This window comes from Curtobacterium sp. P97, assembly GCF_023712445.1.
Lineage (GTDB): Bacteria > Actinomycetota > Actinomycetes > Actinomycetales > Microbacteriaceae > Curtobacterium.
The window spans coordinates 1-41,991 of the sequence record NZ_JAMAYF010000019.1; the positions used below are offsets into that span (position 1 = coordinate 1).

Genomic DNA, 41,991 nt, shown 5'->3' on the forward strand with positions numbered 1-41,991 from the left:
CCCCTGGCGCTCGGACTCCGCATCCCGGCGTGGTCGGACACCACCACCGTGACCACCCCCGACGGCACGTCGTGCGACCGGGACGACCGCTGGCGGCACGTCGTGCGACCGGGACGACCGGCGCCGCCGCTCAGGCGGAGCGCCGCACCACGAGCTCGGGCAGCAGCAGCGTCTCGTCGAGGGGCTCCCCCTCGACGACGGCCCGGACCGCCTCGAGCACCCGCTGCCCCATCGCCATGAAGTCCTGGCGCACGGTGGTGAGCGGCGGGGTGAAGTGCGCGGCCTCGGGGATGTCGTCGAACCCCACCACGGCGATGTCGTCCGGCACGCGGAGTCCCTCGTCGGCGAAGGCGTGCAGCACCCCGAGCGCCATCTGGTCGTTGCCGGCGAAGACCGCGTCGACCGCGTGCACGTCGATCGTCCGCGCCGCCGCGAAGCCGCTCGCCGGGGTCCAGTCGCCGTCGAGCACGACCGGTTCGAGTCCGGCGTCGCGCATGATCCGCCCGTAGGTCTCCCGGCGGACCTCGGACTCCTGGGACACCGCGGGTCCGGCGATGTGCACGACCCGGCGGTGCCCTCGGGCGAACAGGTGCTCCATCACGAGCGTGGTGCCCGCGGCCTGGTCGATCGCGACGGCGGCGACACTGCGTGCCGCCGGGGTCCGGACGGCGTCGCGCTGCACGGCGTTCGCGACGACGACCGGCACGGTCACCGGGATCGTCAGCGACGCGAGCGCGTCGAGCACGCGGTTGTCGGCAGCGACCAGCACGATCGCGGCGACGTCCTGCGCGAGCAGCGTGGTGAGCGCCCCGGACAGGTCCACGGGGCGCGGGTCGTCCGGCAGCGTCGAGAGCAGCACGTGGTACCCGGCCGAGCGCGCGGCCCGCTCGAAGCCCACCGCGGTGCTCGACGGTCCGTACAGCGCGTCGCCCGCGGTGATGATGCCGAGCGCGCGACTGCGTCCGCCGGCGAGGGCGCGGGCGGCGGCACGCGGACGGTAGCCGAGCTCGGCGACGGCGTCGGTGACCTGCGACCGGTAGGCGTCGCGGACGGTCGGATCGCCGTTGATCACGCGGGAGACGGTCTGGTGGGAGACCCCGGCGCGCTCGGCGACGTCGAAGATCGTCGGGGCCTTCCGGCGTCTGCCGCCGGGACCCCCGAGCGCGGTCGTTGTCGTCACGTGGCCGAGCGTAGCGTCCGGTCCGCTCGGCGCAACAACATCTCGGAACGGTCACGACGAGTTGACACCCCGGTACGGAACCCTCAGTATGTGAGCGCTCACACGAGCACATCCCACGGGGCACAGCAGCCCCAGCACCCGAGCGCGTCGAGGACGACGCGAGAGGAACAGAGGTACTTCGATGATGAAGCGCAGGATCATCGCGGGGGTCGCGGCCCTCGGCATCGCGTTCTCCCTGGCAGCATGCTCGGCCGGCGGCCGTGCGTCCACCGAGGGCGGCGGCGACACCGCCGACGGCAACAAGGGCGCCCTCGTCGGCGTCGCGATGCCGACCAAGGTCTCCGAGCGGTGGATCAAGGACGGCAACGCCGTCAAGAGCGACCTCGAGAAGGCCGGCTACAAGGTCGACCTCGAGTACGGCGACAACAAGGTCCAGCAGCAGGCCCAGCAGGTCAGCAACATGATCACCAAGGGCGCGAAGGTCCTGATCATCGCGTCGATCGACGGTGGTGCACTCTCCGACCAGCTCGACGCCGCCGCGAAGGCCGGCATCAAGGTCATCTCGTACGACCGCCTGCTCACCGGCAACAAGAACGTCGACTACTACGTGTCGTTCGACAACTACAAGGTCGGCGTCGACCAGGCCACCTCGCTCCTCACGGGGCTCGGCGTGCTGGACGACAAGGGCGAGAAGACCGGCAAGAAGGGCCCCTTCAACATCGAGGTCTTCGCCGGCTCGCTCGACGACAACAACGCCGGGTTCTTCTTCAACGGCGCGATGGACACCCTCAAGCCGTACCTCGAGGACGGCACGCTGAAGATCGGCTCCGGCCAGGACCAGCTCTCGCAGGCCGCCACGCAGCAGTGGGACCCGGCGACCGCCAAGGCCCGCATGCAGAACCTCGTCGCGTCGACGTACTCCGGCGGCACGAAGCTCGACGGCGTGCTCTCGCCCTACGACGGCATGTCGATCGGCATCATCTCGGCCCTCCAGGGCGCCGGCTACGGCTCGGGTGACCGTCCGCTGCCGATCGTGACCGGCCAGGACGCCGAGGCCGCCTCGGTCAAGTCGATCATCGCGGGCCAGCAGTACTCCACCATCTACAAGGACACCCGCAAGCTCGCGAAGCAGTCCGTGACGATGGCCGAGGACCTGCTCTCCGGCAAGACCCCCGAGGTCAACGACACCAAGAGCTACGACAACAAGGTCAAGGTCGTCCCGACCTACCTGTTCCAGCCCACGGTGGTGACGAAGGCCAACTACAAGGAGGTCCTCGTCGACAGCGGGTACTACACCGAAGCCGACCTCAAGTAGGACGCAACCATCCACAGGACTGGAGGCGCGGTGCACCCCCGCACCGCGCCTCCAGTCCGTCTCCACCCGCGCCCAGGCGCGGACGACGGAAAGGCGGTCCACATGGCGGACACCATCCTCGAGATGCGGGACATCACCAAGACCTTCCCCGGTGTGAAGGCGCTCCAGGGCGTCTCGATCGAGGTCGAGCGCGGTCAGGTCCACGCGATCTGCGGCGAGAACGGCGCCGGCAAGTCGACCCTGATGAAGGTGCTGTCGGGCGTCTACCCGCACGGCTCCTTCGACGGCGAGATCCTGCTCGACGGCAAGCCGGTGCAGTTCGGTGACATCAACGGCTCCGAGAAGGCGGGCGTGGTGATCATCCACCAGGAGCTCGCCCTCAGCCCGTTCCTGTCGATCGCCGAGAACATCTTCCTCGGCAACGAGCGCGTCAAGGGCGGGCTCATCGACTGGAACCAGACGAACCTCGAGGCGGCGGCGCTGCTCAAGCGCGTCGGACTCAGGGACAACCCGGTCACCAAGGTCACGGACATCGGTGTCGGCAAGCAGCAGCTCGTCGAGATCGCGAAGGCGCTCTCGAAGGAGGTCCGGCTCCTCATCCTCGACGAGCCGACCGCCGCGCTGAACGACGACGACTCGGAGCACCTGCTCGAGCTCATCCGCTCGCTGCAGGCCGAGGGCATGACGGCGATCATCATCAGCCACAAGCTCAACGAGATCAAGGCGATCGCGGACAAGGTCACGATCATCCGCGACGGCAAGACCATCGAGACGCTCGACATGCACGCCGACGACGTCTCCGAGGACCGGATCATCCGCGGCATGGTCGGTCGCGACCTGTCCAGCCGCTACCCGGAGCGCGAGCCGAAGATCGGCGAGGAGCTCCTGCGCATCGAGGACTGGACCGTCCACCACCCGCTCGACGGCTCCCGCGAGATCATCCACCAGGTGAACCTGAACGTCCGCGCGGGCGAGGTCGTCGGCATCGCCGGCCTCATGGGCGCCGGCCGCACCGAGCTCGCGATGAGCGTCTTCGGGCACTCGTACGGCACCGGCATCTCCGGCACCGTCTACAAGCGCGGGGTGCCGATCAAGACGAACACGGTGACCCGGGCGATCGACAACGGCATCGCCTACGCAACCGAGGACCGCAAGCGGTACGGCCTCAACCTCATCGACGACATCAAGCGGAACATCTCCGGCTCGGCGCTGGGCAAGCTCGCCGACTGGGGTTTCGTGAACGCCTCGAAGGAGACCACCGTCGCCGGCGGCTTCCTGAAGAGCATGAACATCAAGGCGCCGAACGTCGACGCCGTGACGGGCAAGCTCTCCGGCGGCAACCAGCAGAAGGTCGTCCTGTCGAAGTGGATGTACGCCGACCCGGACGTGCTCATCCTCGACGAACCGACCCGCGGCATCGACGTCGGCGCGAAGTACGAGATCTACACGCTCATCAACGACCTGGCCGACCAGGGCAAGGGCGTCATCGTGATCTCGTCCGAGCTGCCCGAGCTGCTCGGGATCTGCGACCGCATCTACACACTCTCCGAGGGCACGATCACCGCTGACGTGCCCCGCTCCGAGGCCACGCCAGAGGTCCTCATGCAGTACATGACCCAGGAACGGGAGACCCCAGTCAATGAACGCGCTTAAGTCCGCCGCCGGCTACCTCACCGGGCAGCTCCGACAGATCGGCCTGTTCATCGCGCTGATCGTCATCGTCATCTTCTTCCAGGTGGCGACGAACGGCATCACGCTGGCCCCGATCAACGTCTCGAACATCATCGTCCAGAACAGCTACATCCTGATCCTGGCGATCGGCATGGTGATGGTGATCATCGCCGGCCACATCGACCTGTCCGTCGGGTCGGTCGTCGCCTTCAGCGGTGCGATGGCGGGCGTCATGATCACCCAGTGGGGCCTCCCCTGGCCGGTCGCGGCGCTCCTCTGCCTGGTCGTCGGCGCCCTCGTCGGTGCCTGGCAGGGCTTCTGGATCGCGTACTTCGGCATCCCGGCGTTCATCGTGACGCTCGCCGGCATGCTCGCGTTCCGCGGCGCCACCCAGATCGTGCTGCAGAACCAGCAGATCTCGCCCTTCCCGGAGGGCTTCCGCTCGCTCGGCTCCGGCTTCCTGCCGTCGTTCGGCACCACGGGCTACGAGCCGCTCACGATGATCCTCGGCATCGCGGCCGCCGCCGTCATGGTGATCTCGGCCTTCCGGGGCCGCATCACGCGTCGCAAGTACCAGCTCGAGAGCGAGCCGTTCGCCTGGTTCATCGTGAAGACGGCCTTCGGCGCCGCGCTCGTGATCTACGTGGCGCTGCTCCTCGCCAGCTACAACGGCACCCCGATCGTGCTCGTCGTCCTCGGTCTGCTCGTGGTCGTCTACTCGGTCGTCATGCGCAGCTCGGTGTTCGGTCGCCACGTCTACGCGATCGGCGGCAACGCCCTCGCCGCGCAGCTGTCCGGCGTCAAGACGAAGCGCGTCACGTTCCTGCTCTTCGTGAACATGGGCGTCATCGCGGCCCTGGCGGGCGTGGTCTTCACGGGCCAGCTCAACCTGGCCGCCCCGGGTGCCGGCAACGGCTTCGAGCTCGACGCCATCGCGGCCGTGTTCATCGGTGGCGCCGCCGTCACCGGCGGCATCGGCACGGTGCCGGGTGCGATCGTCGGTGGTCTCATCATCGGCATCCTGAACAACGGCATGTCGATCCTCGGTGTCGGCACCGAGTTCCAGTCGCTCATCAAGGGCCTGGTGCTGCTCGCCGCCGTCGCGTTCGACGTGTTCAACAAGCGCCGGGCGGCGTCCGCGCGCAAGTAGCGGTCGATCCCCCTTCGCCGAGGCTCGGGTCGGCGGACAGTTCCGTGGTCGTGGGACCGCGGAACCGTCCGCCGGCCCGAGCTTCGTCGTGTCAGGCGGTCAGGACGGCCCAGGCGGCGGCCGGGAGGCGCAGGGTGCCGTCCCGCAGGTCGCCCCCGCCCGCCTCGATCCGTGTCGCGTCGGCCGCGGGCACCTCCACCGGGTCGTCGGCCAGGTTCAGGGCGGTCACCACCGCGGCGTCGGCCGTCGCGGTGCGCAGGACCACGGCCGTGTTGGTCAGGTGGACGACGTCGGTGTGCGCCCGGTGCAGCCAGGGGTTCCGCCGACGCAGGGCGACGAGGGCCTCGTGCGCGTGGGTCAGGTCGTCCGGCTCGGGCGGCGTCGCGGGCAGCTCCGGACGGACGGCGTCGTCGCCACCCTCGCGTTCCTCCTTGACCCCGGTCCAGCCGTACTCGTCCCCCGCGTAGACCACGGGGGTGCCGGCCACGGTGAACAGCACCGCGGCGGCGTGCCCGGCGAACCGCTCCCCCACCGCGCTCGCGATCCGCGTCACGTCGTGGTTGCCGACGAACGTGGTGGGGACGAACGTCGCGAGCAGGGCATCGTGCCGCTCCACGGCGTGTGCCAGCTCGAAGCAGTTCCGGTCGGCGATCCCGTGCCAGACCGCCTGCCACAGCTCGTACTGCGTGGTGGAGTCCATCGTCGACGCCGCGACGATCGCAGCTGCGTCACCGTGGATGACCTCGCCGCTGAACCAGGCGGCGGGGTACTGCTCGCGCACCCGCGGCAGCACCCGTGCCCAGAACGACGGCGGCACGGCGTACGCGGCGTCGAGCCGCCAACCGTCGACCCCGCGGGCGAGCCAGTAGGTCATCACCTCGACCACCAGGTCCTCGGCGGCGCGGCCCTCGTGGTCGAGCGCGACGAGGATGTCGTGCCCCTCGAAGTCGCGGACCGGCACGGGGTCCCCTGCCTGCCAACCGGACCGTTCGACCGCGAAGAGCTCCGCGGTCGGGGCGTCCGGGCCCTGTTCCTCGAGCGCACGGAAGGCGGGGTGCTCGCGCCCGACGTGGTTGAACACGCCGTCGAGCACGACCCGGACACCGCGCTCGTGGGCGGCCCCGACCAGCGCGACGAGGTCGGCCTCGTCGCCGAGTCGGGGGTCGACCCGGAAGTGGTCGACGGTGTCGTACCCGTGCGTCGAGCTCGCGAAGACCGGCCCGAGCAGCAGGCCGTTCAGCCCGAGGGCGACGACGTGGTCGAGCCAGGGCACGAGCCGCTGGAGCCGGTGCTCGACCGGTCGGTCGTCGACGGGTGTCGTCGGACGGACCTCGGCGCCGACCGCGCCGAGCGGGTAGACGTGCCACCACATCGCGTGCTCGACCCAGGCGGATCCGTGCGGGCGGGGGACGTTCGGTTCGGGCTCCACCGGTCCGATCGTGCCAGCCGAGCCTGTGCTGTGGGTCGTGTCGGACCGCAGGACCAGGATGGTGCGCATGGGACGAGCGATCAGGACCGCTGCGGACGCCTCGGCATCGCAGGAGGCGCACGCGGAACGGACCTGCGCGTCGTGCGGTCGGCGGATGCCGTCGTCCGCCTCCCCCGACGCGAAGTGGTGCTCGGCTGCGTGCCGGAAGCACGGCGTCGACGCCACCGACCGTACCCTGGAGCAGCGGATCGACGAACTGCTCGCCGCCCGTGCACGGACGTCGAGCATCTGCCCGTCCGAGGTCGCGCGGTCCCTCGAGCCCGACGACTGGCGACCCCTGATGGAGCCCGCCCGGCGGGCAGCACGCCGCATGGTCGCGCGGGGTGAGGTCGAGATCACCCAGCACGGCAGCGTGGTCGACCCGTCCACGGCGAAGGGTCCGATCCGGATCCGACGCCCCCGGTAGGGAACACCTGTCGTCGGCGCGCGTTGCACCCGACGATGACGACCACCACAGAACCGACCCCCGCCCGCCCCGAAGCCCTCGTCGTGGGTGCCAGCGGCATCACCGGCTCCGCCCTCGTCGACCACCTGCTCGGTCTCGGGTGGGACGTGACCGCACTCTCCCGCCGCCCGCTCGCGCGCGACGGTGTCCGGACCGTCGCCGCCGACCTCCGCGACCCGGACTCGCTGACGGCGGCCCTCGCCGACGAGCGGCCCACGCACGTGTTCTTCACCGCGTGGCAGCGCCAGGAGACCGAGGCCGAGAACATCCGCGTGAACGGCGGCATGGTCCGCGACCTGCTCGCCGCGCTGTCCCACGCGCCGCTCGCCCACGTCGCCCTGGTGACCGGGCTGAAGCACTACCTCGGCCCCTTCGAGGCGTACGCGGCGGGCGAGATGCCGGACACGCCCTTCCACGAGGAGGAGCCGCGGCTCGACACCCCGAACTTCTACTACGCGCAGGAGGACGAGCTCTTCGCCGCAGCCGAGCGCCAGGGGTTCACGTGGTCGGTGCACCGCTCGCACACCGTCATCGGGTACGCCGTCGGCAACGCCATGAACATGGGCCTGACCATCGCCGTGCAGGCCACCCTCGCGAAGGAGCTCGGCCTGGACTTCGTGTTCCCGGGCAGCGAGGCGCAGTGGAACGGGCTGACCGACATGACCGACGCCGGCATCCTCGCCGAGCACATGGTCTGGGCAGCCACCAGCCCCGAGGGTGCGGACGAGCCGTTCAACGTCGTGAACGGTGACGTGTTCCGGTGGCGGTGGATGTGGCCGCGTCTCGCCGCACACCTCGGCGTCGACCCGGATCGGGTCGTCGGCTACCAGGACCGTCCTCGACCGCTCGAGGAACAGATGGCTCCGCACGAGGGCGCGTGGGCCGGCATCGCCGAGCGGTACGGACTGGTCGAGTCGGACATCACCCGGCTGGCCTCGTGGTGGCACACCGACGCCGACCTCGGCCGGGCGATGGAGGTCGTGACCGACATGGGCAAGAGCCGCGAGGCGGGCTTCACCGCCTTCCGCCGGACCGAGCGGGCCTTCACCGACCTGTTCGACCGCTACCGCGCCGAGCGGCTCGTCCCGTAGGCGTACCCCGGCCGACCCGGTCGGGGTACACGAACCTCCGACCGGGCCGCGAGTCGGCGCCGACGCCCTGGTTGTCTCGGTTCCACAGACGCCGGGAGCCCTCGGCGGTTCCCGGAGGAAGGAAGACACCATGTCGCTCGGAGACAAGGCCAAGGACGTCACCCAGAAGGTCGCCGGCAAGGTCGAGGAGGCCGTCGGCAAGAAGACCGACGACGCCGAGCTCACGCACCAGGGCCAGAAGGACCAGGTCATGGGCGAGGGTCGCCTCGACAAGGAGAAGGCCAAGGACGCGTTCGACGGCAAGTGAGCCTCGCGCTCTGACGCCCGTACCGCTCGAGCGGTGCGGGCGTTCGTCGTTCCGGGGCGAGGTGCCTAGAAGGCGTACCGGATGCGGCAGGACGGCAGGTGTTCCGCCACCAGCTCACGGAACCGCTCGACGAGCTGCCCCTTCATGCCCGACCGGTAGCGCACGTTGACCGCACCGTTCTGCGACACCTTCTGCTCCTGCAGGTCGGGACGCCAGAGCAGGTCCTCGGCCTTCGGGTGCCACCCGAGGTTGACCTCGTGCAGGGGCTGGTTGTGCGTCAGGAAGATCACCTCGGCCGCGAGCTGCGCCTTGGCCGCGGGAGACAGCACGTCGTCGACCTGGCGCAGCAGCTCGGCCCAGTCCGACTCCCACGTCGGCGTCAGGATCACGGGCGAGAAGTTGAGGTGCACCTCGTACCCGGCGTCCACGAAGTCGTTCACCGCGGCGATCCGCTCGGCGATCGGGCTCGTGCGGATGTCGGTGACCTTCGCGGTCTCGTGCGGCATGAGCGAGAACCGGATGCGCGTGCGGCCCATCGGGTCCCAGTCGAGCAGCTCGCGGTTGACGTACTTCGTCGCGAAGGACGCCTTCGCGGTGGGCGTCATCCGGAAGAGGTCGCAGAGGTCGCGCACGTTGTCGCTGATCAGCGCGTCGACCGAGCAGTCGCTGTTCTCGCCGATGTCGTAGACCCAGGCGTAAGGGTCGCACTGGTTCGGCTCGGTCTTCGGCCCCTGCTTCGCGATGTTGCGCGCCACGTGCTTCGTGATCTGCTCGATGTTCGCGAACACCGTCACCGGGTTCGAGTACCCCTTGCGCCGCGGCACGTAGCAGTAGGCGCACGCCATCGCGCACCCGTTCGCCGTCGACGGGGCGATGAAGTCGGCGGAGCGCCCGTTCGGCCGGGTGACGAGCGACTTCTTCACGCCGAGCACGAGCGCCTCGGTCTTGATCCGCACCCAGCGCTGCACGTTGCGCTCGTCGCCGTGGACCTCGGGGATGTTCCAGTGCGAGGCGACCGGCACGATCTCGGCGTCCGGCCAGCGCCCGAGGACCTCCTGCCCGCGCGGGAGCTCGAGGGCGGCGTCCTCGGCGTAGATCCGCTTGACGTCGAGCATGGGTCGCACGCGTGGTTCCGTCATCGGCACCTGTCTACCGCCGACCACCGACGGTGCAGACTCGGGAGCATGACCGCCGAGCCCGACGACCACTTCTTCGTCGTCGACGGCCGCCGGTGGCGTCGCACCGACCCCGCGTTGCCCGAGGAGGTCGCCGCGGCACTCCGCTCGCACCTCGGCCGCGGGCGCAACGCCGTGCGGCAGGCGAAGCGCGCCGGCGACGAGGACGCCCTCGCCGCCGCCCGGCACCGGAACGGCCTGGCGAAGCACGGGCTCGGCGAGCGCGGCCCCGAGTGGTGGACGCGACCCGAAGCCGACCGGATCGCCGACGCCGAGCGCGCCCTGGCCGACCTCGAGGCCCTCGACGCCTGACCCTGCCCGCTACGCCTCGGTGTGTCCCAGGTCGGGCTCGAGCAGCATGCAGACCGTGCGGGACGCCGAGGCGTGCAGCTCGAACACGACGACCTCGTTCCGACCGGCACGGAGCACCGGCCCCGGCACGGCCAGCGTCTGCTGCGGCCCGCGCGACCAGTACCGCCCGAGGCAGAACCCGTTCACCCAGGCGACACCCTTGCGGAAGCCGTCGAGCGACAGGTAGCGGTCCTCGGTGGACGTCAGGTCGAACGACCCGGCGGCGAGCACGGGCCCGGCCAGCACGTCGCCGTCGGTGGGTACCAGCGCCGCGAGCTGGTCGACGGCCGCCGGTGCGATCGGGTCGAGCGCGAGCGGCGACGCCGACCACCGGGCGAGCGGCACACCGTCGACGGCCACGCCGCCGATCAGGCCCTTCGGCTCGCCGATGCGGGGGCCGTAGTCGACGCGCCCCTGGTCCTCGACGAGGAGCTCGAGCGTGCCGGTGACCGGCGGGAGCGCGATCGCCCGGTCGTGGTGCTCGCGCTCGAGGACGCCGACGACGACCCCGTCCACCGAGACGACCGCACGGTCGCGGACCTCGGTGCCGACGGTCAGGACGCCGCCGTCGGGCAGGTCGACCTCGGTGCGGTACAGCACGAAGCCGCTCGCGGCGCCGAGGGCGTCGAAGGTCGGCGGCTCGTCGTGCGTCGACCAGTCGGCGAGCGTGGGCAGCAGGGAGCGGAGCGACGCGACGCGGTCCAGGCGGACCGCGAGGTCCGTGGCGGGGGTGACCCGCGCCTCCCGGCCGCTCGAACGATCATACGATTCAAGGCGGCCCGACCCACCCTCCCGCATCGACTCGGGCAGCGGCGGGACGGGTGCGTAGCGCTCGATGACCGCGCGGAACGCGTGGAACTTCGCCGTCGGACGACCGGCCTCGTCGAGCGGGGCGTCGTAGTCGTACGACGTCGCGATCGGCCGGTACACGCCCTTGTCGTTCGCGCCGTTGGTGAAGCCGAAGTTCGAGCCGCCGTGGAACATGTAGATGTTGACGGAGCCGCCGGCGGCGAGCAGGTCGTCGAGGTCCGACGCCGACGCGGACGCCGGGGTGGTGTGGTGGTGCTCGCCCCAGCTGTCGAACCAGCCGTCCCAGAACTCCGAGCACATGAGCGGGCCGGTCGGCTGCGCCTGGCGGAGGCGCGCGAGACGCTCCGTGGAGCGGGACCCGAAGGAGCCGGTCTTGTGCAGCGAGGGCAGCGAGCCGTCCTCGAGCATCGAGTCCATCGGCTGGTCGACGCTCGTGAACGGGACGGTCAGACCGATGGCCCGGTGCATCTCCTCGAGCGCCCGCAGGTAGGACGCGTCCGAGCCGTAGGCGCCGTACTCGTTCTCGACCTGCACGAGCACGATCGGGCCGCCCTGGTCGATCTGGCGCGGAACGAGCACCGGCGCGAGGTGCTCGAGGTACTCCCGCACGGCGGCGAGGAAGCCCGGCTCGTTCCGGCGGACGCCGACGGTGCCGTCGGCGAAGAGCCAGTAGGGCAGGCCGCCGTTCGACCACTCGGCGCAGATGTAGGGCCCGGGGCGGACGATGGCGTGCATGCCCTCGGCGGCGACGAGGTCGAGGAACCGGCCCAGGTCGAGGCCGCCGGTCAGGTCGAACACACCGGGACGCGGCGCGTGGGCGTTCCAGGCGACGTAGGTCTCGATGGTGTTGAGGCCCATCAGCTTCGCCTTGCGGATCCGGTCCTGCCAGAGGTCCGGGTGCACGCGGAAGTAGTGGATCGCGCCGGACAGGACCCGGTGCGGCTCGCCGTCGAGCAGGAAGTCGGAGTCGCCGATGGCGAAGCGCATGGTGTGTCTCTCTCGTACGACGGGGCCGTGCGGACGTGGTGTCCGCACGGCCCCGGGGTGTGGGGAACGCGGGTGTTACTTGCTCTCGACCGTGAAGCCCTGGTCCTTGCCGTACTTCACGAGCGCCTTCTGCCAGGCCTCCAGACCGCCCTCGAGCGAGGTGCCGTTCTGGTAGGACTGCCCGACGGTGTCGGCGTAGACGCTGTTCGCGTAGACCTGGTACGGCAGGTAGGTGAAGTCGTTCGCCGAGGACTTCGAGGCGTCGACGAGGACCTTGTTGATCTCCTGGCCACCGAAGTACTCCGGCTTCTCGTCCAGGAACGAGCTCGAGTTCAGGTCAGCGGTCGTCGACGGGAAGCCGCCGGACTGCATGAAGACCTTCGTGGACTCCTCCGACGAGTTCAGCCACTTCAGGAAGCCGGCGGCGAGGGCCGGGTTCTTCGACTGCTTCATGACGACCTGCGAGCTGCCGCCGTTGCTGGCGGTCTGGGCCTGGCCGCCGTCGTAGGTCGGCATCGGGGCGACGCGCCAGTCACCCTTCGCGTCCGGCACGCTGGCCATCAGGTTGCCGGGCATCCAGGCGCCGGTCACCATCGTGGCGATCTGGCCGTTGCCGAGCTGCTTGTACCAGTCGTCGGTCCAGCCGGTGGTCTTCGACAGCAGGCCCTGCTCGACGAGCTGGTCCCAGGTCTTCGCCCACTTCTGCGTGCCGGCGTCGTGCAGGTCGATGGTGATCTTGTCGCCGTCGGTCGTGAACGGGGTGCCACCGGCCTGGGCGATCATGCTCGTGGTGAAGCCGGCGTCGCCGGAGTCCGCCGCGATGTACTTCGACGAGTCCGCCTCGTGCAGCTTCTTGCCCGCGGCGATGTACTCGTCCCACGTCTTCGGCACCTCGATGCCGTACTCGTCGAAGACCTTCTTGTTGTAGAACAGCGCCATGGGGCCGGAGTCCTGGGGCAGGCCGTAGACCTTGCCGTCCATGGCGACGTTGCTCCAGGTGCCCTTCGAGAACTTGCTCTCGAGGTCGCCGAAGCCGTACGACGACAGGTCGACGAGCGAGTCGGACAGGGCGAACTGCGGCAGCGCGTAGTACTCGACCTGCGCGACGTCGGGAGCACCCGAGCCGGCCTTGATCGTGTTCTGCAGCTTCGTGTACTGGTCGGCACCGGTGCCGGCGTTGACCAGCTTGACCTTGACCTTCGGGTACTGCTTCTCGAACGCGGCGACCTGGTCCTTGGCCGAGGGGGTCCAGGACCAGTAGGTCAGCGTGCCGCCGTCCTTGAGGGCCTTGTCGATGTCGTCCGCCGAGCCGCCGGCGGAGCTGCCGGAGGCGCAGGCGGTCATCGCGATGGCGGCGGTGACGCCGATGGCGAGGGCGCTGAGCCCGCGCCGGAGACGCTTGTTCATGGGTTGCCTTCCACTTCTTCGTGATCTGGGGCTGGGGTGGTGCTGCTGTGTCCCGGTCGGGAGGCGCGTGGCGGGCTGCCGGCGCGCCTCCCGTCCGGAGGGTCAGGCCTTGACGGAACCGGCCGCGAGGCCGGACTGCCAGAAGCGCTGGAGGAAGAGGAACGCGACCACGATCGGGATGATCGTGAGGAGCGATCCGGTGACGACGAGGTTGTAGATCGGCTGCGCGCCGGAGCCGGTGGCCTGGGCGTTCCACTGGTTGAGGCCGACCGTGAGCGGGTACCACTTCGGGTCGCTCAGCATGATGAGCGGCAGGAAGTAGTTGTTCCAGGTGGCGACGACCGCGAAGAGCAGGACGGTGACGACACCGGGCGTGAGGAGCTTCAGCGCGATGGTGAAGAAGATCCGGAACTCGCCGGCGCCGTCCATGCGGGCGGCCTCGATGAGCTCGGTCGGGATCGCGTCGATCGCGTAGGTCCAGATGAGGTACATGCCGAACGGGCTGATGAGCGACGGCAGGATGATCGCCCAGGGGGTGTTCGTCAGGCCGAACTGCGAGAAGAGCAGGAAGGTCGGGACGGCGAGGGCGGTGCCCGGGACGGCGATCGCCCCGAGGACGACGGCGAAGACCGCGCGACGGCCGGGGAACTGGAACTTCGCCATGCCGTAGCCGGCGACCGTGGCGAGCAGGGTCGCGCCACCGGCACCGACGACCACGTACAGCAGCGTGTTGCCGAGCCACTGCAGGAAGATGCCGTCGTTGTAGGTCAGGGTGTCGACGATGTTCTGCCAGAGGTTGAAGTCGCCGCCGAACCACAGGCCGAACGTCGACAGCAGGGACGCCTGGGTCTTGGTGCTGTTCACCAGCAGGTAGAACAGCGGTGCGAACGAGTAGACGACGAAGACGACCATCACGGCGGTCAGGAGACCGGAGCGCTTCACCTTGCGTCCGTCGACCGGCTTGCCGGCGCGGCGCGACCGGGAGGCGCGGGTCGCCCGGTCCCCCGGGTCGCGCTGGGTGGTGGTCGCCTCGGTGACCGTGGCCGGGCTGGTCGCGCCGGCGGCGGGCTGCTGCAGGGTGCTCATCGGTTCTCCTGGCGGGTTCCGCGGACCTGGACGACGTAGGCGATCACGGCGGTGATGACACCCATGACGATGGCGACGGTGGCGGAGTAGTTGAACTGCTGGCCGCTGAAGGACAGCGAGTAGGCGTACATGTTCGGGGTGAAGGCGCTGCCGATGACGTTCGGCGCGAGCGTCTTCAGCAGGTTCGGCTCGTTGAAGAGCTGGAAGCTGCCGATGATCGAGAAGATCGTCGCGATGACCATCGGGCCGCGCAGGGCGGGCAGCTTGATCGAGAAGACGGTGCGCAGCGGGCCGGCGCCGTCGAGCTCGGCAGCCTCGTAGAGCTCACCGGGCACGACGCGCAGGGCGGCGTAGAAGATCAGCATGTTGTAGCCGAGGAACTCCCACGTGACCACGTTGCCGATCGACGTGAGGACCCAGGTCGGGCTGAACGGCTGGAGCAGGTCGATGCCGAGCGCGCTGTTCGCGGCGCCCGTGAGGCCGAACTGGTTGCCGTAGATGAAGCCCCAGATGAGGGCGGCGACCACGCCGGGCACGGCGTACGGCAGGAACACGGCGATGCGGAAGAACCCGGTGCCCCAGAGCCGTGCGCTGTCGAGCGCGAGGGCCGCCACGAGCGCGAGGCCGAGCATGATCGGGACCTGCACGACCAGGAAGAGTGCCACGCGACCGAGGCCCTCCCAGAACTGGGCGTCCTGGAACAGCTGCACGTAGTTGGCGAACCACACGAACTGGTTGCCGCCGATGAGCTGGTCGCGGAACAGGCTGAGCCAGAGCGCGTAGCCGATCGGCACGATGAGCATCGCCACGAGGACGACGACGAAGGGGCCGACGAACAGCCAGCCGGTGTACCGCCCCCGGACCTTCGGGCGGCGAGCGGTCGGCCGCGCCGGCGGTGCCGCCTCGGCCGGGCGCGCTGCGAGCGTGCTCATGTGACTCCCTTGTCTGCTGCGTTCGGGTTCCGGACCGGGCACCTGACGGCGCCCACGGGCCGTGCCCTGCCTGCGCTGGCACGGATCCGGAGGACGTCGATGTTGACGTCAACATCGAACGACGTCACCGTAGCATGGCAACGTCAACATGCACTAGCGTTCGGGGAAGTCGAACGGAGGGAACAGCGTTGTCGACCGATCTGACCGCACCGCGCCGTGCGCCGTCGCTGGCCGCCGTGGCCGACGCCGCCGGCGTCTCGATGCAGACCGTGTCGCGCGTCGCCCGTGGCTTCGACAACGTCAGCCCGGACACCCGGGACCGGGTCCAGCGCGCCATGGACGACCTCGGCTACCGACCGAACCGTGCGGCGCGTGCGCTGCGGTCCGGGCGATTCCGGACCATCGGCGTGATCATGTTCACGCTCGCGTCGTTCGGCAACATGCGCACGCTCGAGGCCATCTCGGCCGCTGCGGCCGCCGCGGACTTCACCATCACCCTGCTGCCCATGGCGTCGCGCACCGGCGAGGGCGTCCGCACCGCGCTCTCCCGGCTGCACGAGCAGGCGGTCGACGGCGTCGTGATCGTCATCGAGTCGCACATCATCGACACCGCCGAGGTCGTGCTGCCGAGCGGTGTCCCGCTCGTGGTCGTCGACTCCGCGGGCACGACCGACCGGCCCTCCATCGACATCGACCAGGCCGAGGGCGCACGGCTCGCCACGCAGCACCTGCTCGACCTCGGGCACGAGACCGTCTGGCACGTCGCCGGACCCACCGCCTCGTACTCCGCGGAACGCCGCCTCGTCGCGTGGCGCGAGACGCTCGAGCACGCGGGCCGCAGGGTCCCCCGGGTCCTCCCCGCAGGGTGGTCGACGGCCGACGGGCACCGCGCCGGGCAGGAGATCGCGGCGCGGCCCGAGATCACCGCCGTCTTCGCGGTGAACGACCAGACCGCGCTCGGGGTCCTCCGGGCGGCGCACGAGGCCGGTCGGTCGGTGCCGGAGAGCCTCAGCGTGGTCGGCTTCGACGACTTCCCCGAGTCGGAGTCGTTCTGGCCGCCGTTGACCACCGTCCACCAGTCCTTCGACGAGGTCGGGCGGCGGGCGGTCGCGACGCTGCTGGCGCAGATCGAGGGCACCCCCGTCCGCACGTCGACCGACCTCGTGCCGGTGCGCCTGGTCGAACGAGCGAGCACGGCACCGCCGCCGCGGGCCTAGGCGCCCGCGTCGGGTCAGGCGCTCGCCCGCGCACTCCCACGGGTCGGGAGCACACTGGGCAGCATGACCACCTTCAGCTCCGTCACCGTGCTCGGCGCCGGCGTCCTCGGCACCCAGATCGCCCTCCAGTCCGCCCGACACGGCATCCCCGTCGTCGTGTACGACATCAGCGAGGACGCGGTCGCCGCCGGTCGTGAGCGACTCGCGGGCATCGTCGAGCAGTACCTCGGCGACGTCGGGCAGGACGCCCGACCGGACGCCGACGCCGCCGTCGCGCGGATCACCTTCGACACCGACCTCGCCCGGGCCGTCGGTGGGGCCGAGCTCGTCGTCGAGGCGGTCCCCGAGCGACTCGAGACCAAGCGCGAGGTCTACGGCCGGCTCGCCGAGGTGGCGTCGGCGGAGACCGTCTTCGCGACGAACTCGTCGACCCTGCTGCCGAGCGCGATCGCGGACGCGACCGGCCGCCCGGACCGCTTCCTCGCGCTGCACTTCGCCAACCACGTCTGGCGGCCGAACACCGCGGAGGTGATGGGGACCGAGCAGACCGACCCCGAGGTGTTCGAGCGCGTCGCGACGTTCGCCGAGGAGATCGGCATGGTCCCGATCCGCCTGCACAAGGAGCAGCCGGGCTACGTGCTCAACTCCCTGCTCGTGCCGCTCCTCGACGCCGCCGCGGGCCTGGTGCTCCGCGGGGTGGCCGACCCCGCCACGATCGACACCACCTGGCAGATCGGGACCGGCAGCCCGGTCGGGCCGTTCCGCATGTACGACGTCATCGGGCTCCGCACCGCGCACGCGGTCGCGAGCGCGTCCCCCGAGCCCGGCGCGCAGGCCTGGGCCGCGTACCTGCAGTCGGAGTACCTGGACCAGGGCAAGTACGGCGTCGAGTCGGGTGAGGGGTTCTACCGCTACCGCTGACGCGAGCAGGCCTGACGCGAGCAGGCCTGCCGTTGCGCACGCCAGACGTGAGCACCCCTAGGATCTCGGGATGGAACTCGTCGCCCCCTCCCCCGAGTACTACCCGTCCTTCCGCCGCGCCCTGCAGGAGTGGGACGGTGCCCACCAGGACGGCGCCGGGATCCGGGACGCCGCGGCGCTGCAGGACCGAGCGGGCTTCGAGCGCTGGGTCGACCAGCTCCTGGCCGAGGAGACGACCCCGGCCAGCCCCGACCACGTGACGTGCACCTACCGCTGGATCGTCGAGGGCGACGAGTACCTCGGCAGCATCGCGCTGCGGCACGAGCTCAACGACTTCCTCCGGTCGTACGGCGGGCACGTCGGGTACGGCGTCCGGCCCTCCGCCCGGGGCCGGGGCCTGGCGTCCGCGGCGCTCGCCGAGGTCGTCCGCGCGGCTGCCGAGCGCGGGCTGCCCGAGGTCATGCTGACGTGCGACGCGACGAACCCCGCGTCCCGCCGGGTCATCGAGCACGCCGGCGGCCGGTACGAGCGCAGCGTGGTCGACCCGGACGGGCACACCCTGCTCCACCACTGGATCCGCACCGGTGCGCACGCGCACCCCGACGTCACCGAGGTGGACATCGTCGGCGGCCCCGAACCGCTGACCGTCGGGCTCCGGGACCACGATCCCGCCTGGTCCGCCCGCTACGAGGAGCACCGTGCACGGATCGCCCACGCCCTGGACGGCCAGCACGTCACGATCGAGCACATCGGCTCGACGTCCGTGCCGGGACTCGCCGCGAAGCCGATCGTCGACGTCGCGGTCGCCGTGCCGGACGTCACCGACGAGGCCGCGTACCTCACCCCACTGCTCGGCGCCGGCTACGGGCTCCGGGTACGCGAGCCCGGGCACCGCCTCGTCCGCACGCCCGAGCGCGACGCGCACGTGCACGTGTACGAGCACGGCGCTGCCGAGCTCGACGACTACCTGCTGCTCCGCGACCAGCTCCGCCGCGACGACACCGACCGGCAGCGGTACGAGGACACCAAGCGTGCGCTGATGGAGCAGTCGTGGGACGACACGAACGCCTACGCCGACGCGAAGACCGCCGTGATCACGGACATCCGGTCCCGAGCGCGCGCCGCGGTCGTGCGCATCCGTCCGGTGCGGTCGACGGACGCCGCTGCGTGGCAGGCCCTGTACGCCGGCTACCGCGCGTTCTACCGACTGCCGGAGGACACCGAGGCCGTCCGGACCACCTGGCAGTGGGTGTCGACGGGTGCACACGGGCTGACCGGCCTGGTCGCCGAGGACGCCGACGGCCACCTGCTCGGGCTCGCCGACCTCCGACGGTTCGCCCGCCCGTCGTCGGCGACGACCGGCCTGTACCTCGACGACCTGTTCACGGCTCCCGACGCCAGGGGGCGCGGCGTCGCGACGGCACTGCTGCACGAGGCGGCGGCCACCGCCGCTGCCGAGGGCGCGAGCGTCGTCCGCTGGATCACCGCCGAGGACAACGCGACCGCGCGGGCGGTCTACGACCGCGTCGCCGCGGCGACCCCGTGGGTCACCTACGACATGCGGCCGTCCGCGGACTGACCGAGCGGCGGACGGGAGGCTCGCGGCCGGACCGCACCGCGCCTCCCGTCCGGCACGTCCCGGGTCGGGAGGTCCGTGGCGGTACCGCACCGCGCCTCCCGTCCGGCCCGCGCCGGCAGGCTCCGGCCCGCTCCGGCCCGCTCCGGCATGCTCCGGCACGAGCGAAGGGCACCGGTCCGCTCGCGCGGGCCGGTGCCCTCCGTGCTCACTCGACGCTCACCGGAGCGCTCGCCGAGGCGTTCGTGCGCCGACCGTGGTCGGCGGTCGGGTCAGCCGATCGACAGCGCGGTCCAGGAGACCGGGGGCAGCTCGATCGTGATCGTGTCGCCGTCGCGACGGACGGTCTCGTTCGTGCGGAGTCCGACGCGCTCGCGGCCCTCGAGGTCGTTGACGGCGTGCACGTCGTCGTCCCAGATGCCCTCCGCGCGGACGTCACCGTCGGCGCCGATGCCGGCCAGGTCGATCGTGACGGTCGTCGACTCGGTCTGGTGACGGTTCACCAGGAAGACCGCTGCCCTGCCGTCCTCGACCGTCGCGGCGGAGTCGACCACGGGGACCTCGCCGTACTTGCCGCCGTCGACCGTGTCACCCGAGGCCTTGACCTGCAGCGACGTGCCGTTCGCGAGCTTCGAGGTGAGCGAGAACGGGAAGAACGTCGTCTGGCGCCAGGCCGGGCCGCCGGGCTCGGTCATGATCGGGCCGATGACGTTGACGAGCTGCGCGAGGCTCGCCGACGCGACGCGGTCGGCGTGCCGGAGCAGCGAGATGAGGAGCCCACCGACGACGACGGCGTCCGCGACGGTGTAGACGTCCTCGAGCAGGCGCGGCGCGACCGGCCAGTCCTGCAGCTCGAAGGTCTTCTGCTGCTCGTTCCACTTGCTGATCGACCAGACGTTCCACTCGTCGAACGAGATGTCGATGCGCTTGTCCGACTTCTTGTGCGCCTTGACGTGGTCCGCCGCGGTGGTGACGGTGTCGATGAAGTGGTCCATGTTGACGCCCGAGGCGAGGAACGTCGACATGTCGCCGTCCTCCTCGTAGTAGGCGTGCGCCGAGATGTAGTCGACGTCGTCGTAGGTGTGCTCGAGGACCGTGCGCTCCCACTCGCCGAACGTCGGCATCGAGGCGCCGGACGAACCGCAGGCGACCAGCTCGAGGTCGGGCTGGATCTGTCGCATGGCCTTCGCGGTCATGGCGGCGAGCTTGCCGTAGTCCTCGGCGTTCTTGTGGCCGAGCTGCCACGGGCCGTCCATCTCGTTGCCGAGGCACCACATCGTGATGGCGAAGGGCTCCTGGCGGCCGTTCGAGCGGCGGTACTCGCTGAGCGCGGTGCCGGCGTCGATGTTCGCGTACTCGAGGAGCTCGATGGCCTCCTGCGTGCCGCGGGTGCCGAGGTTCACGGCGAGCATGAGCTCGGAGTCGACCGCGTCGAGCCAGTGCTGGAACTCGTGCAGGCCGACCTCGTTGGTCTCGGTCGAGTGCCAGGCGAGGTCGAGGCGACGGGGGCGCTGCTCGACGGGCCCGACGCCGTCCTCCCACTTGTAGCCGGAGACGAAGTTGCCACCGGGGTAGCGGATCGCGGAGACGTTCAGCTCCTTGACGAGGTCGATGACGTCCTTGCGGAAGCCGTGCTCGTCGGCGGTCTCGTGTGCCGGCTCGTGGATGCCGTCGTAGACGTGGCGCCCGAGGTGCTCGACGAACCCACCGAACAGGCGACGGCGCACCGGCCCCACGGTGAACGCGGCGTCGAGGACGAGGTGTGTGCGAGGCATGGATCTCCTTTGATCAGCGTGGGGGCTCGTGGTGCGACGTGATCGGCCCGGAACGAAAGTGAGCGCTCACGTCCCCATGAACGCTAGCGGGTTCCGGGCGGATGGGGAAGCGGGGACGCGCCCCGGTCGTGACCTTCACGAGAGGGGTGGCGCACCCCCGGACCTGCCGCTACTGTGAGCGCTCACGGAGCAACGACCGCTCCGCTCGGCCCGTCCCGATGGAGTGATGCCATGCCGATCCGACCAGCCGTACCCACCCCGCAGTCCCGCGGCGGTGCCTTCACCCGCAGGACCCTGCTCGCCGGTGCAGCCGCCGGCGCCGCGGTCCTCCCCCTCGCCGCGTGCTCGAGCCCGCTCGCCGCCGGCGTCGCCGGTGCCCCGCTGAACCCCGAGACCCTCGTCTTCTGGAACCTCTTCGGCGGTGGCGACGGTGTCCGTATGCAGACGATGGAGGCCGGCTACGCGAAGCAGCACGGCGGGCCGTCCTCGCTGCAGGCGACGACGTTCGCCTGGGGCAACCCGTACTACTCGAAGGTCACACTGGCCACCGTCGGGAACAAGCCGCCGGACGTCGCGATCGCCCACCTGACCCGTGCGAAGCCGCTCTGGGACGGCGGGCTGCTCGACCCGATCACCGAGGACGACCTGGCGAGCGTCGGCCTGAGCGCCAGCGACTTCAACCAGAAGGCCTGGACCGCGCAGAAGACCGACGGCAAGAACATCTGCGTGCCGCTCGACACGCACCCCTTCGTGCTCTTCTACAACGTTGACGTGTGCCAGAAGGCCGGGCTCATCGACTCCGACGGCAACCTGAAGGACCTCAACGGGCTCGAGAACTTCGAGGCCGCGCTGGCCGCCGTCGCGAAGGTCACCGGCGGCACCGCGCTCAACGTCGCGAACGTCAGCGAGGTCGCGACCCCGTGGCGCTTCTTCTGGTCGATGTACAACCAGATCGACGGCGCGACGCCGTTCATCAGCGACGGGGGCGCGAAGCTCACCGTCAACGAGGACGCGTACACGAAGGTCACCGACATGACCCAGAAGTGGGTGAAGGAGGGCTGGCTGAACAAGGGGCTCGACTACGCCACCGCCCAGACGCTGATGTTCACCGGCAAGGCGGGCTTCTTCATGCAGGGCGAGTGGGAGATCAGCACCGCGCAGTCCATCAAGGGGCTGAAGTTCGGCATGGTCCCCGTCCCGCAGCTGTTCGACAAGCCGGCGACGCAGGCCGACTCGCACACGTTCATCCTGCCGCGGAAGGACCGGACGCCCGAGCAGCGCAAGGCGCACATGCTCTTCATCAAGCAGATGCTCGAGCAGAGCCTGACCTGGGCCGAGGGCGGGCACGTCCCCGCGTACATGCCCACGTTCGACAGCACCGCGTTCAAGGACCTGAAGCCGCAGTCCAACTACGCCTCGGCAGCCGAGTCCGCCGTCTTCGACGACCCCGCCTGGTACGGCGGATCGGGCTCGACCTTCGAGAACACCGTCGGCGCCCAGCTCGCACTGGTGCAGCAGGGCAGCAGCTCCCCCGCCCAGGCGCTCGCGGCCATCAAGGACCAGCTCGCCACCTACCTCAACACCCCGAGCCCGCTGTGACCGGGCACGCCTCCCCGACGACCGACGTGAACACCGCGCGAAAGGCACGATGACGTGACCGCTGCACCAGTTCTCACCCGACCCACGGACGCCGCCGCGGTCACCCGTGGCACGCGCCCCCGCGTGAACTCCACCAACCGGGGACAGGGCCGCACCGGCTGGCTCTTCCTCGCGCCCTTCGGCCTGTTCTACCTGGCCTTCCTGCTCGGTCCGACGGTCTGGATGATCGTCACGAGCTTCTTCAACACCTCGACCGTCCGCACCGGGCTCGGCAGCTTCGCGGGCTTCGCGAACTACGCCGAGATGCTCGGTCGCGCCGACTTCTGGTCGTCGCTCTGGCACACCCTGCAGTTCACGCTCTACACGACGCCGCCGCTGGTGATCCTGGCCTTCGTCTTCGCCGTGCTGACGAACCGGATGAACCGCGGGCAGTGGTTCTTCCGCCTGGCGTTCTTCCTGCCGTTCATCCTGCCGTCGGCGACGATCTCGCTCATCTGGGTGTTCATCTTCACCCCGGCGACGGGACTCTTCGCCTCGATCCAGCAGGCGATCGGCCTGACCCCGGGTGCGGGTGTGCTCGCGAGCCCGAACACGGCCATGATCGGCGTCGCGATCGCCACCGTGTGGTGGACCCTCGGCTTCAACTTCGTGCTCTACCTGGCCGGCCTGCAGGAGATCCCCCGCGAGCTGTACGAGGCCGCCGCGGTCGACGGTGCGTCCAGCTGGCAGCAGATCAAGTCGATCACGCTGCCGCTGCTCGGCCGCACGACGACGCTGGTCATCCTGCTGCAGATCATCGCGAGCCTGAAGATCTTCGACCAGGTGTACCTGATGACGAACGGCGGCCCGGGCATCTCGACCCAGGTCTCGCTGCAGCTCATCACCGGCGTCGGCTTCACCGACAACCGTCTCGGCGCCGCGTCCGCCGCGTCGGTGCTCCTGTTCATCGTGATCGTCGCGATCGCGGTCATCCGGCAGCTCGTCGAGCGCGCTGCCGCCAAGCGAGAGATCGGGGCCTGACATGACCGCCACCGAGAGCATCACCACGTCGCGTCCGCGGAAGCTGCGCTCCGGCGTCTCGGCAGCCGCTCCCGCCAACGCGGCGAAGATCGGCGTCTCCGGCAAGGGCTTCAACACCGCCGCGGCGATCATCCTGACGGTGTTCGCGATCATCTGGCTCATCCCGAGCCTGTTCGCCCTGAAGACGTCACTGTCCGACAACGGGGTCGCGGCCCTGGGCGCGAACGCGATCCTGTCGAACTGGAACCCGACGCTGCACTCCTACGCGTCGCTGTTCCGGTCCGGCGACATCTGGAACTGGTACCTCGCCAGCGGCGTGACGAGCCTCGTCACCACGGCACTGACGGTGCTGTTCGCCTCGATGGCGGCCTTCGCGCTGTCCCGTCTGGCGTTCCGCGGCCGGAACGTCGCGTTCCTGCTCATCATCCTGGGCATCATGATCCCGACGCAGGTCCTGATCATCCCGATCTTCCAGGAGCTCAACGCGGTCAACCTGCTCAACACGTACTGGTCGGTGATCTTCCCGCAGGTGCCGGCCGTGATCGCGGTCTTCATCTTCAAGCAGTTCTTCGACGGCATCCCGAAGGAGCTCGAGGAGGCGGCGCGCATCGACGGTGCGGGCATGTGGAAGATCTACTGGTCGGTGATCATGCCACTGTCCCGTCCGGTGATCGCCGCGGTCGCGATCCTGACCTTCGTCGGGGTGTGGAACAACCTGCTCCTGCCGCTGTTCGTCCTGTCCAACCCGGACCTCATGACGATCCCGGTCGGGCTCGCCACGGTGCAGGGCAGCTTCGGGCAGCGCTACGCCGACATCCAGGCGGGCGCGATCCTCGCGGCACTGCCGCTGATCATCCTCTACCTGGTCTTCCAGCGGCAGATCGTGGAGGGCGTGACGGGCTCGGGCCTCAAGGGCTAGACGCTCCGCGTCGACGGACGGGAGGCACGGTGCCAGCTGGCACCGTGCCTCCCGTCCGTCGTGTGCGTGGTCGGACCGGGCGTCCCTGGTGGACGCGGGCGTGCCTGGTCGAAGCGGGCGTCCCTGGTCGAAGCGGGCATGCCTGGTGCTCCTGAACGACCAGGTACGCCCGAGATCGCATTGCATCGCGCCTGTCTTGGGAAGGAACGGGCGGCGCGAGAGGTGGTCAGAGCGGGTCGAGCCGCGTCCGCAGCAGGCAGAACTCGTTCCCCTCGGGGTCCTGCAGCACGTGCCAGGACTCCTCGCCGGTCTGTCCGACGTCGGCGGGTCGGGCACCGAGCGCGAGCAGCCGCTCGAGTTCGGCCTCCTGGTCGCGATCCACCGGCGAGAGGTCGAGGTGGAGCCGCAGGGTCTGGGTCGGCGCGTGCTCGACCCGGTTGAGGATGATCGTCGGGGTCGCGCCGCCGAAGCCCGATACGGGCCCGATCTCGATGCCGTCGTCGTCCTTCCCGAGTTCGACGTAGTCCAGGACCGCGCACCAGAAGCGCGACAACGCCTCGGGGTCGCGGCAGTTCAGCACGAGTTCGCTCAGTCGACTGCTCATGCCCGCACGCTACGCGGGGACGTTCAGGCGGGGACGACCTGGCGCGCGTCGTGCTTCCAGAACCCGGAGAAGGTGATCCGGGTCTTCGGCAGACCGGCACGGTGCAGGTGTCGCCGGCCCTCGGTCGCGAGCCGCGACTCCCCGACCACGAAGGCGTACCCGCGGTCGTCGGCGGGCACGTACCGCTGCAGTTCGGCGAGCGCCGCGCGTCCGGGGACGTCGTGCTCGGTGTCCGCCCGGACGATCCACGTCACCGTGACACCGACCGGGGCGTCGAGCACGCGGACGTCGGCGGCGGTCGGGACCTCCTGGATGATGCGGCCGACGGCGTCGCGCGGCAGCGACGCCGCGATGCCGACGACGGCGGGCAGGCCGGTCTCCTCGGCGGCGACGACGACCTCGCCGGCGTCGTCCGGGCAGTCGAAGATGCAGCCCTGGTCGAGCATCGCGAGCTCGTCACCGGGACGGGCACCGCAGGCCCAGATCGCCGCGCGGCCCTCGGGCTCGCCGTCGGCGTCGCAGTGCACGACGAAGTCGACGTCGAGCTCGCCGACCTCGGGACGGAAGGCCGCGACCGTGTAGTTCGCGCAGTGGGGACGGACGTCCTCGGGGATGGCGAGGAACGACGGCCACCAGCGGCGACCGTCCAGGTCGGGCATCCGGAAGGCATCCTGGTCGGGGCGCGGCACGAACAGGCGGAACCAGTGGTCGAAGCCGAGGAACGGGAACTCGTGCAGGTCGTCGCCCGTCACGGTGACCCGCTGCACCGACGGGGTGTGCCGGACGGAGCGGAGCACCCGAGCACGGAAGAGCCGGGGTGCCTCTGGCATGAGCCGCGGGATCTTCGCCATGAAGGGAAGGCTACCCTAAGCTGGCCTGCGTGCCATCCCCCGAAACCGTCCTGACGCCCGACCGGGCTGCCCGGAGCGAGGCCCCGCCGCGTGCCGACGGCGTGCACCGCCGGGCCGTCCGTCGTCGGCTGCTGGTGGTCGTGGCCCTGGTCGTCGCGCTCGTCGTCGCCGCGGTCGCGAGCATGCTCCTCGGGAGCAACCGGCTCGGCGTCGACCAGGTGCTCGCGGGTCTGACGCGCAGCGGGTCGAGCACCGCCGAGGCCGTCGTCTGGGGTTCCCGCATCCCGCGCACCCTGATCGGGGCCGCCGTCGGCGCAGCGCTCGGCATCGCCGGGCTCCTCATGCAGGGCCACACCCGGAACCCGCTCGCCGACCCCGGGCTGTTCGGCGTCTCCTCCGGCGCCGGGCTCGCGGTCGTGCTCGGCGTGTACGTCTTCGGGGTGACGAGCACCGGGGCCACCGTCTGGTTCGCCCTCGTCGGGGCCGTCGTCGCGAGCGTCGTCGTGTTCTCGGTGACCGTCGCCGGCAGCGGCACCGCGAGCCCCGTGCCCCTCGCCCTGGCCGGGGCCGCCGTCTCCGCCCTGCTCGGGGCGATCACGTCGTTCATCGTCCTGACCGACCAGGACTCCCTCGACGCCTACCGCTTGTGGGTGGTCGGGTCGCTCGCCTCCCGGCAGCTCGACGTGCTCGTGGCCGCGGCACCGTTCCTGCTCGTCGGCGCCGTGCTCGCGGTCTGGAACACCCGCGCCCTCGACGCCCTGGGGCTCGGCGCCGAGCTGGCGAAGGGCCTCGGCGAGAACGTGCTCGTCGCCCGCCTCGTCGGGCTCGGCGGCATCACGCTCCTGGCGGCCGGTGCCACCGCCGCCGCCGGACCGATCGGCTTCGTCGGCCTCACGGTGCCGCACGTCGCCCGCGCCCTGGTCGGGACCGGGCACCGCTGGACGCTCCCCGTGTCGGCACTCGTCGGCGCTGCACTCGTGCTCGTCGCCGACGTGGTGGGCCGACTGGTCGGCGGGTTCTCCGAGGTCGAGGTCGGCATCGTGCTCGCCGTGCTCGGCGGTCCGGTCTTCGTCGCCGTCGCCCGTCGCCGATCGCTGGTGTCCCTGTGAGCGCCGCCACGGACGGACGGCTCGAGGCCGAGCGCGCGGTACCGTCCGGCACGGACCGTCCGCCCGCCGGTCGCCGTGGTGTCCGGATCGGCCCGGTCGGACTCGCCTGGCGTCCGCGGGTGCTCGGCTGGACGGTCGGTTCGCTCGCCGTCGCCCTGGCCCTGGTGGTGCTCGGCGTCGCGGTCGGCAGCACGTTCATCGCGCCGGGCACCGTCGTCCGCGCACTGCTCGGCGCCGAGGACGGCCCCGAGGGCTTCATCGTCACCACGCTCCGACTCCCCCGCGTGCTCACCGGCGCCCTGGTCGGCCTGGTGCTCGGGACGGCCGGCGCGCTGACCCAGACGGTGACCCGGAACCCGCTCGGCACGCCGGACATCATCGGCGTGACCTCGGGAGCGAGCGTCGGCGCGGTCGCCGCGATCGTGCTCGGCGGTGGCACCTACTCGGTGTCGGCGGTCGTCCTGAGCGGCGGCATCCCGGTGGCGGCGACGATCGGCGCACTCGTCGCCGCGGCCGCCGTGTACGGCCTCGGCTGGCGGGGCGGCGTGCAGAGCTACCGGTTGGTGCTCGTCGGCATCGGGGTGAGCGCGACGCTCGACGCCGTGACGAGCTACCTGCTCGTCCGCGCGAAGATCACCGTCGCCACGGCGGCGTCGCAGTGGCTCGTCGGCAGCCTGTCGAGCACCTCGTGGACGACGGTCTGGCCGCTCCTGCTCGTCGCAGCGGTCTGCGTCCCGATCGCCCTCGCCACCAGCGCCGCGCTCGGCATCGGGCAGCTCGGCGACGAGGTCGCGACCGGCGTCGGACTCGGCGTGCAGCGCCACCGGCTGCTCGTCCTCGCCCTGGCGGTCGTCCTCACCGCCGCCGCCGTCGCCGCCGCCGGACCGATCGGCTTCGTCGCGTTCGTCGTCCCCCAGGTGGCCCTGCGGCTGGCCGGGACGAACCGTCCGCCACTGCTGCTCGCGGGGGCGCTCGGGACGGTCCTCGTCCTCGGCGCCGACCTGCTCGCGCGCTCCGCCTTCCCGTGGCAGGTGCCCGTCGGCATCGTGACCACCGTCGTCGGGGCCCCGTACCTGATCTGGCTCCTCGTCCGCCATCGCAAGGAGATGTCCCGATGACCGCCACCACGACCGACGGCAGGACCGCGGGCGCACCGGACGCGACCACCGACCGGAGCGCGGGCGGCGCCTCGACCGGCACCGTGCCTCCCGTCCTCGAGGCCCGCGGACTGTCCGTCGGCTACGACCGCGACCCCGTCCTCCGCGACCTGGACCTGCGGATCGAGCGCGGGACGGTGACGACGTTCCTCGGCGCGAACGGGTGCGGGAAGTCGACGCTCCTCAAGGCGTTCGGCCGCGTGCTGAAGCCACGGTCGGGCGAGGTGCTGCTGGACGGCTCCCCCATCCGCCGGGAGCCGAACCGCGCCGTCGCCCGGCGGCTCGCGATCCTGCCGCAGACGCCGGTGGCTCCCGCCGGCACGAGTGTCCTCGACCTCGTGATGCGCGGACGGAACCCGCACCAGTCGTGGGCGAAGCCGTGGACGGCCGACGACGCCGACGTCGCCGAGCAGGCCATCGCGGCGACCGGGCTGACCGACGTCGCGCACCGCGACGTCGCGAGCCTGTCCGGCGGCCAGCGGCAGCGCGCCTGGATCGCCCTCGTGGTGGCGCAGCAGGCGGAGACCCTGCTGCTCGACGAACCGACGACGTACCTCGACCTCGCGCACCAGCTCGACGTGCTCCGGCTCGTGCGGCGCCTGAACCGCGAGCAGGGGTCGACCGTCGTGATGGTGCTGCACGACCTGACGCTCGCGGCGCGGTACTCGGACCGGCTCGTCGTGCTGCACGACGGCGGTGTCGTCGCCGACGGCACGCCGCAGGACGTCCTGACACCCGCCGTGCTGCAGACCGCCTTCGGGCTGCACGCCCGCGTCGTGCCGGACCCGGTCACCGGCGCGCCGATGATCGTGCCCGAAGCAGACGAGCACGAAGCGGACGAGCACGAGGCGGACGAGCACGAGGCTCCACGCGCCTGACCGCCGCCGATCCGGGTCCGTGTTCTCGTCCGATGCTGGCGGGTCTCTCAGAGTTAGGTTAGGCTCTCCTAACGTGAAGATCCCCCGCCGCGGCTCCCTGCGCGCCGCCCTCGTGACCTCCGTGGCCGTCTCGGCCCTCCTCCTCACCGGCTGCTCCGGTGCGAACGACGAAGCCGGCTCCGGCGACACCGCGGGCACGGGCTCGGCCGCCTCCGGTCCCTGGTCGTACGAGGACGCCACCGGCACGACCGTGAAGACCGACAGCACCCCGAAGCGCGTCGTCGTCCTCAACGACGTCGCCATCTCGTTCATCGAGTACGGGCTGCGCCCGGTCGGCACCTTCGGCCAGCTGACGATGGCGAAGGACAAGCGGTTCGCCGACCTCGACACCGACGGCATCACCCAGCTCGGCGAGGCGTACGGCGACATCGACCTCGAGGAACTCGCGGCCCTGAAGCCCGACCTCGTCGTCACGTCGGTGTACCCGAAGGACGAGCAGGGCACGCTCGACACGACCCAGCCCGGCTACGGCTTCAAGGACAAGGAGCAGCAGCAGCAGGTCGAGGCGATCGCACCCGTCGTCCAGGTGAAGTGGGGCGGCAAGGGCGAGGACGTCATCGAGACCATCGCCGACCTGGCCGAGTCGCTCGGCGCCCCCGAGGCGAAGGTCCAGGCCGCCGAGGACCGCTTCGACGCGGCCGAGAACGAGCTCGAGCAGGCCGCGAAGTCGAGCGACGTCTCCGTCGTGTCGATGTTCGCCGACGGCTCCGGCGCGTACGTCACCCGCCCGAGCGACGAGCCGAGCCTGCAGATGTACTCGTCGTTCGGTGTCGACTTCGTGAACCCGAAGCCGAAGGGCTTCTACTGGGGCGTCTACTCGTGGGAGAACGCGGGGCAGATCACCGGTGACGTGCTCCTGCTGTCGCAGCAGGGCTACCAGGTCGCGGACCTCGAGAAGCAGCCGACCTTCGCCGACAACGCCGCGCTCGAGGCGGGCCAGGTCCACAGCTGGACCTTCCCGGCGCTCGACTACGCATCGCAGGCGGACTACATGACGAAGCTCGCGGGCTGGCTCGAGGACAGCAAGAAGGTCTCGTAGCGACCCACGTGCGGACGGGAGGCGCGGTGCCGGCAGGCACCGCGCCTCCCGTCCGTCACGGGGTCGCTCCGCAGCGGACGATCAGCCGACCGGCAGCGCCGCGTTCACCGCCGTCTGTGCCTGCCGCCACACGTCCGCCCGGGACCCGGCGTAGGTGCCGCCCTGGCCGCTCCCCACGTACCGCAGGTTCGTCTTCCCGCCGTCGGTGTTGCCCTGCCAGTACGCGGTCACCGCCCGCGAGGTCCCGCCGACGAGCCAGATCTGGTCCGCCGCGTCGGTCGTGCCCGTCTTGCCGAACAGCGTCGCCCCGTCGAGGGTCTGCCCACCCGACGCCGTGCCGCCGCGGAACGCACCCTGCATCACCGCGAACGCCTCGGCCGCGACCGACGCCGACACCGCCTGCGTGCAGGACCGCGGCTGCCCACCGAGGGCCGTCCCGTCCGGCCCGGTGACCTGGTCGACGACGACCGGGGCGCAGTACACGCCGCCGTTCGCGATGCCGGCGTAGGCGGCCGCCATCGTCAGCGGGGCGATGCTCGTCGTCCCGAGGATCGCCGCCGGGTTCGCCGGCAGCTCCCCACCCGTCGCCGGGTGGACACCCAGTCGCGCGGCGGTGTCGCGGATGTCGCAGAGATCGAGCTGCGACGCCATGTCCGCGTAGGCCGCGTTCACCGACTGGGCCGTCGCCGCGCGGACCGAGTACGGCCCGGTCTGCCCCGGCGAGTCGTTCTTCGGGTCGTACGGGGTGTCCAGCGTGACCCGCTGCCCGCACTGCGTCCACGTGGCGCGAGCCTTCCGCGTCCCGTCCACCACCGTGTCGGGGCTCCGGCCGGACTCGAGCCACTGCAGCAGCGTGAACATCTTGTAGGTCGAGCCGACCTGGAACCCCTTCGAGCCGCCGTTCGACTCGTCGGTGGCGTAGTTGAGCGAGGTCGCCGTCGCCGGTGCGTCGGCCGACCGGTCGAAGTCCTTGTTCTGCGCCATCGTCAGCACGCGACCGGTGCCCGCCTCAACGGTGTCGAGCGTCGCACCGAGGGCGAGCCGGCTCTCGGTCGCCGGGTCGTGCAGGGCGAGCAGGTCCTTCTGCTGGGTGTTGAGGTCGAGGTCGAGGGTGGTCTGCACCCGGTACCCGCCCGTGCGCCACGCGGCGGCGCGGGCACCGGGGTCGGCGCCGAGCTGCGGCAGCTCCTTCGCCACCTGTTCGGCGTACGCGCAGAAGAACTCCGCGCCGCGCACCGCCGACTCGCACCCCTGCTGCGGCGCCGTGAGGCGGACGTAGTCAGCCGGACGGGACGCGAGCGCCGTCGCGAGGTCCGCGTCGCTCAGGTGCCCCTGCTCGTGCATCGAGCGGAGGATGACGTCCCGCCGCGCCTGGTTGTCGGCGTGGTGCTCGGGCGTCGACAGGTCGCGGCGCTCGGGCCACTGCACGATGGCGATCAGCGACGCGGCCTCGGCCGGGGTCAGGTCGGAGGCGTCCTTGCCGTAGTACCGCTGCGCGGCTGCCTGCACACCGTAGGTCTGGTCGCCGAAGTACGCGATGTTCAGGTAGGCGGCGAGGATCTCGTCCTTCGAGTACTCCTTCGCGAGTCCGATCGCCAGCTTCACCTCGGCGAGCTTGCGCTCCGGGCTCTTCTTCGTCGCCTCGCGGTAGCCGGCCTCGCGCTCCTCGGCGGTCGGCAGTTCGCTCGCCTGCTGGATCTTGATGTTCCGCACGAGCTGCATCGTGATGGTGGAGCCACCGGACCCGCCCTGCCCGCCGGAGGCGATGACGCTCGCGACCGACCGCACCAGGCTCGTCGGGTCGACGCCGCCCGTCTCGCGGAAGCGCTTGTCCTCGCCGTCGATCGCGGCGTGCTCGAGGGTGTCGCTGATCTGGTCGAGCGACAGCTCCTGGCGGTTCTGGTCCCACACGTCGACCAGGTGCACGGGCTGTCCGCCCTGGTACGCCCAGATCTCGTTGCGCTCGGGCAGGTCACCGATCTCGATGTACTCCGGCATCGAGTCGAACAGGTCGATCGCCGAGGTCGTCCCCACGCCGGCCACCGCGAGCACCGGTGTCACACCGACCCCGACCAGCAACCCCGCCAGCACGCTGCCGCCGACGAAGCCCAGGGCTGCCCCGGTCGCACGTCGCATCGTCATGTGTCCCCCTCGTCGTCCCGCCCCCGTCGTCCGGAGGCGTCGGGTGACCCTCCCAACGCTGTTCGGACGTCTGCCCGGGGTTCCCCGGGCAGAACCGGCACGACCGCTGGGAAAGGACCGAGTCGGTACGGATCGTTACCGCAGGGGCTCCCGCCGTCACCGTCCCGTGACCCGACCGTGACCGCGTCGTGACCGTGTGCTCGTCGGTACGCTCGGGGGATGGGGACCGGACGGTGGCACGAGGACGTGCTGGGGGCCTCCTTCGAGCGCCTCGAGCTCCCGCTCGGCGAGGACGGTGAGGGACCGGTCGTCGCGACCCTGGTGCGGCGCCGGCGGTCACCGAACGACCTGCTGCTGCACGCCCGCGGCCCCCTGCACGGCGTGGACGTGCTGTACGTGCACGGCTGGTCCGACTACTTCTTCCAGGTGGAGCTGGCGGAGCACCTCGAGCGGCTCGGAGCACGCTTCCACGCCCTCGACCTGCGGAAGTACGGCCGGAGCCTCCGCCCACACCAGACGCCCGGGTTCGTCGACGACCTGGCCGTGTACGACGAGGACATCGGTGCCGCCCTCGACGCGATCGCCGCCGAGCACCACGGCGGTCCGCGCCGACGACTCGTCCCGATGGGGCACTCCACCGGCGGGCTGACCCTGGCGCTCTGGGCCGCGCGGCACCCCGACCTCGTCGACGGCCTCGTGCTGAACAGCCCGTGGCTCGAGTTCCAGGCGAGTGCACTCGGCCGGGCGATCGTCACGCCGGTGATCAAGCTCGGAGCGAAGCGGAACCCGCTCGCGCCGATGCCCGCGGTCGACCCGGGCTTCGCGACGCGGACGGTGTCCGCCACGGGCGAGGGGTCGTGGACCTACGACCAGCGCTGGCGGCCCGAACGGGGCTTCGCCCTGCACCCCGGGTGGCTCGCCGCGGTGTTCGCCGGGCAGGAACGGGTCGCGCAGGGGCTCGGCATCGCGGTGCCGACCCTCGTGATGCTCAGCGACAAGAGCATGCTGCAGCCGCGGTGGGACGACGCGATGACGCGCGCCGACGTCGCGCTCAACGTGGACGTGGTCGCGCACCGGGCCCTGTCGCTCGGCGCCGAGGTGACCGTCCGGCGCCTGCACGGGGCCCTGCACGACGTGGTGCTCTCCGCGCCCGAGGTCCGCGACCAGGTGTGGGACGTGCTCGGGCGCTGGGCCACGACGCTCCCGCGCTGAGCACCGCCCGGGGGTGTCCCTCAGCCGATCCGCTGGACCGCCAATCGGGTCGCCGCGGCCACCAGGGCGTCCGACGGCTCCGCGTCCGCCCGCTCGTGCGCCGTGAACACGACGAGCACGACGGGGTCCCGGCCCGGCGGCCGGACGACGGCGATGTCGTTGCGCACCCCGTACGAGGCGGTCCCGGTCTTGTCCGCGACCGTCCAGCCCGCGGGGACGCCCGCCCGGATCGTGCCGTCGCCGGTCGTCGTCCCCGCCATCGACGACCGCAGCAGCTCGCGGTCCCCGGCGTCCAGCGCGTCGCCCACGAGCACCGCCCGCAGGTCGCTCGCCGACTGCGCCGGGGTCGTCGTGTCCCGCGGGTCACCCGGGACCGCCGTGTTGAGGTCGGGCTCGACGCGGTCCACCCGGGTCACGTCGTCCCCGATCCCCCGCAGCCACCGCGACACACCGCCCACCCCGCCGAGCCGCTCCACGAGCAGGTTCGCAGCCGTGTTGTCACTCTCGCGCACCGCCGCGTCGACGAGCGCCCGGACCGTCATGCCCTCGTCGACGTGCCGGCTCGTGACGGGTGCGTACTCGAGCAGGTCGCCCCGTCCGTAGTGCACGACCTCGTCGAGGTCCTCGCCGCTCGACGCGTCGAGGACCGCCGCGGCGATGAACGCCTTGTTCGTCGAGGCGAAGGCGAACCGCTCGTCCGCCCGGTACCCGACGCTGCTGCCGTCCGCCGTGTCGATCGCGACGACGCCGATCCGGGCGTCGTCCCGCTCCTCGAGCGCGGCGAACGCGCGGGACGTCGCCGCGTCCGCGGTCGCAGTCGCGGTCGGTGTCGGTGTCGGTACCGGCGTCGTGGTCGCCGTCGGAGCGCCGCCCGCCGTGCCCGAGGGGTCGCCACCACCACCACTGCCGCTGCACCCGGCGAGCGTCAGCGCGGCCACCGCCGCGATCGTGGCCAGGGTCGTCCTCGTCGTCCGCACGCTGACGAGCATGCCGACCCCGCCCGCGATCCACCTGCACGTCGCGTCCCGCCGTGCGAGCGACGCGGCCACGGTCGGACGGGAGGCACATGGCGGTGCCACCCCGCGCCTCCCGTCCGGTGGTGGCGGACCCGGGACGCGTGGTCGGGGTCCGCACGCGCCTCCCGTCCGGCGGGCGACGTCAGGAGCGCGACAGGCGCGTGACCGTCGCGTGTGCGCCGTCCTGCAGGAGCCCGTCGAGCGCGTCGCGGTACGCCGCGACGAACCGGTCGTCGTCGACCAGGTCGCCGAACACCTGGCGGTCCTGCAGGAAGGCGAGCCGGTCCTCGTCCTGCCGCCGCGCGGCCGCCGTCAGCCGGTCGGCGAGGCGGTCCACGACCTGGATCGGCTGCCCGTCCTCGTCGGTGCCCTCCGCGTAGCGCGCCCACGAGGCGACGATGCCGGCCGAGAGCGCGACGGGACCTCCGGATGCGAGGTTCTCGCGGACCACCGGGAGCAGCCACTTCGGGATGCGGTCGCTCGACTCGGCGCAGAGCCGGGCGAGGGTGTCGCGGACCTCGGGGTTCCGGAAGCGCTCGATGAGCGTCGCCGTGTAGTCGTCGAGGTCGATCCCGGGGACCGCGTGGAGCGTCGGGGTCGCCTCCTCGGCCATGTAGCGGCGGAGGAAGGTGGCGATCGCCTCGTCCTGCGTGGCCTCGTGGGCGTAGCGGTACCCGGACAGGTACCCGAAGTAGCAGAGCCCCTGGTGGCTGGCGTTGAGGAGCCGGAGCTTCATCAGTTCGTACGGCTCGACGTCGTCGACGAGCTGCACGTCGGCGTCCTCGTACCGGGGGCGGCCGGCGGGGTGGTCGTCCTCGAGCACCCACTGGAAGAACGGCTCGGCGACGACCGGCCAGGCGTCCTCGATGCCGAGCTCGTCACGGACCCACGCCCGGTCCTCGTCGGTCGTGACCGGGGTGATCCGGTCGACCATCGAGTTCGGGAACGACACGTGCTCGCCCATCCACGCCGCGAAGGCCGGGTCCTGCAGGCGGGCGTAGGCGGTGAACATCTGCCGAGCGACGTGCCCGTTGCCCTGGATGTTGTCGCACGACATCACCGTGAACGGCTCGAGACCCCGGTCGCGACGACGCCGGAGCGCCTCGACCACGAGGCCGAAGACCGTCCGCGGCGGGGCGTCCCCGCGCAGGTCCGCTGCGACACCCGGTTCGTCCGCGACGAACTCCCCCGTGACGTGGTCGAAGTTGTAGCCGCCCTCGGTGATGGTCAGGCTGACGATCCTGGTGTCCGGGTGCGCCATCTTCTCGACGACCGCGTCCGGGTCGTCCACCGCGAGCAGGTACTCGACGATGCTGCCCACGACCCGCGACTCCTGCGTGCCGTCCGGGTGCTTGAGCACGAGCGTGTAGAGGCCGCCCTGCTCCGCCATCGCGGCGGCCATGCGACGGTCCTGCTCGAGCACACCGACACCGCAGATGCCGTACTCGCGGGCCTCGCCCTGCTGCAGGAGCCGGTCCACCGCCATCGCCTGGTGCGCACGGTGGAAGCCGCCGACGCCGAAGTGCACGATCCCCGGGGTGATCCCGTCGCGGTCGTAGCTCGGCACGGCGACGCCGCTCGCGGCGATCCGGTCCAGGGTCTCCGGGCTCAGGCGGACGGTCATGGGTACTCCTTCGTACGGCGGTCGCGAGCCCCCAGTCTGGCAGCCGGAACCGGTGTGCGGAACCGGTGTTCTGCTCCGACGCACCCGGATCGACCCGCGACCCTCGGTGCCCGGGGGACGAACCTGAGGGAGCGCTCGGAGAAGGTGCACCGAGTGCATCGATGCACCTAGTGTTGGCACACGTGACCACCACCGACCGTCGTGCCGCGCTCAAGGCGAAGCACCGTGCCGCGATCCTGCAGGCAGCGCGGGACCTGGTCGACGAACGCGGCGGACGCGGTTTCGGCGTCGACGACCTGGCGTCGCGTGCCGACATCGCGCGACGGACCGTCTTCAACCACTTCGCGTCGCTCGACGAGGTCCTGCTCGCGGTCTGCGAGCAGGAGCTCTCGGTGATCATCGACCGGTTCCTGGCCGACATGGCCCGGACCCCGATCGGCGACGGCAGCCGCGCGTCGATGTTCGAGGAGCTCGAGTCGGCCGCACGCGGGGCCGACCTGGCGCCGGCGATCTCCGGGATGTACCGGATCATCGGTGAACCGGGGAAGGAGGACCCGAAGGCCGCGGTCCTCACCCAGACCGCGTTCTCGCGGGTCACCGACCGGCTGCGCGACGAGGTCGCCCGGCGACACCCGGGTGCCGACCCGCTCGACACCGCGCTGCTCGTCGACTCGCTCATGAGCGGGATCGTCGTCATCGCCGACCACTGGCTCACCAACGACGGCCCCGAGCTCACCCCGGCGTCACTGACCGCCTGGGACGCCCTGCTGAGCAGACTCGTGCACAGCGTCCGCTCCGGCTACATGCCGGCCTCCTGACCACTCCCCCCGGGGTCCACCGGCGCACCCCGCACCACCACAGCACCTGACACGAAAGGACGGGGCAACCGCATGGCCGGTCTCCTCTACCGTCTCGGACGGTTCTCCGCACGACGCCACTGGCTGGTGATCATCGCCTGGATCGTCATCATGGGCATCGCGGGGCTCACCTACAGCCTGTTCGCGGGCACGATCTCCTCGTCCATCACGATCCCGAACACCAAGACGAGCCAGGTGCAGGACGAGCTGGCGGACAAGTTCCCGTCGGCGAACGGTGGCAACGGCACGCTGGTCTTCGAGACGACCGACGGCAAGGCGTTCACCGCGACGCAGCAGGCCGACGTCAAGGACTTCCTGGACGGGATCGCCGACCTCGACGGGGTGAAGGAGGTCCGTGACGGCTTCACCACGCAGGACCAGCTCGACGAGCAGCGGCAGAAGATCGTCGACGGGCGCCAGCAGATCGAGGACGGTCGCAAGCAGATCGAGGACGGCCAGGCCCAGCTCGACCAGCAGAAGGACCAGCTGGAGTCGGGCAAGCAGCAGATCGAGCAGGCGCAAGCGCAGCTCGACCAGCAGAAGGCCCAGGCCGAGGCGCAGGCCCAGGCCGCCGGGGCCGCCGCCGCGAACAGTGCGGCCGCGCAGGCCGGTCAGCAGCAGCTCGAGCAGGCCCAGGCGCAGATCGACGCCCAGCAGCAGCAGATCACCGCGGGCGAGCAGCAGATCGCCGACGCCCAGCAGGAGATCGACGACAACACGAAGAAGCTCGAGGACAACGAGCGCGAGCTGGAGCAGGGGTCCGACCTGCTCGACCTGTCGAAGGACATCCGCTTCGTGTCGTCGAACGGCGCTGCCTCGATCGGCACCGTGCAGTTCACGAAGTCGACCTTCGAGGTGCCGCAGGAGACCAAGCAGGAGATCTCCGACCGGGCCGAGAGCGCGAAGATCGACGGCGTCGAGGTGTACGTCTCGAACGACATCGCGCAGGGTGTCCCGTCGATCCTCGGCCCCGGCGAGATCGTCGGTGTCATCATCGCCGCGCTCGTGCTCTTCCTGATGCTCCGCACGGTCATCGGCGCCGCCATCCCGCTGCTGTCCGCCGTGCTCGGCGTCGGCGTCGCCACCCTCGCGTCGCTCTCGTTCTCGAGCCTGGTCGAGTTCATCTCGGTCACGCCGGTGCTGGGGGTGATGCTCGGCCTGGCGGTCGGCATCGACTACTCGCTGTTCATCCTCAACCGACACCGGACGCAGCTGAAGGCCGGCATGGGCGTCCACGAGTCCATCGGTCTCGCCAACGGCACCTCCGGCAACGCGGTGGTCTTCGCGGGCACGACCGTCATCGTGGCCCTGCTCGCGCTCAACATCACCGGGATCCCGTTCCTCGGCCTGATGGGCACCGTCGGCGCCGTCGCCGTGCTGTTCGCGATCCTCATCGCGACGTCGTTCACCCCGGCGCTGCTGTCCCTGCTCGGCATGCGCATCCTCCGGAAGAAGGAGCGGCAGCAGATCGGGCACACCGGGTCCGTCCGGGTGCCGAACAAGCCGATGTCGACCTGGCGCGCGGTCGTCACGCTCGTCGCCGGCATCGCGGTGCTCGGCACGATCGCCCTCCCCGCCACGCAGATGCGCCTCGGCCTGCCGACCGGTGCCTCCGAGGCCACCGACTCGTCGCAGTACAAGGCGTACAAGGCGCTCGAGGACGAGTTCGGCGCCGGCCAGAACGGTCCGCTGCTCGTCGTGGCCGACCTGCCGGAGGCGATCGCGAAGGACGACGTCACCGCGACCGAGGTCACCATCGGCCAGGCGCTCGCGAAGAACGACGACGTCGAGGCCGTCCTGCCGATCGGCGCGTCGTCCGACCGCGACATCATCGCCTTCCAGGTCAAGCCCGCGGGCGGCCCGGACAGCGTCTCGACCGAGACCCTGGTCAAGGACCTGCGCGAGCAGACCGTGCAGACCGACGACGGCACGGTGACGCTCGGGGTCGCGGGCAACGCCAGCGCGAACATCGACGTGTCGGAGAAGCTCGCGAACGTGCTGCCGCTCTACCTCGTCGTGGTCGTCGGCCTGTCGCTGATCATCCTCATCGTCGTGTTCCGGTCGTTCCTCGTGCCGATCACCGCGACGGCCGGGTTCATCCTGTCCGTGCTCGCGTCCTTCGGTGGTCTGACGGCCATCTACCAGTTCGGCTGGCTGGGCTCCGTGTTCGGCGTGCACGACCCTGCGCCGATCCTGAGCTTCCTGCCCATCATCGAGATCGGCATCCTGTTCGGGCTCGCGATGGACTACCAGCTCTTCCTGGTGTCCGGCATGCGCGAGGCGTACGCGCACGGCGCCTCGGCCAAGGTCGCGGTGCAACGCGGTCTGCACGCCGGTCGTGCGGTCGTGACGGCAGCTGCGATCATCATGATCTCGGTGTTCGCGGGCTTCATCTTCTCGGAGTCCTCGACCATCAAGCCGATCGGCTTCGGCCTGGCGTTCGGCGTGCTGGTCGACGCCTTCGTCGTCCGGATGCTGCTCATCCCGGCGGTCATGCACCTGCTCGGGAAGAGCGCCTGGTGGATCCCGAAGTGGCTCGACCGGATCCTGCCGGACGTCGACGTCGAGGGCGCCAAGCTCGAGCGCTCGCACCCCGGTGACGACCGCGGCCACGGCGCCGAGCCCGCCGTCGCCGGTGCCACCGCCGGGGCCGGAGTCGGAGCGCACCGCGGGTCGCACGCCGCCGACGTGGAGCCCGATGCGAACCCGCACGAGGGGCACACGCCGACGCACCGCGCCTAGGCGTCGAGCGTCCGCGGGGGCGCCAGCCCCACTGCACCGCCGGGAGGCCCGGTGCCGGTCCACGAGACCGGCACCGGGCCTCCCGTCCGTGTGCCGTGCACGACCGCAGCACCGGGCACCCCGTCCGTACCCGGGCGTACCCGGTGGGGTCGGGCTTACCCGGTGGAAACGGGCGTACCGGGTGGAAACGGGCGTACCTGGTCGTCCCGAAGGACCAGGTACGCCCGATAACGCCTCCCATCGCGGGTGTCATGGGAAGGAACGGGCACGGCCACGGGCACGGGCACGGGCACGGCACGGCACGGCACAGTGGAACGCGCACGACCGCAGCACCGGGCGCCCGATCCGTTCGTGGACGAAGTACCGTGGACGCATGACCGCGCCCGACGTCGACCCCCTCGCCCTCGACCGGCAGCTCTGCTTCGCCCTGGCCGCCACGAGCCGCAGCGTCATCGGCCTGTACCGCGACCTGCTCGACCCGCTGGGCCTGACGCACCCGCAGTACCTCGTCATGCTCGCCCTGTGGGAGCACGACCCGCGATCGGTGCGCGAGATCGCCGCGGAGCTCCGCCTCGACTCCGCCACACTGAGCCCGCTGCTCAAGCGGCTCGAGGCATCCGGCTACGTCCGGCGGCAGCGCAGCGCGGCCGACGAACGCCAGCTCGAGGTGTCGCTCACCACGGCCGGTCGAGCACTCCGCGAGCGGGCGAGCACCGTCCCGGTCGCGGTGGCCGACCGGCTCGGCTGGCCGCTCGACCGGCTCGAGCGGCTGAAGGACGACCTGACGGAGCTGCTCGGACGCGTCGACGCACTCGACTGAGCGGGTACTTCGTGGCAGAATGATTCGTGTACGAACGAAAGGACGGACCGTGGGTCGCTTCGGCAGCTGGTACGACCGCTGGAACCGCACGCTCATCGAGAAGATGGGCCCGTCGCAGATCGGCGCCGGACGCGCCGAGGGCATCGACGACCGCAGCGTGGACCGTCCCTGCCCGATCTGCCACCAGCCACTCTCGCAGCACACCGTGATCCGCCCCGAGGGCCAGGTCCGCTCGAGCACGCTGGTGTGCCCCGGTCGCTGAGGATCCGCCGTGCCGGGGGAATTGCCCCGCGCAACACGTGGTTGAACGGACACGTGAAGCTCTTCGAAGCCGCCGACCTCGGCGCACTCCACCTCCGCAACCGCATCGTCATGGCACCCCTCACCCGGACGCGCGCCGGTGAGCAGGGCATCCCCAACGACCTCCTCGTCGAGCACTACGCGCAGCGCGCCGGCCTCGGCATGATCATCACCGAGGGCACCTGGCCCGTGCAGGAGGGCCGCTCCTACCCCGGCCAGCCCGGCATCGAGACCGACGAGCAGGTCGCCGGGTGGCGCCGCGTGACGGACGCCGTGCACGAGCGCGGCGGCACGATCGTCATGCAGCTCATGCACGGCGGTCGCGTGTCGCACACCGACATCTCGCAGACCCCGCGCATCGTGGGCCCCTCGGCGATCGCCGCTCCGGGGCAGACGCACCTGGCCGACGGCTCGAAGGCCGACATGCCCGTGCCGCACGAGCTCACCACCGACGAGGTCCGCGAGGCCGTCCAGGGCTTCGTCCGCGCCGCTCGCAACGCGATCGCGGCCGGGCTCGACGGCGTCGAGGTGCACGGTGCGAACGGGTACCTCGTGCACGAGTTCCTCTCCCCCGTCTCGAACACCCGCACCGACGAGTACGGCGGCTCGCCCGAGAACCGGGCGCGCTTCGCCGTCGAGGTCACCACGGCGATCGCGGAGGCCGTCGGCGCCGACCGCGTGGGCATCCGTCTGTCGCCGCAGCACAACATCCAGGGCGTGCTCGAGGAGGACGACGCCGACGTCCGTGCGACCTACACCGCCGTCGCCGAGGGCCTCGCGCCGCTCGGGCTGGCCTTCGTGGACGTCCTGCACGCCGAGCCGGCCAGCGAGCTCGTGCAGCACGTGCGCCGCACCGCCGGTGCCCCGTTCATCGCGAACTCGGGCTTCTCCTCCATGACCACCCGCGACGAGGCGATCACGCTGCTCGACGGCGACCTCGCCGACGCCGTCGCGGTGGGCCGGGCCGCCATCGCGAACCCGGACCTCGCCGAGCGCTGGGAGCAGGACGCGCCGCTCAACGAGCCGCGTCCCGAGCTCTTCTACGGTGCGAGCGCCGAGGGCTACACCGACTACCCGACGCTCGACCAGGTGCGCGAGCCCGTCGCGTAGTCGACGCGACCAGGGACGGACGGGAGGGGGGGGGGGCCCCAGCCCCC

Annotated in this window: 36 protein-coding genes; 23 read left to right on the forward strand and 13 right to left on the reverse strand. The window is 71.0% G+C overall.

The window, feature by feature from the left end:
- Nucleotides 1–130: 130 nt before the first annotated feature.
- Nucleotides 131–1,180, reverse strand: a complete 1,050-nt coding sequence (locus M3677_RS15875; RefSeq protein WP_066655657.1) for a substrate-binding domain-containing protein — start codon at nucleotides 1,178–1,180, stop codon at nucleotides 131–133.
- A 181-nt stretch (nucleotides 1,181–1,361) separates the two neighbouring features.
- Here M3677_RS15875 and chvE point away from each other — a divergent pair, with 181 nt between their 5' ends.
- From chvE to mmsB, 3 genes are all read left to right on the forward strand, one after another.
- Nucleotides 1,362–2,495: a multiple monosaccharide ABC transporter substrate-binding protein gene (gene chvE / locus M3677_RS15880; protein ID WP_066655659.1), complete on the forward strand. Its 1,134-nt coding sequence runs from the start codon at nucleotides 1,362–1,364 to the stop codon at nucleotides 2,493–2,495.
- Between the two features lie 102 nt (nucleotides 2,496–2,597).
- On the forward strand, nucleotides 2,598–4,148 hold the full coding sequence (mmsA, locus tag M3677_RS15885; RefSeq protein WP_066655660.1) for a multiple monosaccharide ABC transporter ATP-binding protein: 1,551 nt from the start codon (nucleotides 2,598–2,600) through the stop codon (nucleotides 4,146–4,148).
- Nucleotides 4,135–5,316, forward strand: a complete 1,182-nt coding sequence (gene mmsB / locus M3677_RS15890) for a multiple monosaccharide ABC transporter permease (RefSeq protein ID WP_066655663.1) — start codon at nucleotides 4,135–4,137, stop codon at nucleotides 5,314–5,316. Before mmsA ends, mmsB begins: the two co-directional genes overlap by 14 nt.
- A 91-nt stretch (nucleotides 5,317–5,407) precedes the next feature.
- On the opposite strand, the gene M3677_RS15895 is transcribed toward mmsB, so the two are convergent.
- Nucleotides 5,408–6,688 (reverse strand): alpha-amylase family glycosyl hydrolase, encoded by a 1,281-nt coding sequence (locus M3677_RS15895; protein WP_251161040.1) that lies wholly within the window; start codon nucleotides 6,686–6,688, stop codon nucleotides 5,408–5,410.
- 124 nt (nucleotides 6,689–6,812) lie between these two features.
- Here M3677_RS15895 and M3677_RS15900 point away from each other — a divergent pair, with 124 nt between their 5' ends.
- From M3677_RS15900 to M3677_RS15910, 3 genes are all read left to right on the forward strand, one after another.
- Nucleotides 6,813–7,211, forward strand: coding sequence for a DUF3253 domain-containing protein (locus tag M3677_RS15900; RefSeq protein ID WP_251161025.1), 399 nt, complete (start codon nucleotides 6,813–6,815; stop codon nucleotides 7,209–7,211).
- Nucleotides 7,212–7,246: 35 nt separating this feature from the next.
- Complete coding sequence (locus M3677_RS15905; protein WP_251161026.1) at nucleotides 7,247–8,341, forward strand: SDR family oxidoreductase; 1,095 nt, start codon at nucleotides 7,247–7,249, stop codon at nucleotides 8,339–8,341.
- A gap of 130 nt (nucleotides 8,342–8,471) precedes the next feature.
- The gene (locus M3677_RS15910; RefSeq protein ID WP_126891475.1) at nucleotides 8,472–8,648 is read left to right on the forward strand and encodes a CsbD family protein; all 177 of its coding nucleotides are present in this window, start codon (nucleotides 8,472–8,474) and stop codon (nucleotides 8,646–8,648) included.
- Between the two features lie 65 nt (nucleotides 8,649–8,713).
- On the opposite strand, the gene M3677_RS15915 is transcribed toward M3677_RS15910, so the two are convergent.
- Nucleotides 8,714–9,787, reverse strand: a complete 1,074-nt coding sequence (locus M3677_RS15915; protein ID WP_251161027.1) for a spore photoproduct lyase family protein — start codon at nucleotides 9,785–9,787, stop codon at nucleotides 8,714–8,716.
- Nucleotides 9,788–9,832: 45 nt separating this feature from the next.
- Here M3677_RS15915 and M3677_RS15920 point away from each other — a divergent pair, with 45 nt between their 5' ends.
- Complete coding sequence (locus M3677_RS15920) at nucleotides 9,833–10,135, forward strand: biopolymer transporter Tol (RefSeq protein ID WP_251161028.1); 303 nt, start codon at nucleotides 9,833–9,835, stop codon at nucleotides 10,133–10,135.
- A gap of 9 nt (nucleotides 10,136–10,144) precedes the next feature.
- Here M3677_RS15920 and M3677_RS15925 read toward each other — a convergent pair whose 3' ends face one another.
- From M3677_RS15925 to M3677_RS15940, 4 genes are all read right to left on the reverse strand, one after another.
- Nucleotides 10,145–11,971: a beta-galactosidase family protein gene (locus M3677_RS15925; RefSeq protein WP_251161029.1), complete on the reverse strand. Its 1,827-nt coding sequence runs from the start codon at nucleotides 11,969–11,971 to the stop codon at nucleotides 10,145–10,147.
- Nucleotides 11,972–12,046: 75 nt separating this feature from the next.
- Entirely contained in the window at nucleotides 12,047–13,378 is a 1,332-nt protein-coding gene (locus M3677_RS15930; RefSeq protein WP_251154530.1) for a sugar ABC transporter substrate-binding protein, read from the reverse strand.
- A 102-nt stretch (nucleotides 13,379–13,480) separates the two neighbouring features.
- Nucleotides 13,481–14,464 (reverse strand): carbohydrate ABC transporter permease, encoded by a 984-nt coding sequence (locus tag M3677_RS15935; RefSeq protein ID WP_066655680.1) that lies wholly within the window; start codon nucleotides 14,462–14,464, stop codon nucleotides 13,481–13,483.
- Nucleotides 14,461–15,396: a carbohydrate ABC transporter permease gene (locus M3677_RS15940; protein ID WP_066655681.1), complete on the reverse strand. Its 936-nt coding sequence runs from the start codon at nucleotides 15,394–15,396 to the stop codon at nucleotides 14,461–14,463. Before M3677_RS15940 ends, M3677_RS15935 begins: the two co-directional genes overlap by 4 nt.
- Before the next feature lie 188 nt (nucleotides 15,397–15,584).
- Here M3677_RS15940 and M3677_RS15945 point away from each other — a divergent pair, with 188 nt between their 5' ends.
- The 3 genes from M3677_RS15945 to M3677_RS15955 all read left to right on the forward strand — a co-directional run bounded on the left by M3677_RS15945 (nucleotide 15,585) and on the right by M3677_RS15955 (nucleotide 19,113).
- Nucleotides 15,585–16,613 (forward strand): LacI family DNA-binding transcriptional regulator, encoded by a 1,029-nt coding sequence (locus M3677_RS15945; protein ID WP_066655683.1) that lies wholly within the window; start codon nucleotides 15,585–15,587, stop codon nucleotides 16,611–16,613.
- Between the two features lie 63 nt (nucleotides 16,614–16,676).
- The gene (locus M3677_RS15950) at nucleotides 16,677–17,534 is read left to right on the forward strand and encodes a 3-hydroxyacyl-CoA dehydrogenase (RefSeq protein ID WP_251161030.1); all 858 of its coding nucleotides are present in this window, start codon (nucleotides 16,677–16,679) and stop codon (nucleotides 17,532–17,534) included.
- 70 nt (nucleotides 17,535–17,604) lie between these two features.
- Complete coding sequence (locus M3677_RS15955) at nucleotides 17,605–19,113, forward strand: GNAT family N-acetyltransferase (protein ID WP_251161031.1); 1,509 nt, start codon at nucleotides 17,605–17,607, stop codon at nucleotides 19,111–19,113.
- A gap of 269 nt (nucleotides 19,114–19,382) precedes the next feature.
- On the opposite strand, the gene M3677_RS15960 is transcribed toward M3677_RS15955, so the two are convergent.
- Nucleotides 19,383–20,885 carry an alpha-N-arabinofuranosidase gene (locus M3677_RS15960; RefSeq protein WP_251154527.1) on the reverse strand — a complete coding sequence of 501 codons (1,503 nt, stop codon included), beginning with the start codon at nucleotides 20,883–20,885 and terminating at the stop codon, nucleotides 19,383–19,385.
- A gap of 231 nt (nucleotides 20,886–21,116) precedes the next feature.
- Here M3677_RS15960 and M3677_RS15965 point away from each other — a divergent pair, with 231 nt between their 5' ends.
- The 3 genes from M3677_RS15965 (at nucleotide 21,117) to M3677_RS15975 (ending at nucleotide 24,423) form a co-directional block, all read left to right on the forward strand.
- The gene (locus M3677_RS15965; protein WP_209685680.1) at nucleotides 21,117–22,484 is read left to right on the forward strand and encodes an extracellular solute-binding protein; all 1,368 of its coding nucleotides are present in this window, start codon (nucleotides 21,117–21,119) and stop codon (nucleotides 22,482–22,484) included.
- A gap of 123 nt (nucleotides 22,485–22,607) precedes the next feature.
- The gene (locus M3677_RS15970; protein WP_066655692.1) at nucleotides 22,608–23,504 is read left to right on the forward strand and encodes a carbohydrate ABC transporter permease; all 897 of its coding nucleotides are present in this window, start codon (nucleotides 22,608–22,610) and stop codon (nucleotides 23,502–23,504) included.
- Between the two features lies 1 nt (nucleotide 23,505).
- Nucleotides 23,506–24,423, forward strand: a complete 918-nt coding sequence (locus M3677_RS15975; protein ID WP_066655694.1) for a carbohydrate ABC transporter permease — start codon at nucleotides 23,506–23,508, stop codon at nucleotides 24,421–24,423.
- A gap of 226 nt (nucleotides 24,424–24,649) precedes the next feature.
- Here the strand turns inward: M3677_RS15975 and M3677_RS15980 are convergent, their stop codons facing one another.
- The gene (locus tag M3677_RS15980; protein ID WP_251161032.1) at nucleotides 24,650–25,027 is read right to left on the reverse strand and encodes a VOC family protein; all 378 of its coding nucleotides are present in this window, start codon (nucleotides 25,025–25,027) and stop codon (nucleotides 24,650–24,652) included.
- Nucleotides 25,028–25,050: 23 nt separating this feature from the next.
- Nucleotides 25,051–25,878, reverse strand: coding sequence for a siderophore-interacting protein (locus M3677_RS15985; protein WP_066655700.1), 828 nt, complete (start codon nucleotides 25,876–25,878; stop codon nucleotides 25,051–25,053).
- Between the two features lie 29 nt (nucleotides 25,879–25,907).
- Between M3677_RS15985 and M3677_RS15990 the strand changes: the two genes are divergently transcribed.
- The 4 genes from M3677_RS15990 (at nucleotide 25,908) to M3677_RS16005 (ending at nucleotide 30,121) form a co-directional block, all read left to right on the forward strand.
- Nucleotides 25,908–26,987 (forward strand): iron ABC transporter permease, encoded by a 1,080-nt coding sequence (locus tag M3677_RS15990; protein WP_235426357.1) that lies wholly within the window; start codon nucleotides 25,908–25,910, stop codon nucleotides 26,985–26,987.
- Nucleotides 26,984–28,105, forward strand: coding sequence for an iron ABC transporter permease (locus tag M3677_RS15995; RefSeq protein ID WP_209685674.1), 1,122 nt, complete (start codon nucleotides 26,984–26,986; stop codon nucleotides 28,103–28,105). The genes M3677_RS15990 and M3677_RS15995 overlap by 4 nt, the downstream gene beginning before the upstream one ends.
- Complete coding sequence (locus M3677_RS16000; RefSeq protein ID WP_251161033.1) at nucleotides 28,102–29,022, forward strand: ABC transporter ATP-binding protein; 921 nt, start codon at nucleotides 28,102–28,104, stop codon at nucleotides 29,020–29,022. Before M3677_RS15995 ends, M3677_RS16000 begins: the two co-directional genes overlap by 4 nt.
- A gap of 73 nt (nucleotides 29,023–29,095) precedes the next feature.
- Complete coding sequence (locus M3677_RS16005) at nucleotides 29,096–30,121, forward strand: ABC transporter substrate-binding protein (protein WP_251161034.1); 1,026 nt, start codon at nucleotides 29,096–29,098, stop codon at nucleotides 30,119–30,121.
- Between the two features lie 81 nt (nucleotides 30,122–30,202).
- Here M3677_RS16005 and M3677_RS16010 read toward each other — a convergent pair whose 3' ends face one another.
- Entirely contained in the window at nucleotides 30,203–32,263 is a 2,061-nt protein-coding gene (locus tag M3677_RS16010) for a transglycosylase domain-containing protein (protein WP_251154521.1), read from the reverse strand.
- 219 nt (nucleotides 32,264–32,482) lie between these two features.
- Between M3677_RS16010 and M3677_RS16015 the strand changes: the two genes are divergently transcribed.
- A complete protein-coding gene (locus M3677_RS16015) occupies nucleotides 32,483–33,475 on the forward strand; it encodes an alpha/beta hydrolase (RefSeq protein ID WP_066655713.1) in 993 nt (330 codons plus the stop codon).
- A gap of 20 nt (nucleotides 33,476–33,495) precedes the next feature.
- Here M3677_RS16015 and bla read toward each other — a convergent pair whose 3' ends face one another.
- Nucleotides 33,496–34,524: a class A beta-lactamase gene (gene bla / locus M3677_RS16020; RefSeq protein ID WP_251161035.1), complete on the reverse strand. Its 1,029-nt coding sequence runs from the start codon at nucleotides 34,522–34,524 to the stop codon at nucleotides 33,496–33,498.
- 109 nt (nucleotides 34,525–34,633) lie between these two features.
- Nucleotides 34,634–36,115: a mannitol dehydrogenase family protein gene (locus M3677_RS16025; RefSeq protein ID WP_251161036.1), complete on the reverse strand. Its 1,482-nt coding sequence runs from the start codon at nucleotides 36,113–36,115 to the stop codon at nucleotides 34,634–34,636.
- A 182-nt stretch (nucleotides 36,116–36,297) separates the two neighbouring features.
- Between M3677_RS16025 and M3677_RS16030 the strand changes: the two genes are divergently transcribed.
- The 5 genes from M3677_RS16030 (at nucleotide 36,298) to M3677_RS16050 (ending at nucleotide 41,944) form a co-directional block, all read left to right on the forward strand.
- The gene (locus M3677_RS16030; RefSeq protein ID WP_158407762.1) at nucleotides 36,298–36,933 is read left to right on the forward strand and encodes a TetR/AcrR family transcriptional regulator; all 636 of its coding nucleotides are present in this window, start codon (nucleotides 36,298–36,300) and stop codon (nucleotides 36,931–36,933) included.
- Between the two features lie 72 nt (nucleotides 36,934–37,005).
- Complete coding sequence (locus M3677_RS16035; protein WP_251161037.1) at nucleotides 37,006–39,714, forward strand: MMPL family transporter; 2,709 nt, start codon at nucleotides 37,006–37,008, stop codon at nucleotides 39,712–39,714.
- Nucleotides 39,715–40,087: 373 nt separating this feature from the next.
- Nucleotides 40,088–40,534: a MarR family winged helix-turn-helix transcriptional regulator gene (locus tag M3677_RS16040; RefSeq protein WP_251161038.1), complete on the forward strand. Its 447-nt coding sequence runs from the start codon at nucleotides 40,088–40,090 to the stop codon at nucleotides 40,532–40,534.
- Nucleotides 40,535–40,583: 49 nt separating this feature from the next.
- A complete protein-coding gene (locus tag M3677_RS16045; RefSeq protein WP_251161039.1) occupies nucleotides 40,584–40,796 on the forward strand; it encodes a hypothetical protein in 213 nt (70 codons plus the stop codon).
- A gap of 53 nt (nucleotides 40,797–40,849) precedes the next feature.
- Nucleotides 40,850–41,944: an alkene reductase gene (locus M3677_RS16050; protein ID WP_209685658.1), complete on the forward strand. Its 1,095-nt coding sequence runs from the start codon at nucleotides 40,850–40,852 to the stop codon at nucleotides 41,942–41,944.
- Nucleotides 41,945–41,991: the final 47 nt, after the last annotated feature.

What these genes read in the sequence shown, in the direction of transcription:
- chvE (WP_066655659.1), top strand. Translation starts at nt 1,362, where the DNA reads ATGATGAAGCGCAGGATCATCGCGGGGGTCGCGGCCCTCGGCATCGCG.
- mmsA (WP_066655660.1), top strand. Translation starts at nt 2,598, where the DNA reads ATGGCGGACACCATCCTCGAGATGCGGGACATCACCAAGACCTTCCCC.
- mmsB (WP_066655663.1), top strand. Translation starts at nt 4,135, where the DNA reads ATGAACGCGCTTAAGTCCGCCGCCGGCTACCTCACCGGGCAGCTCCGA.
- M3677_RS15895 (WP_251161040.1), bottom strand. Translation starts at nt 6,688, where the DNA reads ATGTGGTGGCACGTCTACCCGCTCGGCGCGGTCGGCGCCGAGGTCCGT.
- M3677_RS15900 (WP_251161025.1), top strand. Translation starts at nt 6,813, where the DNA reads ATGGGACGAGCGATCAGGACCGCTGCGGACGCCTCGGCATCGCAGGAG.
- M3677_RS15905 (WP_251161026.1), top strand. Translation starts at nt 7,247, where the DNA reads ATGACGACCACCACAGAACCGACCCCCGCCCGCCCCGAAGCCCTCGTC.
- M3677_RS15910 (WP_126891475.1), top strand. Translation starts at nt 8,472, where the DNA reads ATGTCGCTCGGAGACAAGGCCAAGGACGTCACCCAGAAGGTCGCCGGC.
- M3677_RS15915 (WP_251161027.1), bottom strand. Translation starts at nt 9,787, where the DNA reads ATGACGGAACCACGCGTGCGACCCATGCTCGACGTCAAGCGGATCTAC.
- M3677_RS15920 (WP_251161028.1), top strand. Translation starts at nt 9,833, where the DNA reads ATGACCGCCGAGCCCGACGACCACTTCTTCGTCGTCGACGGCCGCCGG.
- M3677_RS15925 (WP_251161029.1), bottom strand. Translation starts at nt 11,971, where the DNA reads ATGCGCTTCGCCATCGGCGACTCCGACTTCCTGCTCGACGGCGAGCCG.
- M3677_RS15930 (WP_251154530.1), bottom strand. Translation starts at nt 13,378, where the DNA reads ATGAACAAGCGTCTCCGGCGCGGGCTCAGCGCCCTCGCCATCGGCGTC.
- M3677_RS15935 (WP_066655680.1), bottom strand. Translation starts at nt 14,464, where the DNA reads ATGAGCACCCTGCAGCAGCCCGCCGCCGGCGCGACCAGCCCGGCCACG.
- M3677_RS15940 (WP_066655681.1), bottom strand. Translation starts at nt 15,396, where the DNA reads ATGAGCACGCTCGCAGCGCGCCCGGCCGAGGCGGCACCGCCGGCGCGG.
- M3677_RS15950 (WP_251161030.1), top strand. Translation starts at nt 16,677, where the DNA reads ATGACCACCTTCAGCTCCGTCACCGTGCTCGGCGCCGGCGTCCTCGGC.
- M3677_RS15955 (WP_251161031.1), top strand. Translation starts at nt 17,605, where the DNA reads ATGGAACTCGTCGCCCCCTCCCCCGAGTACTACCCGTCCTTCCGCCGC.
- M3677_RS15960 (WP_251154527.1), bottom strand. Translation starts at nt 20,885, where the DNA reads ATGCCTCGCACACACCTCGTCCTCGACGCCGCGTTCACCGTGGGGCCG.
- M3677_RS15965 (WP_209685680.1), top strand. Translation starts at nt 21,117, where the DNA reads ATGCCGATCCGACCAGCCGTACCCACCCCGCAGTCCCGCGGCGGTGCC.
- M3677_RS15975 (WP_066655694.1), top strand. Translation starts at nt 23,506, where the DNA reads ATGACCGCCACCGAGAGCATCACCACGTCGCGTCCGCGGAAGCTGCGC.
- M3677_RS15980 (WP_251161032.1), bottom strand. Translation starts at nt 25,027, where the DNA reads ATGAGCAGTCGACTGAGCGAACTCGTGCTGAACTGCCGCGACCCCGAG.
- M3677_RS15985 (WP_066655700.1), bottom strand. Translation starts at nt 25,878, where the DNA reads ATGGCGAAGATCCCGCGGCTCATGCCAGAGGCACCCCGGCTCTTCCGT.
- M3677_RS16000 (WP_251161033.1), top strand. Translation starts at nt 28,102, where the DNA reads ATGACCGCCACCACGACCGACGGCAGGACCGCGGGCGCACCGGACGCG.
- M3677_RS16010 (WP_251154521.1), bottom strand. Translation starts at nt 32,263, where the DNA reads ATGACGATGCGACGTGCGACCGGGGCAGCCCTGGGCTTCGTCGGCGGC.
- M3677_RS16015 (WP_066655713.1), top strand. Translation starts at nt 32,483, where the DNA reads ATGGGGACCGGACGGTGGCACGAGGACGTGCTGGGGGCCTCCTTCGAG.
- M3677_RS16025 (WP_251161036.1), bottom strand. Translation starts at nt 36,115, where the DNA reads ATGACCGTCCGCCTGAGCCCGGAGACCCTGGACCGGATCGCCGCGAGC.
- M3677_RS16035 (WP_251161037.1), top strand. Translation starts at nt 37,006, where the DNA reads ATGGCCGGTCTCCTCTACCGTCTCGGACGGTTCTCCGCACGACGCCAC.
- M3677_RS16040 (WP_251161038.1), top strand. Translation starts at nt 40,088, where the DNA reads ATGACCGCGCCCGACGTCGACCCCCTCGCCCTCGACCGGCAGCTCTGC.